General features: G+C 56.0%; 58 protein-coding genes, 1 tRNA gene and 1 pseudogene. 24 read left to right on the top strand and 36 right to left on the bottom strand.

Annotated features, from left to right (window positions below; all coding sequences use genetic code 11):
• The first annotated feature begins 519 nt into the window (after window positions 1-519).
• Both B5F35_RS11825 and B5F35_RS11820 read left to right on the top strand, forming a co-directional pair.
• A complete protein-coding gene (locus tag B5F35_RS11825) occupies window positions 520-720 on the top strand; it encodes a hypothetical protein (protein WP_007713156.1) in 201 nt (66 codons plus the stop codon).
• A gap of 57 nt (window positions 721-777) precedes the next feature.
• Window positions 778-2007: a site-specific integrase gene (locus B5F35_RS11820; protein ID WP_087241210.1), complete on the top strand. Its 1230-nt coding sequence runs from the start codon at window positions 778-780 to the stop codon at window positions 2005-2007.
• A gap of 170 nt (window positions 2008-2177) precedes the next feature.
• On the opposite strand, the gene lysS is transcribed toward B5F35_RS11820, so the two are convergent.
• From lysS to B5F35_RS11795, 5 genes are all read right to left on the bottom strand, one after another.
• On the bottom strand, window positions 2178-3686 hold the full coding sequence (gene lysS / locus B5F35_RS11815; RefSeq protein WP_087241208.1) for a lysine--tRNA ligase: 1509 nt from the start codon (window positions 3684-3686) through the stop codon (window positions 2178-2180).
• A 119-nt stretch (window positions 3687-3805) separates the two neighbouring features.
• Window positions 3806-4294: a transcription elongation factor GreA gene (gene greA, locus B5F35_RS11810; protein WP_087241207.1), complete on the bottom strand. Its 489-nt coding sequence runs from the start codon at window positions 4292-4294 to the stop codon at window positions 3806-3808.
• Window positions 4295-4437: 143 nt separating this feature from the next.
• Window positions 4438-5265, bottom strand: coding sequence for an MBL fold metallo-hydrolase (locus B5F35_RS11805; RefSeq protein ID WP_087241205.1), 828 nt, complete (start codon window positions 5263-5265; stop codon window positions 4438-4440).
• A 20-nt stretch (window positions 5266-5285) separates the two neighbouring features.
• The gene (locus tag B5F35_RS11800; protein ID WP_087241203.1) at window positions 5286-6122 is read right to left on the bottom strand and encodes a carbohydrate ABC transporter permease; all 837 of its coding nucleotides are present in this window, start codon (window positions 6120-6122) and stop codon (window positions 5286-5288) included.
• A gap of 2 nt (window positions 6123-6124) precedes the next feature.
• Entirely contained in the window at window positions 6125-7018 is an 894-nt protein-coding gene (locus B5F35_RS11795; protein WP_242969503.1) for a carbohydrate ABC transporter permease, read from the bottom strand.
• Here B5F35_RS11795 and B5F35_RS11790 point away from each other — a divergent pair.
• The gene (locus tag B5F35_RS11790; RefSeq protein WP_087241201.1) at window positions 6999-8219 is read left to right on the top strand and encodes a sensor histidine kinase; all 1221 of its coding nucleotides are present in this window, start codon (window positions 6999-7001) and stop codon (window positions 8217-8219) included. The two genes, B5F35_RS11795 and B5F35_RS11790, sit on opposite strands and share 20 nt — an antisense overlap.
• A complete protein-coding gene (locus B5F35_RS11785; protein ID WP_087241199.1) occupies window positions 8182-9696 on the top strand; it encodes a helix-turn-helix domain-containing protein in 1515 nt (504 codons plus the stop codon). The genes B5F35_RS11790 and B5F35_RS11785 overlap by 38 nt, the downstream gene beginning before the upstream one ends.
• Before the next feature lie 69 nt (window positions 9697-9765).
• On the opposite strand, the gene B5F35_RS19025 is transcribed toward B5F35_RS11785, so the two are convergent.
• Genes B5F35_RS19025 through B5F35_RS11770 form a run of 3 tightly spaced genes read right to left on the bottom strand, consistent with a single transcriptional unit; the run spans window position 9766 to window position 13151 of the window.
• A complete protein-coding gene (locus B5F35_RS19025) occupies window positions 9766-10101 on the bottom strand; it encodes a hypothetical protein (protein WP_206424043.1) in 336 nt (111 codons plus the stop codon).
• Window positions 10102-10160: 59 nt separating this feature from the next.
• Entirely contained in the window at window positions 10161-10811 is a 651-nt protein-coding gene (gene pgmB / locus B5F35_RS11775; protein WP_087241197.1) for a beta-phosphoglucomutase, read from the bottom strand.
• A 48-nt stretch (window positions 10812-10859) separates the two neighbouring features.
• Entirely contained in the window at window positions 10860-13151 is a 2292-nt protein-coding gene (locus B5F35_RS11770; protein WP_087241229.1) for a glycoside hydrolase family 65 protein, read from the bottom strand.
• A 294-nt stretch (window positions 13152-13445) separates the two neighbouring features.
• Here B5F35_RS11770 and B5F35_RS11760 point away from each other — a divergent pair, with 294 nt between their 5' ends.
• The gene (locus B5F35_RS11760; RefSeq protein WP_087241193.1) at window positions 13446-14219 is read left to right on the top strand and encodes a PHP domain-containing protein; all 774 of its coding nucleotides are present in this window, start codon (window positions 13446-13448) and stop codon (window positions 14217-14219) included.
• A 3-nt stretch (window positions 14220-14222) separates the two neighbouring features.
• On the opposite strand, the gene B5F35_RS11755 is transcribed toward B5F35_RS11760, so the two are convergent.
• Entirely contained in the window at window positions 14223-14849 is a 627-nt protein-coding gene (locus tag B5F35_RS11755; RefSeq protein ID WP_087241191.1) for a hypothetical protein, read from the bottom strand.
• Between the two features lie 288 nt (window positions 14850-15137).
• Between B5F35_RS11755 and B5F35_RS11750 the strand changes: the two genes are divergently transcribed.
• From B5F35_RS11750 to B5F35_RS11725, 6 genes are all read left to right on the top strand, one after another.
• The gene (locus B5F35_RS11750) at window positions 15138-15830 is read left to right on the top strand and encodes an iron-sulfur cluster assembly scaffold protein (protein WP_087241189.1); all 693 of its coding nucleotides are present in this window, start codon (window positions 15138-15140) and stop codon (window positions 15828-15830) included.
• A gap of 36 nt (window positions 15831-15866) precedes the next feature.
• Complete coding sequence (locus tag B5F35_RS11745; RefSeq protein WP_087241187.1) at window positions 15867-16874, top strand: GGGtGRT protein; 1008 nt, start codon at window positions 15867-15869, stop codon at window positions 16872-16874.
• 260 nt (window positions 16875-17134) lie between these two features.
• The gene (locus B5F35_RS11740; protein WP_087241185.1) at window positions 17135-18043 is read left to right on the top strand and encodes a GDSL-type esterase/lipase family protein; all 909 of its coding nucleotides are present in this window, start codon (window positions 17135-17137) and stop codon (window positions 18041-18043) included.
• A gap of 47 nt (window positions 18044-18090) precedes the next feature.
• Entirely contained in the window at window positions 18091-18591 is a 501-nt protein-coding gene (locus tag B5F35_RS11735; RefSeq protein ID WP_087241183.1) for a DUF4358 domain-containing protein, read from the top strand.
• Window positions 18592-18600: 9 nt separating this feature from the next.
• Complete coding sequence (locus B5F35_RS11730) at window positions 18601-19089, top strand: sigma-70 family RNA polymerase sigma factor (RefSeq protein ID WP_087241181.1); 489 nt, start codon at window positions 18601-18603, stop codon at window positions 19087-19089.
• Window positions 19086-19919 (top strand): PdaC/RsiV family protein, encoded by an 834-nt coding sequence (locus B5F35_RS11725; RefSeq protein WP_242969502.1) that lies wholly within the window; start codon window positions 19086-19088, stop codon window positions 19917-19919. Before B5F35_RS11730 ends, B5F35_RS11725 begins: the two co-directional genes overlap by 4 nt.
• A gap of 373 nt (window positions 19920-20292) precedes the next feature.
• On the opposite strand, the gene B5F35_RS11720 is transcribed toward B5F35_RS11725, so the two are convergent.
• The 7 genes from B5F35_RS11720 to B5F35_RS11690 all read right to left on the bottom strand — a co-directional run bounded on the left by B5F35_RS11720 (window position 20293) and on the right by B5F35_RS11690 (window position 27726).
• Window positions 20293-20826 carry an inorganic diphosphatase gene (locus B5F35_RS11720; RefSeq protein WP_087241179.1) on the bottom strand — a complete coding sequence of 178 codons (534 nt, stop codon included), beginning with the start codon at window positions 20824-20826 and terminating at the stop codon, window positions 20293-20295.
• Between the two features lie 132 nt (window positions 20827-20958).
• Complete coding sequence (locus B5F35_RS11715) at window positions 20959-22098, bottom strand: anaerobic sulfatase maturase (protein ID WP_330396270.1); 1140 nt, start codon at window positions 22096-22098, stop codon at window positions 20959-20961.
• A gap of 54 nt (window positions 22099-22152) precedes the next feature.
• Window positions 22153-22419: a sporulation transcriptional regulator SpoIIID gene (gene spoIIID, locus B5F35_RS11710; RefSeq protein ID WP_087241176.1), complete on the bottom strand. Its 267-nt coding sequence runs from the start codon at window positions 22417-22419 to the stop codon at window positions 22153-22155.
• Window positions 22420-22534: 115 nt separating this feature from the next.
• Window positions 22535-23611 (bottom strand): hypothetical protein, encoded by a 1077-nt coding sequence (locus B5F35_RS11705; protein ID WP_087241174.1) that lies wholly within the window; start codon window positions 23609-23611, stop codon window positions 22535-22537.
• A gap of 35 nt (window positions 23612-23646) precedes the next feature.
• Entirely contained in the window at window positions 23647-24414 is a 768-nt protein-coding gene (locus tag B5F35_RS11700) for a TatD family hydrolase (protein WP_087241172.1), read from the bottom strand.
• Between the two features lie 100 nt (window positions 24415-24514).
• Entirely contained in the window at window positions 24515-26458 is a 1944-nt protein-coding gene (gene metG / locus B5F35_RS11695) for a methionine--tRNA ligase (RefSeq protein ID WP_087241171.1), read from the bottom strand.
• A gap of 158 nt (window positions 26459-26616) precedes the next feature.
• Window positions 26617-27726, bottom strand: coding sequence for an LCP family protein (locus tag B5F35_RS11690; RefSeq protein ID WP_087241169.1), 1110 nt, complete (start codon window positions 27724-27726; stop codon window positions 26617-26619).
• 463 nt (window positions 27727-28189) lie between these two features.
• Here B5F35_RS11690 and B5F35_RS18740 point away from each other — a divergent pair, with 463 nt between their 5' ends.
• The 5 genes from B5F35_RS18740 (at window position 28190) to B5F35_RS11670 (ending at window position 30314) form a co-directional block, all read left to right on the top strand.
• The gene (locus tag B5F35_RS18740; RefSeq protein WP_162611412.1) at window positions 28190-28330 is read left to right on the top strand and encodes a hypothetical protein; all 141 of its coding nucleotides are present in this window, start codon (window positions 28190-28192) and stop codon (window positions 28328-28330) included.
• A gap of 73 nt (window positions 28331-28403) precedes the next feature.
• On the top strand, window positions 28404-29087 hold the full coding sequence (locus B5F35_RS11685) for a TIGR00266 family protein (RefSeq protein ID WP_087241167.1): 684 nt from the start codon (window positions 28404-28406) through the stop codon (window positions 29085-29087).
• A gap of 226 nt (window positions 29088-29313) precedes the next feature.
• On the top strand, window positions 29314-29745 hold the full coding sequence (locus B5F35_RS11680) for a MarR family winged helix-turn-helix transcriptional regulator (protein ID WP_087241165.1): 432 nt from the start codon (window positions 29314-29316) through the stop codon (window positions 29743-29745).
• 103 nt (window positions 29746-29848) lie between these two features.
• Window positions 29849-30142, top strand: a complete 294-nt coding sequence (locus B5F35_RS11675; RefSeq protein ID WP_442856466.1) for a hypothetical protein — start codon at window positions 29849-29851, stop codon at window positions 30140-30142.
• Entirely contained in the window at window positions 30132-30314 is a 183-nt protein-coding gene (locus B5F35_RS11670) for a cytidylate kinase family protein (protein WP_242969501.1), read from the top strand. Before B5F35_RS11675 ends, B5F35_RS11670 begins: the two co-directional genes overlap by 11 nt.
• Here B5F35_RS11670 and B5F35_RS11665 read toward each other — a convergent pair.
• Together B5F35_RS11665 and B5F35_RS11660 are read right to left on the bottom strand one after the other, a co-directional pair.
• Window positions 30311-31162: a DUF3737 family protein gene (locus B5F35_RS11665; protein WP_087241163.1), complete on the bottom strand. Its 852-nt coding sequence runs from the start codon at window positions 31160-31162 to the stop codon at window positions 30311-30313. The genes B5F35_RS11670 and B5F35_RS11665 overlap by 4 nt on opposite strands.
• Before the next feature lie 83 nt (window positions 31163-31245).
• Entirely contained in the window at window positions 31246-32076 is an 831-nt protein-coding gene (locus B5F35_RS11660) for an AraC family transcriptional regulator (RefSeq protein WP_087241161.1), read from the bottom strand.
• Between the two features lie 127 nt (window positions 32077-32203).
• Between B5F35_RS11660 and B5F35_RS11655 the strand changes: the two genes are divergently transcribed.
• The 3 genes from B5F35_RS11655 (at window position 32204) to rlmD (ending at window position 35797) form a co-directional block, all read left to right on the top strand.
• The gene (locus B5F35_RS11655; RefSeq protein WP_087241159.1) at window positions 32204-33931 is read left to right on the top strand and encodes a glycoside hydrolase family 2 protein; all 1728 of its coding nucleotides are present in this window, start codon (window positions 32204-32206) and stop codon (window positions 33929-33931) included.
• Between the two features lie 179 nt (window positions 33932-34110).
• Window positions 34111-34491: a RidA family protein gene (locus tag B5F35_RS11650; protein WP_087241157.1), complete on the top strand. Its 381-nt coding sequence runs from the start codon at window positions 34111-34113 to the stop codon at window positions 34489-34491.
• A 1-nt stretch (window position 34492) separates the two neighbouring features.
• Window positions 34493-35797, top strand: coding sequence for a 23S rRNA (uracil(1939)-C(5))-methyltransferase RlmD (gene rlmD, locus B5F35_RS11645; RefSeq protein ID WP_087241155.1), 1305 nt, complete (start codon window positions 34493-34495; stop codon window positions 35795-35797).
• A 120-nt stretch (window positions 35798-35917) separates the two neighbouring features.
• On the opposite strand, the gene B5F35_RS11640 is transcribed toward rlmD, so the two are convergent.
• The 9 genes from B5F35_RS11640 to B5F35_RS11605 all read right to left on the bottom strand — a co-directional run bounded on the left by B5F35_RS11640 (window position 35918) and on the right by B5F35_RS11605 (window position 43930).
• Complete coding sequence (locus B5F35_RS11640; RefSeq protein WP_087241153.1) at window positions 35918-36706, bottom strand: sugar phosphate isomerase/epimerase family protein; 789 nt, start codon at window positions 36704-36706, stop codon at window positions 35918-35920.
• A gap of 12 nt (window positions 36707-36718) precedes the next feature.
• Window positions 36719-37606, bottom strand: a complete 888-nt coding sequence (gene garR, locus B5F35_RS11635; RefSeq protein WP_087241151.1) for a 2-hydroxy-3-oxopropionate reductase — start codon at window positions 37604-37606, stop codon at window positions 36719-36721.
• 9 nt (window positions 37607-37615) lie between these two features.
• On the bottom strand, window positions 37616-37954 hold the full coding sequence (locus B5F35_RS11630) for a transketolase C-terminal domain-containing protein (RefSeq protein ID WP_087241149.1): 339 nt from the start codon (window positions 37952-37954) through the stop codon (window positions 37616-37618).
• A complete protein-coding gene (locus tag B5F35_RS18475) occupies window positions 37936-38139 on the bottom strand; it encodes a hypothetical protein (protein WP_140401210.1) in 204 nt (67 codons plus the stop codon). The genes B5F35_RS11630 and B5F35_RS18475 overlap by 19 nt, the downstream gene beginning before the upstream one ends.
• 151 nt (window positions 38140-38290) lie before the next feature.
• On the bottom strand, window positions 38291-38998 hold the full coding sequence (locus B5F35_RS11625) for a FadR/GntR family transcriptional regulator (RefSeq protein WP_087241147.1): 708 nt from the start codon (window positions 38996-38998) through the stop codon (window positions 38291-38293).
• Window positions 38999-39275: 277 nt separating this feature from the next.
• Complete coding sequence (gene rbr, locus B5F35_RS11620; protein ID WP_087241145.1) at window positions 39276-41360, bottom strand: rubrerythrin; 2085 nt, start codon at window positions 41358-41360, stop codon at window positions 39276-39278.
• Window positions 41327-41704, bottom strand: a complete 378-nt coding sequence (locus B5F35_RS11615; RefSeq protein ID WP_087241225.1) for a Fur family transcriptional regulator — start codon at window positions 41702-41704, stop codon at window positions 41327-41329. The genes rbr and B5F35_RS11615 overlap by 34 nt, the downstream gene beginning before the upstream one ends.
• Before the next feature lie 59 nt (window positions 41705-41763).
• Window positions 41764-42696, bottom strand: coding sequence for a WYL domain-containing protein (locus B5F35_RS11610; protein WP_087241143.1), 933 nt, complete (start codon window positions 42694-42696; stop codon window positions 41764-41766).
• On the bottom strand, window positions 42683-43930 hold the full coding sequence (locus B5F35_RS11605; protein ID WP_087241141.1) for a helix-turn-helix transcriptional regulator: 1248 nt from the start codon (window positions 43928-43930) through the stop codon (window positions 42683-42685). The genes B5F35_RS11610 and B5F35_RS11605 overlap by 14 nt, the downstream gene beginning before the upstream one ends.
• Before the next feature lie 780 nt (window positions 43931-44710).
• Here B5F35_RS11605 and B5F35_RS18735 point away from each other — a divergent pair.
• The 5 genes and pseudogenes from B5F35_RS18735 (at window position 44711) to B5F35_RS11575 (ending at window position 49126) form a co-directional block, all read left to right on the top strand.
• Window positions 44711-44802 (top strand) — tRNA-Cys (locus B5F35_RS18735).
• Between the two features lie 34 nt (window positions 44803-44836).
• Window positions 44837-46297, top strand: coding sequence for a DUF2828 family protein (locus tag B5F35_RS11590; protein WP_087241137.1), 1461 nt, complete (start codon window positions 44837-44839; stop codon window positions 46295-46297).
• 78 nt (window positions 46298-46375) lie between these two features.
• Window positions 46376-47131 (top strand): nucleotidyltransferase domain-containing protein, encoded by a 756-nt coding sequence (locus B5F35_RS11585; protein WP_087241135.1) that lies wholly within the window; start codon window positions 46376-46378, stop codon window positions 47129-47131.
• Window positions 47132-47239: 108 nt separating this feature from the next.
• Window positions 47240-47551 (top strand): annotated as a pseudogene (locus B5F35_RS11580) (hypothetical protein); the annotation flags it as partial.
• 363 nt (window positions 47552-47914) lie between these two features.
• Entirely contained in the window at window positions 47915-49126 is a 1212-nt protein-coding gene (locus B5F35_RS11575) for a CAP domain-containing protein (protein ID WP_162611411.1), read from the top strand.
• Between the two features lie 291 nt (window positions 49127-49417).
• On the opposite strand, the gene B5F35_RS11570 is transcribed toward B5F35_RS11575, so the two are convergent.
• The 9 genes from B5F35_RS11570 to B5F35_RS11540 form a co-directional block, all read right to left on the bottom strand.
• Window positions 49418-49759 carry a hypothetical protein gene (locus B5F35_RS11570; RefSeq protein ID WP_442856465.1) on the bottom strand — a complete coding sequence of 114 codons (342 nt, stop codon included), beginning with the start codon at window positions 49757-49759 and terminating at the stop codon, window positions 49418-49420.
• A gap of 91 nt (window positions 49760-49850) precedes the next feature.
• Window positions 49851-51263, bottom strand: a complete 1413-nt coding sequence (locus tag B5F35_RS11565) for a DUF4368 domain-containing protein (RefSeq protein ID WP_442856464.1) — start codon at window positions 51261-51263, stop codon at window positions 49851-49853.
• Window positions 51260-51436 (bottom strand): hypothetical protein, encoded by a 177-nt coding sequence (locus B5F35_RS18730; RefSeq protein WP_162611409.1) that lies wholly within the window; start codon window positions 51434-51436, stop codon window positions 51260-51262. Before B5F35_RS18730 ends, B5F35_RS11565 begins: the two co-directional genes overlap by 4 nt.
• Window positions 51437-51523: 87 nt before the next feature.
• Window positions 51524-51751, bottom strand: coding sequence for a CLI_3235 family bacteriocin precursor (locus B5F35_RS19630; protein WP_162611410.1), 228 nt, complete (start codon window positions 51749-51751; stop codon window positions 51524-51526).
• A gap of 24 nt (window positions 51752-51775) precedes the next feature.
• A complete protein-coding gene (locus tag B5F35_RS11560) occupies window positions 51776-52495 on the bottom strand; it encodes a hypothetical protein (RefSeq protein WP_087241131.1) in 720 nt (239 codons plus the stop codon).
• 303 nt (window positions 52496-52798) lie between these two features.
• Window positions 52799-53056 (bottom strand): DUF6870 family protein, encoded by a 258-nt coding sequence (locus B5F35_RS11555; RefSeq protein WP_164488524.1) that lies wholly within the window; start codon window positions 53054-53056, stop codon window positions 52799-52801.
• Window positions 53057-53112: 56 nt separating this feature from the next.
• Window positions 53113-53595: a type II toxin-antitoxin system PemK/MazF family toxin gene (locus B5F35_RS19625; protein WP_087241127.1), complete on the bottom strand. Its 483-nt coding sequence runs from the start codon at window positions 53593-53595 to the stop codon at window positions 53113-53115.
• Window positions 53596-53777: 182 nt separating this feature from the next.
• Window positions 53778-54173 (bottom strand): replication initiator protein A, encoded by a 396-nt coding sequence (locus B5F35_RS11545; protein ID WP_087241125.1) that lies wholly within the window; start codon window positions 54171-54173, stop codon window positions 53778-53780.
• Between the two features lie 111 nt (window positions 54174-54284).
• Window positions 54285-54698, bottom strand: a complete 414-nt coding sequence (locus B5F35_RS11540; protein WP_087241123.1) for a cysteine-rich VLP domain-containing protein — start codon at window positions 54696-54698, stop codon at window positions 54285-54287.
• Window positions 54699-55082: the final 384 nt, after the last annotated feature.

Here is a 55082-nt window from a genome sequence, read left to right as displayed (position 1 = left end):
TGGCCTGCGGTACAGATACTAGATCTGTATCCCATATGGGAAGCGCACAAAAATCAATTACAGAGTCAGTTTATCACAATATATAGAGTTAGTCAAGTAATATATCCTATATATAGTATATCCTATGTAAGCTACCACTTTGAACAAAAAGAGAAAATACAAATAATTTGTGGAACATTGCAGAAAAAACAGCTTCACTCCCTATTTATAGGGCGTACAGACATGGCATCAGACTTCGTAGCTTGTCTATACACTCTTTTTTGTACCTTGACAAGCCCTATAACCTTTTCCATTGGAGTAATACAGGCGCTGCGGACAGTGTGCTTCTGCGCGCCCACAGCTTAATTGCCGCATAGCGGCTGCCTGAAAATACGCGGCGGAAAAGCCCGGCGCAGGAAATGGCCTTTGGAAGAGACCTGATACTTCCCGATAAATTTGAATGACTTCATTGTTTTTGTTGAAAACCTTTTCCTACAAACAGTAGAGGATATATGTAATTGCAAATAAAGGAGGGCAATTATGGAGAAAAGAAAACCCAATGACCTTTCGCCTGAGCAGTGCTTGGCGGTAGATACGGAATCGCTCTGCAAACTGCTCGACTGCGGGCGGCACACCGCCGTTCAGATCGGCGACCTTGCCCATGCTCGCATCACCATGAATTCTCGTGTTCTTTGGAGTGTTCAGCGCGTCAAGGAATATCTTTACGAGATCTCATGCTGACAGAATCTTGCCCATCAGGGGCGCAACATTGCATAAACCATCGGGAGGTATCAATCCATGCCAAAAGTTAGAAAAGACAACAAAGGCCGCAATCTGCGGCCAGGAGAAACCCAGCGTTCAGACGGCAGTTATATGTTTGTCTACAAGCTGGGGAAAAAGAAAAAATACATCTATGACTTTGACCTTGCCAGTCTGCGGGCCAAGGAAAAAGTGCTTAGCCGCGACAGTGATGATGGTATTCGTACCCAGGAGGCTATGAAGATCATTCTGAATGATATGTTCAGACTTCTTATGGACACGAAAATCCAGCTGAAAGCGTCCACACGGGCAAATTACGAATATCTCTGGGACCGATATGTAAAGGACGAACTGTTTGCCAGTACTCCCTTGCCCAATATTCGTAAAAGTGACATCCTGACTTTTTACACAAAGCTTTTGAAAAAGGGCTTTGCAATCAATTCGCTGGAAAGCATCAACAATCTGATTTTCCCCTCGCTTGAACTGGCTGTTGATGATGATTACATTCGTAAAAATCCCAGTAAGGGCGTCTACCGCTCTCTCAAAGCAGAGGGTGCCGGAGCGCCTCCAAAGAAAAGAATTGCGTTGACTATGGCACAGCAGAAGAATTTTCTTCGCTTCATTTCCCAGTCACCGATGTATAGTCATTGGCTTCCTGTCATGGTCGTGTTGCTCGGTACAGGAATGCGTGTAGCAGAGTGCACTGGCTTAACCAAAAATGATGTAGACTTGGAGAACAATACAATCTCCGTCAATCACAACCTGATTTATCGAGTCATTGACGGAAAAGCAGGTTTCCATATTACAACACCTAAAACGGCCAGCGGTACCCGTGTCATTCCCATCCTGTATCCGCAGGTAGCAGAGCAGCTCCGTGCTCTGATTGAAGTAATGGACGCCTTGTATCCGGAGGATCTCGTGATGAACGGCTATCATGGTTTCCTCTTCCGAAACCGCACTGGTTACTTTCTCAGTGCCCACAACATCAACCGGGCCATTGAGCGCATCTCCATCGCCTACAACGCCGAAGAAATGGACCAAGCAGAATTGGAAGACCGTGAGCCGGATCTATTGCCTCATTTCAGCGTACATAATTTACGGCACACCTTCTGCACCAGACTTTGCGAGAGCACAAACGACATTAAGTTCATCCAGCAAGTGATGGGACATGCTGATTTCTCCACCACCATGGACATCTACACCCATATCACGCAGGAAAACATGAAGGAAAAAGCAGAAGTAATCAAGGGCACTTTGGTGCTGATGTGAAAACTACAAAAAAGGGCAAATCCGCATCTCAAACGCGGATTTGCCCTTCATTTTGGCCCGTCTAATGCCGTCTGCTTTCAAGCAAAAGTTGTAAAAAAGTTGTAGTTGTAAGCCCACTTCACTACATCTTGTTCCGTCGTTTTTCGTCAAGCACAAGATATTGTGGAATTTTAGTCCAGCGGCTTCATTGTGGGGAAAAGGATCACTTCGCGAATCGAGTCGGAGTTCGTGAGCAGCATCACGCAGCGGTCAATGCCGATGCCCAGACCGCCGGTGGGCGGCATGCCGTACTCGAGAGCGGTGAGGAAGTCCTCGTCCATCATGCCCGCCTCGTCGTCGCCCTTGTCGCGCAGCTCCACCTGCTTCTGGAAGCGGGCGCGCTGGTCGATGGGGTCGTTGAGCTCAGAGAAGGCGTTGCCCATCTCGCTGTGGCAGATAAAGAGCTCGAAGCGCTCCGTCAGGCGCGGATCCTGCGGGGAACGCTTGGCCAGCGGACTGACATCCACGGGATGCATCGTGATAAAGGTCGGCTGGATCAGCTTCTCCTCCACGCGCTGGTCAAAGACCTCATAAAGCGCGTTGCCCCAGGTCTTGTCCGCCGTCTCCGGCAGCTCGACGCCGATGGACTTCGCGGCCGCCACGGCTTCCTCATCGCTTGTGATTGCCATGAAGTCCAGGCCGGTGTACTGCTTGACAGCCTCGTGCATGGGCAGGCGCGGCCAGCCGGGAGTGAGGTCGATCTGCTGGCCCTGCCACTCGAGCTGGTAGGTGCCCAGCAGCTTCTGCGCGGCGGAGGACAGCAGCTCCTCAAAGAGATCCATCATATCGTTGAAATCGGCGTATGCCTGATACAGCTCCACCGTGGTGAATTCCGGGTTGTGCTTCGGGTCCATGCCCTCGTTGCGGAAGATACGGCCCAGTTCATACACGCGGTCGAGTCCGCCGACGATCAGACGCTTGAGCGGCAGCTCCGTCGCAATGCGCATGTACATGTCAATGTCCAGCGTGTTGTGGTGCGTGATGAACGGTCTTGCCGTCGCGCCGCCGGAGATGGTGTTGAGCACAGGCGTCTCCACCTCCATGTAGCCGCGGTTGTCGAGGAAGTCGCGGACATGCTTGATAAACTGGGAGCGCAGCACAAAATTGCGCTTGACCTCCGGGTTCATGATCAGGTCGACATAGCGCTGGCGGTAGCGCAGCTCAGTGTCCTTGAGGCCGTGGAACTTCTCCGGAAGGGGAAGCAGCGACTTGCTCAGGAGCGTCATCTTCTGCGCGTGCACGGAGATCTCCCCGCGGCGCGTGCGGAACACAAAGCCCTCCACCGAAATGATGTCGCCGACGTCCCAGCACTCCTTCATCTCGCGGTAGCTGTCCTCGCCCACGTCGTCGATCTTCACATAGACCTGCATGCGACCCGTTTTGTCGTGCACGTCGAGGAAGCTGGCCTTGCCCATGTCGCGGCGGCTCATGACACGGCCCGCGATGCAGACGTGACGCTCGGTGTTTTCGTCAAAGTTCTCGCGGATTTCCTCCGCGAAGGCGTCGCGCGGGCAGGTGGTCAGCTGGAAGGGATCCTTGCCGGCCTCGCGCAGGCGGGCCAGCTTGTCGCGGCGGATTTGCAGCAGCTCGCCCAGCTCCTGCTCGGGAGCCTGCTGGTTCTCAGTTCGGTTCTCGCTCATTGTTCTGCATCCTCTCTTTTCTCAATCGTCCGGTTTTCCTGTCCCGGGGGCCGGGATCGCGGAGGGCGGGGCCGGAAAAGCCTGGCTTCCCCGTGCTCCGCCCGAAACTGCATCCTTGTTTATTTGGAGATAGCCAGCACCTCATACTCCATCACGCCGGCCGGAACCTCCACTTCAAAGCGGTCTCCGATGGCATGGTCAAGCAGGGCGCGGCCCACGACGGATTCGTCGGAAATGAGGCCCTCGAGCGGATCCGCCTCGTTCGAGCCGACGATCTGGTACATCATAACGTCGCTGCTGCCGGTCTTTTTGTTGGTCACACGGATTTCCACCTTCGAGCCGATGTGGATATGCTCGTTGCTCAGCTCCGTCTCGTCGATGACCTTCACGCGTTTGAGCATCACTTCGATATCCGCGATGCGGGCTTCCATCATGGCCTGCTCGTTTTTCGCTTCGTCATACTCGCTGTTTTCCGAGAGATCGCCGAAGGAGAGAGCGACCTTGATCTTTTCCGCGATCTCCTTACGCTTGACGCTCTTGAGCTCCTCGAGCTCCTTCTCCAGCTTTTCCAGACCGGCTTGGGTCAGAATGATCTGTTTTTCCGCCATATCGAAACGCCACCTTACCGTTTAAATTCAAATTTCTCCCGGCGGTGGAACGTCCCGCCCGGGTATCTTATTCATTATACCGATCCCCTGCCCTGTTTGTCAACGGGATTCTTCGGACGAAAAAGGAGAGAAATCGGACGCGCTCAGAAGGAGAGCGTCATGCCGTCATAGGCGGTCAGGAAGCCAAGCGGACGCGCCCGCTCCTCCAGCTCCTCATGGAGCAGGCCGCCATTGTGGGAAAAGTGGGTGATCACATACTTTGTGCTCTCGTGGGTGCAGCCCGCTTCGCCGAGACGGCGGCACAGCTCCGCGTTATCGGCAAGGCCCATGTGGTTCGTGCCCTCCGGAATCTGCTGCATGGTGCAGTCCATGCTGACCAGATCCAGCTTTCTGCCGCGCAGATACTCCCATGTTTCCTGGGGGAAAAGGCCGGTGTCGTTGGCATACAGAAGGCTTTTGCCGTCCTTCTCGATGAGATAAATCAGGCAGTTTTCGGCACGGTTGTGCAGAGCCTTGAGCGGTGTGACGCGGTATCCCTGCGTTTCAAACGGGGAGAAGGCGGTGACCTCATTGTAATGCGCCCGCATGGCGTCCATCATGCCCTGTCCCACAATAGGCAGAATGGCCTCGAGCCGCTTTGCGCAGGCGTCGTTTCCGTAAATTTCGAGAATGCCGTCTATGTCGTGGGAGAAGCCCTCTCCCCGGAAGGCGAGGTCCTCCGGGTACCAGTGATCCTGGTGGGAGTGCGTCAGCAGAAGCGTGCGGATTTCCGGAAGGGGAAGGCCATCGCGCAGCATATGCAGGTAGGTGTCCGGCGGGAAATCCATGAGGATGGCATCGTCGATCAAAGCCTGCGAGCGGGTGCGGATGTTTTTTCCTCCGGCTTCGCGGGCGCACCTGCACACCTCACAGCGGCAGAAAAGCCCCGGCCAGCCCTCGGCGGCGGCGGTTCCCAGATATTGGATTTTCATGAGAAATTCCTCCTTTTGTGTCAGCTCTTTACCGCGCCGCTTGTCAGGCCGCCGATGATCGCTTTCTGCATGAAGCAGTAAAAAACAAGGATCGGCAGCATGGACATGACGAAGGTGGCAAAGGTCAGGCTGTAATCGACCGCGTAATCGGTCTGGAAATTATACTGGAACAGGGTGAGCGTCCAGTATTTCCAGGAGCGGTTGAGGGTAATGAGGGGAAGCATGAAGTCGTTCCACATCCAGAGCCCCTGACGGATCAGCACCGTGGCCAGCATGGGCTTGAGCAGGGGGAACACGATGGTGCGGTAGGTCAGGAAGGTGCCGGCCCCATCGATGTAGGCGGCTTCCTCCATGTCCCGGGGGATCGCGCTCATATAGCCGACAAGGAGGAACACGCTCTCACAGGTTGAGCTGGAAATGCACAGCACGCTCATGCCGGTGGGGTTCATCATGTTCAAAGCGCTGAGCAGCTTGACCAGAGGCATCATCTTCACCTGGAAGGGGATGAAAATGCCGAGCAGAAGGAAGAAATACATATACCGGTAAATGCGGCTGTGCGGCATGCGGCGGGCGAGCGCGTAGCTCATGGGCGGCATGATGATCAGATTGCCGATCAGCACGAAGGCTGTCACATACACGGTATTGCCGAGCGCCATGTAGTAGCGTTCCGAGGAAAGGATTTCCTTGAAGCTGTCGAGGTAGACAGGATCCGGAAGGGTAAAGTAGCTCACAGAGCTTTGTTCGTTGGATTTGAAGGCCGTGACCAGCGTGATATAGAGCGGAAGAACGATCAGCAGCAGGCCGGCGATGAGGATCACATAGGTAATGATGTTGCTCTGCTTTTTTGCTCCGACCATCGTTACACCGCCTTTTTCTTATTGGTAAAGTAGATCTGCACCGCCGAGATCAGGGCGATGATGATACCGATCACAATCGCCTCCGCGATGCTGTATGCGTATTTGTTCTGGGTAAAGCCATGCAGGTAAATCATGTATGCCACGCTCTGCGTTGCCGTGCCGGGGCCGCCCTCGGTCATCGACATGATGTAATCAAACACCATCAGGCCGCTCTTGAGCGTGAGCACAAGCACAACGCTGAGAACAGGCATCAGGAAGGGGATGGTGATGGTGCGAAAGCGCTGCCAGGCGCTGGCGCCGTCCAGAGCGGCCGCCTCATAAAGATCGGTGGGGATCCCCTGCAATCCGGCAAGGAACAGCAGCGTGGGGATCGGAAGGCCCTGCCAGAGATTCACGAAAAGGATGGCCCAGATGGCCAGGGCGGAATCCGAAAGGGGATTCTGGCTGAGAGCCTCAATCCCAAGCGTCTGCCCGATGGCCGGGACAACGTGATAATACAGCTGCTTGAAGATCAGGCCGACCGTGAGCATGCTCAGGACAGCCGGGATGAAATACATGGCGCGGAAAAAGGCCAGCCCTTTGATTTTGCGGTTGAGCAGAAGGGCCAGCATGACGCCCAGCACAACGGTGAAGAAAATCAAAAGGATGGTGTACTGGAAGGTGAACACAAGCGAATTGTAAAACTGCTTGTTCTGTAAAAGTTTGCCATAGTTTTCCAGCCCGATGAAGTTGAATTTCCGGGTTACGCCGTCCCAGTCTGTCAGGCTGTAGTAAATTCCCATGATGACGGGGGTGATGAAGAAAGCGCAGTAGAGCAGAAAGCCCGGCACCGTGAACAGGGCGAACACCCGGTTCTGCTGGCGGTTGGCCGCGCCGATGTGGGAGGCCTTTTTCACAGCGGATTTCTCTCCTTTCCAGCGGTACGGCTTTTTCACGATGGAAGGAGAGCTGCTGTTCGGCAGCCTTCCGGAAGAACAGGCTGCGGCGCTTCTGGAGAATGCCGCGTTTGATTCGGCCAATGAGCTGGCCCAGTCGTCCGATCTGACGCTGACGCTGGAGGACGGCTCCGCCGCGCAGTACCACTATACCACAGTGGGCGGGGAAGGAATCTTTATCCTGGAAACGCCTCTGCTTCCCCTGACTGTGGGCACGGTTGTGCGGCATCTGCCGCTTTTCCTTCTGGTGGGTGCGCTTTTGGTGCTGCTCACGGTGTTTATGCGCCGCCTGGCACGCAGCGTCACACAGCCGCTTGCGCGATTGCAGGCAGCCTGTGAGGGGATCCGGCGCGGGGATTACAGCCCGGTGACGGATACGCCCGGACGGGATGAGCTGGCCACCTTTACCGAAACGTTCAACACCATGGCGCGCGAGATTGACGATCTGATCCATGAGGGCTATGAGAAGGATCTGGCCGCCACGCGCCTGGAGCTTCAGATGCTGCGCCTTCAGATCAATCCTCATTTCCTTTACAATACGCTGGAAAGCATCCATTCCGTGGCCTATCTCGAGGGAAATCGTGAGGTGGGAGAGATGGCGGTGCTGCTGGCCCGGATCCTGCGCTACGGTGTTTCCGCGCCGGGAGGGCCCGTCACACTCCGGGACGAGGCGAACAACCTGGCCGACTATATCCGCTTGCAGGAGCTTCGCTACCGGGGGACGGTCAGCTTTCTGGTTTCCATCGATCCGGGCGTGCTCACCTGCGCCTGCCCGCGGATGATTTTGCAGCCTGTCGTGGAAAACGCGCTGTATCACGGCGTATCCTCCCTGGAGCGCGGCGGCATGGTGCAGGTGCTCGGTTATCGGGAGGAGGATCGGCTGGTGCTGCGCGTTTCCGACAACGGGCAGGGCATGGAGCCGGAGCGCGCTGCGCTTTTAAACGATTATATCAACGGAAGAAACAAAGCGTTTCAGAGCATTGGCCTGAAAAATGTCAACCGCCGGATCCGCCTGAGCTACGGGGACGAGTTCGGCGTCCAGATCCAGTCCGTGCTGGGACGGGGGACCATGATCACCGTTACCCTGCCCGCAAGAGAGCCTGAACAGGAAGGAGACGCCTCCGATGAACACACCGACACGACACATCCTTGTGGTGGATGATGACAGCGCAATCCGCAGGGAGATCTGCGGTTTTCTGGAAGAATACTGCCGGGAAACGGGTGTTTCCCTTTTGGCGTATGAGGCGGAAAACGGCCAGAAGGCGGTGGAGACCGTCTGTGCGCGTCCAATTGATCTGATTTTTTCCGATATCAAAATGCCGCTGTGCACCGGCACGCAGATGATGGAAAAGCTGCGCGCGCTGGGCTATACGGGGCAGATTGTGATCATCAGCGGGTTTGAGGACTATCATTTGATCCGCAGTTCGATGAAGCTGGGGGCGGTGGATTATCTTCTCAAGCCCATCGCACAGGAGGAGTTTGGTTCCATCCTGGGGGACTGTCTTCGCCGTGTGGGAGAGCGCGCGTCGCGGCATGCAGTTTCCGCCGGCACTCCGGAGCAGCTGTACCGGGAACAGCACGCGGTGGATTTGCTCGCGGCCGGCTCCCCCGAGGGGGAAGGTTCCCTGCCCGGGGGCTCCGCGATCGTGTGTGTGACGGATCTGTTTCATGAGCGCGTTCCGGATGAAGCGCGGCGGCGTTCCGCCTTTGTGCAGATGCAGGCTGTCGTGCAGGAAGCGCTTGAGGGTGCGGAGCTTTTGCAGGGGACCTATCGCGGCAGCTGGGCGCTTGTGCTGGCTTCTCCCTGCACGGCGGACGCGGCGCGTGAGCTCAGGCGAGCGCTGCGCGGGCAGCGGATCCGTTTCGGCTGCTGCGATCGGCCGTATGCCCGCGCCGATCTGCCCGCCGCCTTCTCGCTCTGCATGGAGCGTCTGAGCCTGTTTTTTTACGATATCCCCGATCTGTTTACCGCCGTGCAGGAGCCGTTCCCTTACGAGAGTTTGATGAAGCAGCTGGTTTCCGCGGTGTGCGCCTGCGATTTCATCGGCTTTTCCGGTTTCCTCTCGCAGCTGTTCGCCTGCCTGTGCCGGGATAAGCCGGATCTGGAGGAGACGCGCCGCCTGCTTTCGTCGATCCTCTACCGTGCCATGACGCAGAACAATGCGCTGATTGCCGTGGCGGGACAGTATAAGTTTACCGAGCATGATCTGCTCCCCTGCATTGAGGAGGCCACCTCCGCCATGGAACTGCGCCGCCGCATGATGGAGATCCTGCACCTGTATATGGAAACAATGCAGGAGCGGGCGGTCAGCCGGGACAGCTACAACGTCTCCAAGGTCAAGCAGCTTCTCGAGCAGGAATATATGAAAGAAATCTCCCTGACGGAGATTTCCGAGCGGCTGGGGATCCATCCCAATTATCTGAGCACGCTCTTTAAAACGGAGACGGGGATCACCTATTCGCAGTATCTGCGTTCCCTGCGCGTGAAAAAGGCGTCGGAAATGATGCGCACCACCAATCTCAAGGTGTATGAGATCGCGGAGCGTGTCGGATACAGCGACACCGCTTCCTTTTACCGTGTGTTCAAGGAGGAGCTGGGCATGTCGCCCGCGCGCTATAAGCGCAGCCTTTCGGAATAAAAGCCGGCTTGCCGCATAAAAAACCGCCGCCCGGAGCGTTTGACCTCCCGGCGGCGGTTTTTGCAGCTGTCACGCGCGATCCACGTCGCAGCCCCAGTCCTCCTCCTCAGGGAAGGAGGTGGGGTCCTCCTGCGCGCAGCCGCACGCGCAGGACGGCTGTGCGATTTCCCGCTCTTCGCCGCGCAGCGTGCGCAGCATGACGCGGGCGAATTTTTTCATCAGCGGCAGCCAGGTGAGCACAAAGACAGCGGCCGAGACGGCGAGCGAGACCCGGCGGTTTTTGCGCAGGGCCGTCAGGCCGAGGATGGCGCCGAGCGCGCCCACACACAGCTTGACCAGTGCGAGATCCTCCCAGTCGCTTTCCTTGACCCAGTGGTTGGCGCAGACAATCAGCTTGCAGAACATCACAACTCCCCCTTCCGGTTTGTACTTTCATTCTACAGGATTCGACGGGGGAGATCAAGTCAGAAGAACTTCTCCACCTCAAACTCCTTGAGGCTGGGATAGAGGACGTCCGCCACAGGCAGGTTCTCGCGCGTGCCGATGCCGACAGCCAGCATGTTCACGGACTTCGCGGCCTGCAGGCCCGCGAGGGAATCCTCGAACACGGCGCAGTCCTCATACGCGACGCCGAGACGCTCCGCGCCCTGGGTGAAGACCTCGGGATCGGGCTTTGCCTTGCTGACGCTGTTGCCGTCCACAATCTCGTCAAAGTATTCCGTCAGGCCGACGTTCTTGAGGATGATGGGGGAATTCTTGCTCGCGGAGCCGAGGGCGATCTTCACGCCGCGCTCACGCAGCTTCTTGAGCGTGTCGAGAGCGCCGTCCAGGATCTCGGAGGCGTCCATCTTCGAGATGTACTCCACATAGCGGGCGTTTTTCTCCGCCGCCATCTGCTCCTTCTCCTCGGCGGAGAAATGGTTCTGCATCCCGCCAACTTCCAGCAGGATCTCCAGAGACGCCATGCGGGACACACCCTTCAGGCGCTCGTTGTCCTGCTCGGTGAATTCAAAGCCCAGACGCTGGGCGAGTTCTTTCCATGCCAGATAGTGGTATTTTGCCGTGTCCACCAGAACGCCGTCGAGATCAAAGAGAGCTGCCTTGTACTTTTTCATGTGAAAACAGTCCTTTCTGTTATTTTTATCAAATTTATTCCAGTTGGTTTATTCCTTTCCCCAGTCCGGGTTGAGGGCAAAGGGCAGTGTTTTGTCGAGTGTGACGGGCTTGCCGTAGAGGAAGAGCTCCTTCGGGCTGCCTTCGCAGAGCGTCAGTTCACCGCCATCCTTTGTCACGCGCACGCCGATCAGCGCGTCCTCATAGCGCACACGGAAGCGGTACGACGTCCATCCGGCGGGCAGGGCGGGGGCCAGGCACAGGCCGCTTTCCTTCACGCGCAGGCCGCCGAAGCCGTAGACGATCGCCATGTAGGTGCCGCCCATGTTCGCGGTGTGGATGCCGTCCTTTGTGTTGTGGTGCGTGTTGAACAGGTCAAGCTTCGAGGATTCCCCGAAGTAGTCATACGCCTTTTCCGGCATGCCGAGGCGCGAGGCCATGATGCTGAAAATGCAGGTCGAAAGGGAGGAGTCGTGCGTCGTGACTTTCTCGTAGTAGGCGAAGGAATGGCGCATCGTGGAAAGCTTCTGGTAGTCCTCCATGACAAAGTGCGAAAGCACGGTGTCGGCCTGCTTGCACACCTGGAAGCGGTACAGGTACAGCGGGTGGTAGTGCAGCAGGAGCGGGAAGTCCTCCTTCGGGGTGGCGGCGAGATCCCAGACCTTCTTGGTGAGGAAGGAATCGTCCTGCGGGTTCAGGTCCAGTTCCTCGTCGTAGGGGAGGTACATCGCGTCGCTGGCGCGGCGGAATTCGTCAAGCTCCTCCTGGGTCAGGCCGATTTTTTCCGCCAGCGGGGCGAGCTTTCCGGCCTTTTCCAGAATGGCGCAGAACTTGCACGCCCAGTCGAGGTTGTATTTCGCGAGGCAGTTCGTGTAGTAGTTATTATTGACGATGCAGGTGTATTCATCCGGGCCGGTCACATCGTTGATGCGGAACGTCCCCTTGTACCAGGAGCCCGCGTCGATCCACAGCCGCGCCGTCTCGCAGACGATCTCCGCGCCCGTTTTGGCGAGGAAATCCACGTCCTTTGTCAGCAGATAGTAGCTGATGATGGAGTAAGCGATATCGCCGTCAATGTGGTACTGCGCCGAGCCGGACGGGAAATAGCCGGAACACTCCTTGCCCATGATGGTGCGCCACGCGTAGAGCGCGCCCTTTTTGTGACCGAGGATGCGGGCGTTCTCGCGGGCGTAGGGCAGGATGGTGTGGCGGTATTCAATCAGGTTGCGGGCGATATCCGGGCGCGTGAGGGAGAAGAACGGAAGCATATACATTTCCGTGTCCCAGAAATAGTGGCCCTCGTAGCCCTCGCCGGAGAGGCCCTTCGCGGCAATGTTGCTGTGCGGGTCCTTGCCGACGGACTGGATCAGCTGATAGAGGTTGTACGTCACGGCGCGGCTGAGATCGTCGTCGCCCTCCACCTGCACGGCACAGGTTTCCCAGTATTGGTCCAGATATGCCTTTTGCTTCCCGTACCAGTCGGAGAGCGGGACGGACACGGCCTGCGCCAGCAGGTGCTCGGCCTCGGCGCGGCAGTCGTCATAGCGCACGGAATCGCACAGGACGGTGTATTTCGTCAGCGTGACGCTCTCGCCCGCCTTCACGGAAACGGCGGCGGTGTATTCAGCAGAGCTGCCCTCGGCGCGCAGCGATTCCTCCGCGGGGACGGAGAGCACGTTTTTCACGGCGGAGGTCACAGACAGGCCGGATTTGGTGGTGTGCGCCGTCACAAAGCTTGCGCCGCCGGAGATTGCGGCGGGGGCGGCGTGCAGATACTGCGGGGCTTCGGCGGCCAGGCGCGGGTCGGTTGGATCGCAGTAGTTTTTCACGCTGCCGATGTGCAGAGACGAGAAACGCAGCGTGCAGTCGCTCTGTGCGGTGACGCGGTATTCGATCGTGAACAGGGGAAGCATCGCGAAGGAGGCCATGCGCGTCACGTCCACGGTGACGGCCGCGCCCTGCGTGCTCTTCCAGGAAACGGTGCGGCGCGTCACACCGCGCGCCATGTCCAGCTCGCGGGCGGATTCGAGCACTTCCCCGCCGAAAAGGGAGAAGGTTTCCCCGTCCACGGAGAGGAAGATCGTCTGTGTGTCAGCGATGTTGAGCATTGTCTGCTTTTCCTCGCACAGGCCGCACAGCTTTTCCGCTTGCGGCATATCCGCAAAATCGTAAAATCCGTTGAGATATTCGCCGCGGATGCTGCCCACACCCTCCGGCACGCCCTCCTCAAAGTTGGAGCGCACGCCCAGGTAGCCGTTGGCGTTGTGGAACAGTGTTTCGTTCACCATGAGCTCTTCCCGATCCAGGCTCAGACCGGTCTTTCGCAGAAGCTTTGTGTCCATACGATCCCCTTCCCCCGCGAAACCGAAAACGTTTTTGGTGATGGCTCCAAAAACGTTTTCGGAACTTTGCGCGGTTACTCGTTTGTTTTTTCTCATTATAGAGGAGCTTTTTGTCCGCGTCAATGGAAGAAAGCGCAAAATTTTGCTCCGGACGGAAGAATTTTTTCACGGCGGGACAGATCGGAGGGGCTTTCTTGCAAAACGCCGAAACGGCTGGTATAGTAAAAAGGGAAAACAGCGGGGCACAGAACCGCACCGTTTTCCCAAATTCTTCCGGAGAGAAGGTTTTTTCAGATGTATCAAATTGAGGTGGATCCGCACACCCACTCGCTCGTCAGCCTGCACGCCTACAGCACCGTGGAGGAGTGCGCGCGCCATGCGGCGGAGCGCGGACTGCGCGGCATTGCTGTCACGGATCACTGCTCGCTCATTATGGCGCAGCGGGAAAACAGCGTGGAAGCCATCCTGAACCAGCAGGTGCTGCCGGATCGCATCGGCGGCGTGCGCGTGTGGAAGGGTGTGGAAATCGATATTGTGGATTACGAGGGACATCTTGCGTTTGAGGATGTGCCGGATCAGTTCCGGCCCGGCATGACGGGGGCGCAGGTGCTTCTGCCCACGCGGGACGTGGTGATTGCCAGCGTGCACACGCCCTTCGACCGCGACGAAAACCGCGGGGATGTGGAGAAAAACACGCGCATGTACTGCGCCGCGCTCGAAAATCCGTATGTGAATATTCTCGGCCACTCAGGCCGCTCCAATCATCCGTATGAGCTGCGCCCCGTGCTGGAAACGGCAAAGAGGCTGCATAAGATGATCGAGATCAACAGCGCGAGCCTTGGCACCCATGCGGAGCGCGCGGGCAAGGCGTGCCGCTCTATTGCGGAAGCGTGTCGGGATCTGGGCGTGAAAATCACGGTGAGCAGCGACGCACATTCCGCGTTCCAGGTGGGCGAGTTCAGCGCGGCTATCGCGATGCTGGAAAGCATCGGTTTTCCGCAGAGCCTGATCGCGAACCGCACCGTGGAGAGCTTTGAGGCCGCGCTGGCCGAGAGCCGCCGGGGCTGACGCTCAATTTTCCGCCGGCTGGTCCGCGCTGGCGGTGCCGGAAGCGTCCGGCAGAGCCGGGGAAGCGGATTCCGCGGAAGCGCCGGACTCACCGGAGGAAGCGGAGCCGGTCAAAGCAGCGGACGGGGCCCCGCTCACGGCAAGGGCGGGGGCGGCAGCCGGAGTGCGGCTTGTGGAGCCGATGGAGACGGCGGGCACACCGCGCACCGAGCCCGCAAAGACCAGCAGAGGGAACACCAGCCGGAACGCGGCGGAGAGCAGATCAAATTCCCCATAAAACGCCAGCACGGCCTCGCTTGCAAGCTGGCAGACCATCAGGACGATCGCCACAATCATGCAGAGCCTGCGCCGCTGCACCTTGGAGCAGAAGCGCACCGCCAAAATGCCGCCGATCAGCGAGACAACGGAGGTGGCCGTCATGATGGCCCCGGCGCGGATCGCGGACTCGGCCATGGCGCTGGTCTGTCCGGCGGGCAGGAAGGCCGCCATCTCCGGTGAGGAGAGCGCCGAGCCGCCTACAATGCTCAGCGGCCCTGCCAGGACGCCAAGGGCGGAAAAAATGATGAGCAGGATCCCGCCTGCTTTGATAAGGCCGCTGCCGGGAGCCGCGGCCGGTTTGATGGTTTCCATACAATCTGCCTCCCTGAGTCCCGTAAAGGGAAAAGTGCGGGGCGCCGCCCCGGTGTTTGGATTTATCATAGCAGAATTTTCGCCGCGTGAAAAGGGATGCGCCTTGTTTCGGCAAGAAATTTGCGGCAGCTCCCTCTTATTCTATTGATTAAAAGCGGAAAATATCCTATAATGAATGATGCAAACCGGCAACCGGCACGGCCCGCGCTGGGAAATGGCCCGCGCGGGCGGCTTTCAAGCGGCTGGCTCCGCCCGGCCGGGAAGTTAAAACCGAAAGGAGTACCAAGTATGAATTATTCCCATGAAGTGGAAAGAATGTGTACTGTGACCAAGGGTCCCCACCACGGTCCCGCCCCGATCCCGGAAGAGGGAAAATGGGTCAAATCGTATGACATCAAGGATATCTCCGGCCTGTCCCACGGTGTGGGCTGGTGCGCTCCCCAGCAGGGCGCGTGCAAGCTGACGCTGAACGTGAAGGATGGCATCGTGCAGGAAGCCCTCGTGGAGACGCTGGGCTGTTCCGGCATGACCCACTCCGCCGCCATGGCCGCGGAGATCCTGCCCGGCAAGACTCTGCTTGAGTGCCTGAACACCGACCTCGTGTGCGACGCCATCAACGTTGCCATGCGCGAGATCTTCAAGCAGCTCGCTTACGGCCGCAGCCAGACGGCTTTCTCCGAGGGCGGCCTGCCGATCGGCGCTTCCCTCGAGGATCTCGGCAAGGGCCTGCGTTCCCAGGTCGGCACGATGTTCAGCACCGGCGCGAAGGGCGTCCGCTACATGGAAATGGCTGAGGGCTATGTCCTGAAGATGGCTCTCGACGAGAACGACGAGGTCATCGGCTATAAGTTCGTCAAGCTCGGCAAGATGCTTGAGGATATCCGCCACGGCGTGGATCCTAAGGAAGCCTTCGAGAAGAACGTCGGCCAGTATGGCCGCTTCGACGGGGCCGCCAAGTACATTGACCCCCGCGAGGAATAATGCTGACAAAGCAAGAAGAAGGAGGACAAAACTATAATGGCTAACGATGTGATGTTTGAAGGCAAAGAGAGAAGAATGGCCAAAATAGAGAAGTGTCTTGCCGAGTATGGCCTTGCCAGCCTCGAGGACGCCCGTGATCTCTGCCTCAGTAAGGGTATCGACGTAGATAAGATTGTCAAGGGCGTGCAGCCCATCGCTTTTGAGAACGCCTCCTGGGCTTACACCCTGGGCAGCGCTGTCGCGCTGAAGAAGGGCGTTTCCTCCGCCGCTGAGGCCGCCGAGGCGATCGGCATCGGCCTGCAGGCGTTCTGCATCCCCGGCTCCGTCGCGGAGAACCGCAAGGTCGGTCTCGGCCACGGCAACCTGGGCGCCATGCTCCTGCGCGACGAGACGAAGTGCTTCGCTTTCCTGGCGGGCCACGAGTCCTTCGCCGCCGCTGAGGGCGCTATCGGCATCGCCCGCACGGCGAACCGCGCCCGCAAGGAGCCCCTGCGCATCATCCTGAACGGCCTGGGCAAGGACGCCGCTTACATCATCTCCCGCATCAACGGCTTCACCTATGTCAAGACCGACTATGACTTCTACACCGACGAACTCAAGATCGTCGAGTCCAAGGCCTTCTCCGAGGGCGAGCGTGCCGCCGTGAAGTGCTACGGCGCGAACGACGTGCTCGAGGGCGTGGCCATCATGAAGCAGGAGGGCGTGGACGTGTCCATCACCGGCAACTCCACCAACCCGACCCGCTTCCAGCACCTTGTCGCCGGCACCTACAAGAAGTGGGCGCTGGAGAACGGCAAGAAGTATTTCTCCGTGGCTTCCGGCGGCGGCACCGGCCGTACGCTGCACCCGGACAACATGGCTGCCGGCCCCGCCTCCTACGGCCTGACCGACTCCATGGGCCGTATGCACGGCGACGCCCAGTTTGCCGGCTCTTCCTCCGTGCCTGCGCACGTTGAGATGATGGGCCTGATCGGCATGGGCAACAACCCGATGGTCGGCGCGACCGTCGCTTGCGCCGTGGCTGTGTACGAGGCCTGCAAGTAAGCCTTTCAAAGCTCCGGGGGCGGGGCGCGGTTCCTTTGCCGCGTCCCGCCCCCTTTTTGTATTTTCCGCTTTTTGCTTTGGTCCTCTTTTTCGCCTTGCGGCAGCGCTCCGTTTCCTGTATGATAGAAAACAGGCTGTGCGGAAAAATTTCATTTTTTTCGTGAAACTTTCTCTCCGCCTGCCGCGTCTTTCCTAATATCACAAGAAAAATACACCGCATCCCTGCATGCGGAAAAATACGGAGCTTGAGGTGTGAAGCAGTGAAGGTTCAAAGAGAAAAGCATTATAAAAAGAAAAATCTTCTGCGCCGGCGGATTTTGATCGTCTGTTCCGCTGTCCTGATTATTGCCGCAATCGGAGGAGGCGCCGTGCTGGCGGGAAGCGCGCTGGCACAGAGCATTGTCGCGTCGGATGCTTCGTCCGCCGCGTCCGCGCCGCCGTCCTCGCAGGACCAGGGAGCTGCCGCGTCGGGCGGTGAATCGTCGCAGGCCGCGCCGGAATCCACCGGGGATACCGCTTCACAGGCGGACGCGAGCGAGCCGGTTGTGTCCGATGCCCCCGTCTCCGAAGCCGGGACGGATTCCTCTGCGCCGCAGGCCGTGGAGCCCGGAGATTACAGCGACGCTGCGTTTATCGGAGACAGCCGTACCGAAGCGCTCAAGACCTACGGCTTGCTGAAAAACGCAACGTATTACACCTATAAGGGACTCAAGGTGGACACAGTGTTTACCGAGCCGTGCATCGACGAGGGCGGCACCAAGATGACCGTCATGGACGCGATCTCGCTGCATCAGTACAACCGGGTGTATATCAGCCTTGGCGTCAATGAGCTGGGCTGGGTCAGCACCGATATCTTCATCGAGGATTACGGCAAGATCATCGACACGCTCAAGGAGACACAGCCGAACGCGACGATCTATGTGCAGGCGATCCTGCCTGTTTCCCAGAAGAAGTCGGAGCAGGATAAGATTTACAACAATCCCCGCATCAATGAGTTCAATACTCTCCTGGAACAGATGGCCGCCGACAAGGGCGTTGTCTATCTTTCCGTGAACACCGCCGTGATGGACGAGACAGGCAGCCTGCCGGTGGGCGCTTCCACGGACGGCGTGCATCCGAATATCGACTATTGCCGCAAATGGGTGGCGTACCTCGATGAAAATTCCTGAAATTTTAATTTTGCCAATATTATAAAGACAGAAAGGCGGAAACCAATATGAAGCTTCGTTTTCTGAAAAAAATTGCCGCGGCGGCCGCGGCTTGTGTCCTTGTCTTTGCTCTCGCGTCCTGCTCGTCCAATGAACCGGCGGGCGGAAACACGGATGTCACCCTTGACCCCGCCGCGCTGGCAGACAGCCTCCACGACGGCCTGACCTTCCAGGATCAGCTCACAGCGCTGGAAGGCGATGCGGCCATGGGGATTTACAGCTTGGATAATACGACAGTAGCACAACTGAAAGTATATGTCAGCACCGGCGCGACGGCGGAGGAGATCGCCGTGATCGAGACGGTAGGCGGCGACGCGGTGCAGACCGTGCAGGACGCCATGGAGAAGCGGATCGAGGATCAGAAGGCCGCGTTTGAGAATTACCAGCCGAAGGAGATGACGAAGCTGGGCGATCCGCTTCTGGAGACGCGCGGTAAGTATGTGATTCTCTGCCTTTCCGACGATAACGACGCTGCCCGGGCGATCATCGACGAGGCCGCGGGGGCGTAACGCGGAGAAATGGCACACAACTCCCTCGCCCGGTTTCAGGCGTATGTGGAGGAACACCAGGCGGAGCTGTACCGCCTGGCATACAGTTACCTCAAAAACAGGGAGGACGCGCTTGACGCGGTGCAGGAGTCGATCGTCCGGGGGATCGATCATCTTCCCTCCCTGCGGGATGAAAGCCGTCTGCGTGTCTGGATGACACGGATTCTGGTCAACGAATGTCTTTCGCGGCTGCGGCGGAAGCGTCCGAGCGTTCCGCTTGAGGAATGGGACGGCGCGGAGCCGGAGCACGACCGTGACGAGATGTGGGATCTGCGCCGCTCGCTCGACACGCTCGATCCGAAGCTGCGCACCGTAGTGGTTCTGCGCTTTTTTGAGGACAGAAAGCTGGAGGAGATTGCCCAAATCACCCATGCGCCGCTGAGCACCGTTAAAACGCGCCTTTACAGGGCGCTGGCGCAGCTGCGCCTGCATTTAACAGAAGAGGAGGCGTTGTCATGAAAACAGACAGAGAGAAGCTGGAAACGCTCAAACGGGAATATATGGAAACCCCGATTCCGCCGGAACTGGAATTTGCCGTGCGCGCGCCTTTTCTGAAAAAGAAGAAAAGCCGTCTGCCGCAGCAGCTTTTGTGCCTGGCGGCAAGCGTGTGCGTTCTGTTTGTGGCTGCTCTGAATCTGAATCCTGCCTTCGCGGCGGCAGCGGCCCAGGTCCCGGTGATCGGCAGTATGGCGCGCGTGCTCACCTTTACCGAATATCACATTGAGAGCGATAGCCAGCTGCTCAACGCCCGTGTGCCGGAGATCGACGGGACCGATTTCCCGGATCTCGAGGAGCGCATCAACGAGGAGATCCAGCAGAAGATCGACGCGGGGATGGCACAGGCACAGGAGCGAGCCGCGCAGGAGTATGACGCATATGTTGCCACGGGCGGAAACCCGGATGAATTTATCCCGGTCACAATTACCTTTGACTATGAAGTGAAGTCCTGCACGGATGATATCCTGTCCTTTGAGCTTCAGCGCTTTGAGGTGCGCGCCAGCTCGTTCACAGAGCTGACGTATTACAACATCGACCTGAACACGGGCGAATCCATCACGCTCGAGGATCTGCTCGGCCCGGATTGGAAGGACAAAGTAAACGCTGTGGTCAACACGGCGATCGATGAGCATCCCGAATTCTATTTCGCCAAGGATCAGGGCGGCTTCACCGGCGTTTCGGACAGCCGGCGCTTCTACATCAACGAAGCAGGAAACCCCGTCGTCGTGTTCCAGAAATACGAAATCGCCCCCGGCTCCTCCGGCGTCCTCGAATTCGAAATCCCAGATTGAATCTGGACACAAGACGCGCACGCGGCGTACCGCCGCCCGGCCCGCAGAAATACGTCGCCCCCTTGACGGCCTGTACCGCCAAGGGGGCTTGTTTTGTGTCCCGCGGCCCAGCCACGGAAAAGCACGGCAGGTGTGCTGTAATTTTCAGCTTTCAGATGATTGACGCGCAGGTTTTCGCCGCGCTGCCGGGATACGCGAAAAAATCCGCATGCCGCTGAAAACAGCAGCCAACCTTCCCAGCCCCTCCGTGACAGAAACGCGGGCAATACAGCAAGACCCTCCTGCGACGTGAGATCGCAGGAGGGCCGGCGTCTTTCCATAAGCCGGGCGGCGGGTACGCCGCTTGCGCGAATTGCGTGCAGGCTCAGCCTGCTTATTTGCAGAAGTGGTCGATGTAGCTGTCGATGGCCTGCTGGATGACTTCGATGGCGCGTTCGCGGCCGTTTTCCTCGTTGACGACGGTTTCCTTGCCCTCGAGCGCCTTGTACACGCTGAAGAAATGCTTCATTTCCTCAAAGATGTGGGGCGGCAGCTCGCTGATGTCGTGATACATGTTGTAGGTCGGATCGTCGAAGGGGATGGAGATAATTTTCTCGTCGCGGCGGCCGTTGTCGAGCATCGAGATCATGCCGATCGGATACGCATGCACAAGCGTCATCGGGGCCACCGGCTCGGAGCAGAGCAGCAGCACGTCGAGCGGGTCAAGATCGTCGCCGTAGGTGCGGGGGATAAAGCCGTAGTTGGCCGGATAGTGCGTGGAGGTGTAGAGGATGCGGTCCAGCTTGAGCAGGCCCGTCTCCTTGTCCAGCTCATACTTGTTCTTGCTGCCCTTGGAGATCTCAATCACGCACATGTAATCCTCGGGTGTGATGCGTTTGGGGTTGATGTCATGCCAGATATTTGTCATTTTTGATTTCTCCTTCCGGCGCGCCCGCGCCAACTTTCAAAAGCCTGTGCTTTTTTAAACTTTTCTACTCCTACTATACTCTGTTTTCACACACCGCGCAACTGTTCTTCTCCGCCGGTTGACGGGAAGGATTCAGCGCGGCGCGCGCCGGGACAGCTCCATCGCCGCCGCGCGCAGGCGCGGGTAAGCGTAGGAGAAGAACTGCCGGTAGGATTCGCAGAAGAAATTCCGCTGGAAGGAACCGTCCTCGCGGCGCGGTTCCCGGTAGCGCTTGCAGCCGTTTCCGCACAGCCCGCGCCACTCGCAGGATTTGCACTCCTCGTCCGGCACCAGCGACTCTTCAATAAAGCGCAGCTCTTCGCGCTTCTGATAGATCTCCTCAAAGGAATTGTCGTTGACATTGCCGAGAGAATAGCGGTCCGTAACGTAGAAATCGCACGGGTATACGCCGCCGTCGGCCTCCACCACGTTTTGCAGGCTGCATACGCCGGACATGCCGCAGGATTCCGGCGGGATGCCGAGCAGCATCTGCACATAATTGTCAAACTGCCGGATGCTCACAAACTCGCCCTTTTCGATATCCTGCCACCAGCAGTCGAACAGGCGGCAGAGAAAATCCCCGTATGCCTTCGGCGTCAGCGAATAGGGGTGCGAGCCGGGCGTTTCACCCAGCGGATCCAGGCACGGGATGAATTGCAGATACCGCAGCCCGCGCCGCCGGAACGCGCCGTACACCTTGCCGATGTTCCGTGCCGTGCGCGCGTGTACCACCGTGAGGATATTGAAATCCACTCCCTCGCTTTCCAGCAGCTCAATCCCATGCTGGACGGCAGAATAGGAGCTTTTCCCGGCCTTGGTCAGGCGGAATGCGTCGTTCGTCTCCTTCGTTCCGTCGAGCGAAACGCCCAGAAGAAAACGGTTTTCGCGGAAAAACTGCGCCCACTCGCGCGTGAGCAGCGTGCCGTTTGTCTGCAAAGCGTTGTGCACCGGCAGATGACGGGTATTGTATTTTTTTTGAAGCTCCACCGAAAGGCGGAAAAAATCAAGGCCGCGAAGCGTCGGCTCCCCGCCCTGGTATGCGATCGTCACATCGTGCTCCGCGAAGGAGAACACGCGGCGCATCATGTTGTCCAGCGTTTCCTCGGTCATCATGCCGTAGGAGGCTTGCTCGCGCTTCTGTGTCAGGTCGCAGTAAAAGCAGTATTCACAGTGCAGGTTGCACTGGCCCGAAGCTGGCTTTACCAGCAGATTGATCGGCGGCAATGTGTTCACGTCCTTCCCCGAAAGTAGTATTATTATACCCCGCTTCGGAAGGACGGTCAATCCTTACGCCTTGTGCTCCGCCTCGCGCTGATATTTCATCCGGGTTGCCATGCCGCCGCGAATGTGGCGCTGCGCCTTGTTCACGTCGAGAATCTGCTTGACGCCGCGGTATAAAGCCGGATCGATGTTTTTGAGCCGCTGCGCCACGTCCTTATGAACCGTGCTTTTGCTGATCCCGTACCGCTTGGCGGCCGCCCGCACGGTGGCCTTGTGCTCCAGGATGTAATTTCCCAGCTCCACGGCCCTTTCTTCCACTACGACGCCTTTCAATGGCAACGCCTCCCCAAGTCTCGTTTGTCCCATGTATATGCGGGGAGAGGGGGAGGTATGCGGGAAAGCGGGCGAGGGAAAGAGCGAACGCAGAAAAGCGGTTGAGCAGGGTGATTCAGTCAGAAACGACGATGTTGGGATTGTGTTCCCGGATCCACGACAGAACCGGGGAAAGCTCGTCCTGATGCCTGCCGCTGAATTCCAGCGAATGGCGGCGGCCCGTGTCCGTTTGGAGCACCAGCGTTGTGACAAAATAGAGGGCTTGCTTTCCCCGCATCGTCTGGGCGCTCGTGATGCTCTCCATCGGGATCAGGAAAAGCTTTCCTCCATACCGGCAGATCAGGCAGTCCGGGAAAAGATGAACGTCGCCCGAAAACAGCTTGTAAATGGGATGCGGCCTGGCAAAGGAAAGCCAGATTTTTTCCTTGCGCTGGTCCGGCAGCTTTTCAAGCGTTTGCCGGAACGGACGGGATCCCATGAAAAATGCCCGCAGGATGGCCACAAAGAACAGCGCCACGGGGATCAGGAAAGAAAACCAGGGAAGCGCCCGTATGCCGGCCAGATATCCCAGCGGAAACAGAAGCAGAAAGCAGCAGATGATAATGCGCTTTTCCTCCTGGATGCAATAGTTCATGACCGGATTCGTGAAGCGGGGCTGTGTATGGGGGTAGGTGTGCTTCGGTTCCGTTTCGGACTTGGAAGGTTCCTGTGAGGCCTGGAAATTGGGGTTGTTCCCTTTGAGCAGAGAAAGGCGAATATGGCCCATGTTGTCCAGAAGAGCCAGATAGGAAGCGTTTGCCTCAGCCGTCAGCGAAAGACGGTTGGCTGTCGAGGAACGCCCGTCGCTGTCCTTGGCGTGAGACAGCATGAGGTTGACGGAAACCGGGCCGGGCGCGGCGTAAAAGGCAAGCCCGCGTTTCCCGTCCGGCCGCTGGGAGGCCGGAACCGGGAAAGGAGAGGAGGCCTCTCCCTCCAGTACGTTGAGCACCGCGCGCGAAACGGGCTTATCCTCCGCCGCCAGAAGGATCAAAGCCGCGTCCGGGTGCCGGCGGATAAATTTTTTGCTTTTTTGGTGGGTGCGCCACTTGTCAATCTGAATAATTAAAAACAAAAGAAATACCAGAACCGCCAGAATGATGATAATTTCCGTGGTGGACAGCGGTTTGTCCATCCATTCCCGAATGGCGTTCATTTGATGTTCTCTCCCTCCAACGGTGATGCTGTGCGTCAGCCGGAAATGCCAAACAGCTCGCGCGCGTTGCGCACGCCTGCTTCCAGCACCTCGGCGGCGGTGATGCCGCGCACCTCCGCGATTTTAGCCGCTGTGTAGGCGATCATCGTAGAATCGCACCGCTTGCCCCGGAAGGGGACGGGCGCCATGTAGGGGCAGTCGGTTTCCGTCAGCAGGCGGTCCAGCGGCACCTCACGCGCGACCTCCAGCGGAACACGGGCATTCTTGAACGTGACGGCCCCGCCCAGGCCGATGTACAGGCCAAGGCTGACGGCTTCCCGCATCATCTCCACGCTGCCGGAAAAGCAGTGCAGCACGCCGCGCGGGCGGTGGCGGCGGAGCAGTTCCATCGTGTCGCCGTGCGCGTCGCGGTCGTGGATGATGACGGGCAGATCATGAGCGGCAGCCAGCTCCATTTGTGCGGCGAAGGCGGCCTGCTGCACCTCGCGGGGGGCGTTCTCCTTCCAGTAATAGTCCAGCCCGATCTCCCCCACGGCAACGGCCTTCGGATGGGAGAGCAGCTGTTCGACCTGCTTCAGCCAGTCCTGCGGAGCGTCCAGAAGATCCTCGGGATGCAGGCCGACGGCGGCGTACACGTGCGGATAGCCCTCCGCCAGCGCGATGCTGTCATAGCAGCCCTGCATGCTGGCTCCGCAGTTGATAATGCCGCACACGCCCTTGTCCGGCAGGGAAGCCACAACCTCCTCGCGATCCGCGCGGAAGGCGTTGGCATCATAGTGAGCGTGGGAATCAAAAATTTGCATGGGAGTTTTCTCCTTTCCCGGCAGAAATGAAAAAGCGGGGGACAGCCCGCCGCTCCTGTCCGGGTTCTGCGGTGCGGCTGTCCTCCGCGTATGGTTTGGGTCAGTGAATGGACGATCCGGCGGGCACACCCTCCAGGAAGATGACGCGCACATCGTCCTCACCCGCGTCGGCGGCCAGGATCATGCCCTGGCTCTCCACACCGCAGAGCGTGGCGGGCTTGAGGTTTGCCACCAGCACAACGGTGCGGCCGATCAGATCCTCGGGCTTGTACCATTTCGCAATGCCGGAGGCCACGGTGCGCTCTCCTTCGCCGTCGTCGAGCGTCAGCTTCAAAAGCTTCTTGGCCTTTTTGATCGGCTCGCAGGCCACAACCTTCGCGGCGCGCAGCTCCACCTTCGCGAAATCGTCAATGCCGATCTGCGCCAGGCCCTCGATCTTCGGCTTTTTCTCCTCCGCCTTTTCCTCCATCGGGTTCGGGATCAGGGCGTTGAGCTCCTCGATCTCCTTGTCCACATCGATGCGCGGGAAGAGTGTTTCGCCCTTCTCCACCACAGCAGAGGCGGGAGTCACGCCCCACACGGCGGCGGACTCATACGTCAGCGACTCCGCGGAAAGGCCGAGCTGCTTCTGGATGCGCGGAGCGGTGTCCGGCAGGAAGGGGGTGATGAGAATCGAGACAATGCGCAGGGCTTCGCACAGATTGTACATCACGGCGGCGAGACGGTCGCGTTTTGCTTCGTCCTTGCCGAGCGCCCAGGGCATGGTCTCATCAATATATTTGTTGCTGCGGGCGACAAGCTTCCAGATTTCCGTCAGCGCGGCGGAGAACTGGTAGCCGTCGATCGCCTTGTCGCACTTTTCGCGCAGGGCGGAAGCCATGGCGATCAGCTCCTCATCGATCGGCTCGCTCTCGCGCTGCTCCGGGATATGGCCGCCGAAATATTTCTGCACCATCGCCGTTGTGCGGGAAACGAGGTTGCCGAGGTCGTTCGCCAGATCCGAGTTGATGCGGGCGATCAGAGCCTCGTTCGTGAACACACCGTCCGCGCCGAAGGGGATCTCGCGCAGCAGGAAGTAGCGGATCGCGTCCACGCCGTACCGCTCGCAGAGGATATTCGGGTCGACGACGTTGCCCTTCGATTTGCTCATCTTTGTGCCGTCGCCGAAGAGCAGCCAGCCGTGGCCGTACACCTGCTTCGGCAGCGGCAGATCGAGCGCCATCAGCATGGCGGGCCAGATGATCGTGTGGAAGCGCACAATTTCCTTGCCGACAAAATGCACGTCGGCAGGCCAGTATTTCTTGTAATCGGAATCGTCGTCCGAGCCGTAGCCCATGGCGGTGATATAGTTGGTCAGCGCATCCACCCACACATAGACAACATGCTTTGGATCAAAGTCCACCGGGATGCCCCAGGTGAAGCTTGTCCGGGAGACGCACAGATCCTGGAGGCCCTGTTTGATGAACGCGATCATCTCGTTCTTGCGGCTTTCGGGCTGAATGAATTCCGGATGCTCCTCATAGAGCTTCAAAATGCGGTCGGCATACTTGGAGAGACGGAAGAAATATGCTTCCTCCTCGGCCCACTTGACCTCGCGGCCGCAGTCCGGGCATTTGCCGTCCTTGAGCTGCGTTTCGGTCCAAAAGGACTCGCAGGGGGTGCAGTACCAGCCGTCGTATTTTCCCTTGTAGATATCGCCGCGATCGTAGAGTTCGCGGAAGATCTTCTGCACGGCCTTGACGTGGTAGTCGTCCGTGGTGCGGATGAAGCGGTCGTTGCTGATGTTCAGCAGCTTCCACAGCTTCTGGAAGTTGGCCACAATCTTATCGACATACTGCTTGGGGGTCACGCCCTCGGCCTCGGCCTTCTGCTCGATTTTCAGGCCGTGCTCGTCCGTGCCGGTGAGGAACATCACGTCATACCCCTGCATTCGGCGGTAGCGGGCGATCGCGTCGCTGGCCACGGTGCAGTAGCTGTGGCCGATGTGCGCGTTGCCCGAGGGATAATAGATGGGAGTCGTGATGTAGAACGTCTTTTTCTCCATAATGATGAACCCTCCAACAGATCGGAATTTTTCCGGGGATGCGGACGCGGCCCGGCGAAAGGAAACAGCCGGGCCGCGGAACTCGGTAACTTCTTCTATTTTACAATAAATCCCGGCGCGGTGCAAGAGCACGCCGCAAAAATCGGGTGAAATGGGCCTTATTCCGTGGGAGCGGATGTGCCGTACAAAAATTCCCGCAGCAGGCGGCTGTTTTCCTCCACGTCCACACCGAGCACGCGCGCGCCGCTCGGGAGCGTGAGATCCTCATACGTCCCGTCATTCGGCACATGCATCGTCACCTGCTCATAATTGAGCACCTGCGGAGCAATTGACGCGAGATAGAGGATGTCCGTATCGGAAAGATTCGTTGTGACGTAGGGGAGATAGTCGAAGGCGACAGTGCTCATTTCCGTGATGCCAAGCTGCTTGAAGCGTGCCAGCATCGCCTCCACCACCTGACGCTGGCGGCCCGTGCGGCCGAAGTCGCTGTCCGTGGCGCGGATGCGCGCATAATAGAGAGCTTCCTCGCCGCTGAGATGGTTCACGCCCTCCGTCCAGTGGCTGCCGATGTTTTTGTTGCCCTCGGCGGCGACGGCGGCGTTCATATCAATGTCGATACCGCCCATTTTGTCAATGACGGCGGCAAAGTTTTCGAAATCAATCTCAATATATTTGTCGATGTTCACGCGGAAATTGTTTTCGAGCGTCTGCATCGTCAGTGCCGCGCCGCCGTTGGCATAAGCCGCGTTCAGGCGGGACTGGCCGACCGTCGGAATCTCAAGGTACATATCCCGCAAAAACGAGGTGAGCTTGAGCTGCTTGTTTTTCGTGTCGATGGAGACGAGCATGGACGTGTCCGATCGGCTGGACATGCCGTCGTCGCCCTTATCCTTGCCGATCAGCAGGATGTTGATGACGCTCGAATCCTCCAGCACGCTCCACGCGGGCGCGGCGCTCGGCTGTTCCTCATACTGCTTGGTGTCGATCTCCGGCCGATCCAGCCGGGACAGCGCCAGGGTAAAGCCGAGATAAAACAGTGCGCACAGTGTCAAGAGCACCAGGATAACGGTAAAAAAGCGCTTTCCGGCGCTTCCCTTCTTCTTTTTCTTCTTCTTTTTTTTCGCGGTGTGGGAGGCTGTGGAAACGCGGCGGTCACTGCGGCTGTAGATATCGCGGTCCACATAATGATAACGGTCGATTTCCCCGCCGCCTGCCCGTCTGGGACGCTGCGGCGGCCGGGAACGCGATCCGGTTTGTTTTCCTGCCATTTTTTCTTCCTCCGTTTCCCCGGCGGGCCGTTTCCCGTCCTGTGGGATACGGTTTCCATTCTAGGGGATTTTATTCCGAAAGTCAAGCGAACACAACGCCATAAGAGTAAGACGCACAAGCCCCCGCAAAAGGTTTCAGGAAAAGGAAAACAGATTGTCACAAATTTAAAAAAGTGCAAACATGAAGTTTTCGCCAGCCTTTTACAAAAGGCTGCGGGGTTTGGGGCAGAGCCCCATAAAAATTTTGCAAAGCCGTAGAAAAGCTAGAAAAAAGAGCGCAGCGATTTTTTCGGACCTCCACATAAGGCTCAAGATTTAAACGCTTTGCTAAACCGAGAAACTCTTTTCCAAGCTGGCTTGATCTTTACCGCAGAAAAATGCTACTATAAAAAATAAGAGAAGCCGGCTGGGGAGAAGTGTCGGAAAACGCCCCCTGTGTGGCTTTCAGAAAGGCGGGAAAACAATGAGCAAGCCGAAAAAGGGCGCGGCGGTCCCAGTGAGACGGCGCCATGTGGATAAGCGCACGCTGTTTGTGCGCATTGTGGCGGGAGCGATCGCCCTGCTGATGCTGGGTTCGATTGCCCTCTCCGCGGTGTTTCTGTGAAAAAGCACACGGGCGGGAAGGTGTCGGAAAGCGCCGGAGAAGTCCATGTGCAGATGAATAAGGAGGAAAAAAGATGCGTTATAACATTGTAGGAGAACCGACCCCTGTTGTCATCTGCGATCTCGAAGTGGGAGAGTCCATGATCACCGAGAAGGGTTCCATGGTCTGGATGAGCCCGAACATGCGCATGGAGACGGGCTCCAACGGAGGGCTGGGAAAAGCCTTCGGCCGCCTGCTTTCCGGTGATTCCATGTTCCAGAATTCCTTCACCGCCGAGGGAGGCCCCGGCATGATTGCTTTTGCTTCCAGCTTCCCGGGAGCGATCCGTGCGGTGGAGATTACACCTGAGCGTCCCGTCATTGTGCAGAAGAATGGCTTTCTGGCTTCGGAACGCGGCGTGGATCTCTCGATCTTTTTCCAGAAGAGGGTGGGCGCGGGCTTTTTCGGCGGCGAAGGCTTCATCATGCAGAAGCTGTCCGGGCAGGGCCTCGCGTTCCTCGAGATCGATGGGTACGCTGTGGAGTATGATCTCGCTCCCGGCCAGAGTCTTGTCGTTGACACCGGCAACCTTGCCATGTGTGATGCGACCTGTTCGATCGATGTGAAGGCTGTCAAAGGTGTGAAAAACATGCTGTTTGGCGGCGAAGGAGCGTTCAACACCATCGTCACCGGCCCCGGCCGCGTGCTTTTGCAGACCATGCCCGTCAGCGGCGTCGCCGCAGCTCTTGCCCCCTTCTTCAACACAGGGAGCAATTAAAAGGGATTCTGCAAAACCTTAAATATGCAAGAACCGAAGGGTTTGAAGTTGTTGCCATTCAAACCCTTCGGTTTTTATTGTTTCTAAAATAAACAGCTTCCAGGAGGGGATCGCATGGATACCATTTCAGCTGTACGCAACCGAAAAGAACACTTGACAAACAGGAAAAAAAGCGTAAACTAAGTAATTAGTTACCTATTGAAAAAGGAAGCAGGAGTGTTTGGTTATGATGCCATTTGGTTTGAAAATCGCCATCATCAATCGGGAATTTCGCAAGAGGTTGGATGAGAAAGCCCGCGATATGGGGCTGACGTCGGTGCAGCTGCGCATACTTGGCTCTATCAGCCGTCTGGAGGCCGCCGGGGAAACCGAGATCCATCAGAATGATTTGGAGCGGCTGGAGCATATCACTCATCCGGCCATGACAAAGCATATCCAGCATTTGGAGCGAAAGGGAGTTGTCCGGTGTGTTCCCAGTGAACAGGACAGGAGATACAAAAAAATTAGCTGCACAGAACAGTCCGCGGGAATTCATCAAATGATTCTGGAACACGACAGGGAAGTTTTTGAAGAATTATGCGCAAGCCTGACGCAGGAACAGCGGCAAATCCTCAATCAGCTGACCGATATCATTGTAAAAGGCATTGATACAGAATAAACGGTGTGCTCCGTGCAGTATGCTGAAAGCCTTCTTTCAGTCTGCTGCATTCTTTCTGTCTTAATAGGTAACAAGTTACTTTATTCAGGAGGTATGTATTCCCATGGAAGCAGTAGTGTCCGAAAAACGGAGCCCCTTTGCCACGGAGCCGATCGGAAAGCTCATTGTTAAGTTTGCCGTCCCCAGCGTGATTGCGCTGCTGGTCAATTCCCTTTATAACATTGTCGATCAGATTTTCATCGGCAACGGTGTGGGGTATCAGGGCAACGGAGCCACCAATATTGTATTTCCCATCACCATCATCGCTCTGGCCTTGGCCATGATGATCGGCAACGAAGGTATTCATCCACGCGGATATCGCCTTCCGTGCGGAACGCATTGTCAAGGTGTACGGTGAGCGGGAGGAATCTCCCGAGCAGCGGATTCGGGACAAGGACAAACGCCGGGCGGCCTATCACCGGTTCTATACCGATATGAAATGGGGCCATGCACAGAACTATGATCTCACGCTCAACAGCGGAACCCTTGGGATCGACCGGTGTGTGGAGATCATAAAAGGAATTTATTAAGACCGGATTTTAATTTCACACTTGGATTCCATCACGTCGGCGTCATGGAGGATCTCGCCAATCTCATCCGCCTCAATCACGCCGGAACGCGGGCTGCGCACCGATTCAATGCGGCCGTTGACGGTGGCGTGAACGTTGGAATATTCAAACGAGAGATCCGTGCCCTCCATCGTGCAGTCGATGAGGCGCAGGTTTTCGCAGTAGCACAGCGGCTGGGTGCCGATGATATGGCAGCGGATGAGTGTGAGGTTCTGCGAAAACCAGCCCAGGTATTCGCCGCGCACGATGCTGTCCTCCACCGTGACGCCGCAGCTGTGCCAGAAGGCGTCCTTGGTGTCCAGGTTGGAGTGGCTGATATGTACGCCGTTTGTGTACTGGAAGGAATATTTGCCGTGCAGCTCCAGGTTTTCGATCTCAATTCCGCTGCTGTCGAGCAGGAAATATTCCGATGTAATCACGTTGTCCCGCAGGGCAAGGCCGCGGCACTTCCAGCCAAATTCCGGGGAGGTGATCCGGCAGTTCTGCACCTGGATGCTGCCGCACTCGCGCAGGCATTTTACACCCTCGATCGTGCAGCCGTCGATCATGCCCTCGGAGGCATACCAGATCGGCGCGCGGGTGCCGCCGTCGAGCACGGAGGAGGAGAGCGAAAAGCCCTTTGCGTGCCACAGCGGGTAGCGCAGGGAGAAATGGCAGTCCGCCACCTCCACATCGCGCGGCTCCTTGAGGGCGGATTCTCCGTCCGCCGGGCCTGCAAACGTGCAGCGCTCCACGCGCGTGTTCATCAGATGGTACAGCGCGCGCTCCTCGTCAAATGTTTTTCCTTCGATGGTTTTTGTTATCGTCATGCGTTGTCCGACCTCTTTTGCTGTTGTGATGATCCCAGTATAAGATATGGAGTGCACTCCAAGTCAAGAGGATCCCGCGTTTTTTATAAAATTTTTCCTTCGGGGTCCCGCCGGTATGCCGAGGGCGTTTGTCCTGTCTTGCGGCGGAAGAGGGAGGAGAAATAGTGCTCGTCTGAGAAACACAGCCGGAAGGCGATCTCCCGCACAGGCAGGGCTGTGCCGCGCAGAAGCAGGCGCGCTGTTTCCAGGCGGCGGGAAAGCAGATAGCGGTAGGGCGTTACGCCGAAGCGTGCCGAAAAGACCCGCGTGAGCTGGGAGGGGGACAGCCCCACGGCGGCGGCCAGATCGTCCACCGTGACCGGCTCATACAGCGAGCGGTCCAGCAGCTCCCGGGCCTGCTCCGCCGGGCCGGGCGGGCTGTCCGGCAGGATGGAGAGGGAAGCGCGCACGCGAGAAAGGATGTCGTGCAAAAGGAGGGAGCAGCGGCGCTCGAGCTCCCACGGATCGGCGGGCGGCCCGGCGCAGACGGAGACAAATTCTTCAAACAGCGGCAGCAGCGGGCAGGCGGGCACATGGTACGTCTCCCCCAGCCGGTACGCGCGCAGCAGATCGGCGCACAGCGTACCGCGCACGTTCATCCAGATTTTTTTCCACGGATCGGCGGGATCCGAGCGGTAGCGGTGGTGCAGGCCCATAGGCAGCAGGTATACGTCTCCCGCCTGCGGATCGAACGACCTCCCTCCCACTTCGACATGGCCGCGCCCCGCGATCACATATTCCAGGCAGAGCACCGGCGAGCGGTCGCGGTCGATCCGGTAGCGCGGATCGGGGTATGTGATCCCCGTCAGCTCCACAAAGAAAGCGTCCGGCTCCGGGAACTGATCGGGCAGGAAGCTGAGAAGCTTTTCCCTCATGCGTGAAATCCTCACTTTGCTGCTTTTTTTCTGTATTGGCACGGCACGTGCGCGGCGGTATACTAAGGGCAGAAATTAAGGGCGCGGACGCGCCCGCAATCGTTGTGCGACCAAGGAGGAGCAGGCAATGGAAAACAGAATCCCAAGACCGGAACATCCCCAGCCGCAGTTTGAGCGGAAGAACTGGGAAAATTTAAATGGCGAGTGGCAGTTTGCTTTTGATTTTGGCATGAGCGGGCTGGACCGCCGGTTTGAGGAGCGCGAAGCGCTCGACCGGACAATCACCGTCCCGTTCTGCCCGGAAAGCGCTCTCAGCGGCATCGGATACAAGGACTTTATCCCCGCTGTGTGGTATCTGCGCACATTCTCCGTGACGAAGGAGCAGCTGGCCGGGCGTGTGCTGCTGCACTTCGGCGCGGTCGACTATGAATCCCGCGTGTTTATCAACGGAAAGCCGGCGGGCACGCACCGCGGCGGCTATACGTCGTTCTGCTATGATATCACGGAACTGTGCGCCGAGGGCGAAAACCGCCTGACCGTCTACGCCGCCGACGACAACCGCCACGGCGCGCAGCCGCACGGCAAGCAGAGCGAGCTTTTCTATTCCCACGACTGTGACTACACCCGCACCACCGGCATCTGGCAGACGGTGTGGCTGGAGTTTGTGCCGTTTTCCTACATCAAGTCCGTCCAGTATTTCCCGAACATCGCCGCCGGGACGCTGACGGTGCAGGCTCAGCTGTGCGGGGCGGGAGAATTCTCCGTGCAATCGTCGTTTGAGGGCCGTCCCTGCGGGGAAGCCAGTGTGCGCGCCGAGAACGGCACGGCCTGCGTGACGATCGCTCTTGCGGAAACGCATCTCTGGGATGTGGGACAGGGCAATCTCTACGATTTGACCCTCCGTTTCGGGGAGGACGAGGTGAAGAGCTATGCCGGCATGCGCGAGGTGCGCATCGACGGCATGCGCGTTTTACTCAACGGACGTCCGGTGTTCCAGCGTCTGGTGCTGGATCAGGGCTTCTACCCGGACGGCATCTACACCGCTCCCGACGAGGCCGCGCTGGTGCGCGACATCGAGCTGAGCTTTGCCGCCGGCTTTAACGGCGCGCGCCTGCATGAGAAGGTGTTTGAGCCGCGTTTCCTCTATCACTGCGATCGTTTCGGCTATCTGGCCTGGGGTGAGATGGCCAACTGGGGCTTGGATCTCGCCGATCCGGCGGCGCTCGAGGCGTTCCAGGGCGAATGGCTTGACGCGGTGACGCGCGATTTCAACCATCCCGCGATTGTCGGTTGGTGCCCGTTCAACGAGACGTGGGACCGCGACGGCAGGAAGCAGATCGGCGCGACGCTGGCCATGATTTACCGTGTCACAAAGCTGCTTGACCCCACGCGTCCCTGCATCGACACCAGCGGCAACTACCATGTTGTCACCGACATTTACGATGTGCACGATTATGAGCAGGATCCGGCTGCGTTCGCGGAGCATTACGAAGCCTTCCGCACGGGCGGAGATTTTTACGATGTGCACCAGCAATACGGCCGTCAGCAGTACACGAAGGGCCTGCCGATGTTTGTCAGTGAGTACGGCGGCATCAAGTGGAATCCCGGCGGGGATGTGGAAAAGGCCTGGGGCTATGGACAGGGCCCGCAGACGGAGGAGGAGTTTATCTCCCGCTACCGCGGCCTGACGGACGCGCTTCTCGACAACCCGAATATGTTTGGCTTCTGTTATACGCAGCTCTACGACGTGGAGCAGGAGACCAACGGCCTGTATACCTACGACCGCAAGCCGAAGTTTGATATGAAGATTTTCGCGGCGATCAACAGCCGCGCCGCCGCCTGCGAAAAGGCGTAACATACAGGCAAAGCCATACCGTGCGGGCATTGTCCCGCCGCTTCCTCCATCATAGCACAAAAAGCCCCTGGGATCCACGCCGGAAAGGCGCGGCCCGGGGCTTTTTGCGCCCCGCGCATTGCGGTCGTGCGGGGGAGATGCTATAATAAAGGAAAAACCTTGCCAGGAGGAGTTTTACCATGAGCAATAAAATAATCGCCGCACAGAATGCCCCCGCCGCCCTCGGCCCGTACTCGCACGCCGTTCTCGCGGGGAATACGCTTTATATTTCCGGCCAGCTCGGCCTGGATCCGGCCACGGGCGCGCTTGCTTCTTCCGTCACGGAGCAGGCGGAGCAGGGCCTGAAGAATCTCGGGGAGATCCTGAAAACCGCCGGGATGGATTACAGCGATGTGGTGAAAACCACCGTGTTTCTCGCGGATATGAACGATTTCGCCGCCGTCAACGAGGTATACGCCCGTTTCTTCACCTCCAATTTCCCGGCCCGCTCCTGCGTGCAGGTGGCCGCTCTGCCGAAGGGTGCGCTCTTTGAGGCTGAGGCCGTGGCCGTAAAGGGCTGAGATGAGAAAACAGGCTGAAGGGAAAAAGCCTGCCCGCCGCAAGCCCGCCGCCCACAGTACCCGCCGCCCGGAACACGCCGCACGTTCCGGGCAGAAGCCGGAGCAGCGCCAGCCCGCCGCCGGTTTTGCCGTGCAGCGTCCCCGGAGCGAGCGGTGCCCCTATTCACGCAAATGCGGCGGCTGCCAGCTTCAGAATCTCGAATACCCGGATCAGCTCCGGTGGAAGCAGCGGCTCATCGAGCGGCTGATCGGCCGGTTCTGTTCCGTTGCGCCCATTTTGGGCATGGATGAGCCGTATCACTACCGCTGCAAGGTGCAGGCGGCCTTCGGCGTGGTGCGCGGAAAATTTGTCTGCGGGATCTACCAGTCGAGCACGCACCACATTATCCCGGTGGACCACTGCCGGATTGAGGATGAGAACGCCGGGCGGATCATCGCGGATATCCGCGCCCTTTTGCCGAAGTTCCACATCGTGCCGTACAACGAGGACACCCAGCGCGGCGTGCTGCGCCATGTGCTGGTGCGCCGGGGCTACGCGACGGGCCGGTATCTGGTCGCTCTTGTCACCGGCACGCCCGTGCTGCCCGCGAAGAACAATTTTATCCGCGCGCTTTTGAAGCTGCATCCGGAGATCACGACGGTCGTGCTGAACATCAACCGCAAGCGCACCAGCATGGTGCTGGGGGACGAGGAGCAGACGCTGTACGGCCCCGGCACGATCGAGGACGAGCTGTGCGGACTTCGGTTCCGCATTTCGGCTTCGTCGTTCTATCAGGTGAACCCGGTGCAGACGGAGCGTCTGTACCGTGCCGCGATCGAGATGGCACAGCTCACCGGCACAGAGACGGTGCTGGATGCTTACTGCGGCGTGGGGACGATTGGCCTGGCCGCGAGTGCAAAGGCGGGGAAGGTGATTGGCGTGGAGCTGAATCCCGCCGCCGCGCGGGACGCTGCCGAGAACGCCCGGCGCAACGGTGTGAAAAACGCGCGCTTTTATGCCGGGGACGCCGGGGAATTCCTGCGGGAGACCGCCGGAGCCGGAGAGAAGATCGACGTGGTGCTGATGGATCCGCCGCGCGCGGGCAGCAGCCGCGAATTCCTTGCCGCCGTCTGTCAGGCCGCTCCCTCGCGTGTTGTCTATATTTCGTGCAACCCGGAGACGCAGGCGCGCGATCTCGCGTATCTCACGTCCCACGGTTACCGCGCCGAGCGCGCCCAGCCCGTGGACATGTTTCCGTGGACGCATCATTGCGAAAATATCGTGAGTCTGACCCGGCGGGAGACAGGGGCAGGGCAGAGAGCGTAACCCATACTGCATCTGATGTTTTCCGTGTTTTCGGCCTGCAAAAAGGCGGAGCTAACCTGTCAAAGGCTGGCTCCGCCTTTTGTTGCCCTGACGATGGACACAGGCCGGGCTGCACCTGTGTCATGCGCCGCAAGCGCTCTGCTTGCAGTACAGTTTCCCGGGGAATAGCTTGCGTGCCGCGGCCAAGTCGTCATAAGGATCGTCCGAGAACGCTTCAATGCTGACTTCTCCATGGTATCCAAGCTGTTCCAAAAGGTAAACAATCGCGATATCTCCCAAATCCGGAACCCTTCTCTCTGCCGGAGACGCCAGGTGCACATGGATCAATTCCTTTGCATGCGCGCACAAGGTTTCCATGCTGTCGTTTTCCAGCACAAAGTGGTAATAATCCAGCATCAGGCGGACATGGGGGGAATCGATGTCCTCCATCAGCTGTATGCTTTCCGTCAGGTTCAGGATCAGGTTGCTTTCCGTGCGGTTCAGAGGCTCCAAAGCGATGGCAATGCCGAGATCTCCCGCGACAGGGGCCGCCTGCCTCATCACCTCCACCACCTGTTGGTATGCTTTTTCATAAGGGAAGCCTGCGGGAATGTTTTTGGCTCCGGAGCTTCCAAAGACTACCTTTTCCGCCCCCAGACGGGAAGCCCGCCGCAGGGAGCGCTCAATATACTGCTGGATGACTGCCGGGGACGCTGTATGCTCACCTGTCAAACGCACGGATTGCGGAAAAAAATTGTTGCAGCTTTTACAGGGGAGGTTCCGATCGTCCAGCTCGTTCACCAGCGAAGAAAATTCGTCCTCGGACAGGTCCATCACCTGCGCCAGGGGAAGCTCCACAAAATCATAGGACAGCTCCTTGAGCATCGGGAGATATTTTCTTCCCACAGGATCCGCTTTATCCGCAAGCACAGCATCCCAGCTTCATAGAGGCTTCACTTCCACATTTCCAAGCTCCTCATAGTATTGCACCAGGGCGCTGTGATCCAGCTTTTCCTTCCCTTCTTCCCGCAGATGCTTCATCATTCCCAGCACAAGCTCCGTCAGCGGAAGCTCCATGCTGACGGCCTGTGCGGCGTTCATCGCGTTTGTCAAATCCTTGATGTGCAGTTCAATGCGGAATCCCGGAGCAAAATTGCGTTGGAGCATCATGGGGGCCTTCGCGTCCAGAACCGTGCTGCCGGCCAATCCGCCGCGCACGGCACGGTAAACGCTGTCGGGGCTTACGCCGGCTTTTGCCGCCAGGGTGAGCGCTTCCGACACCGCCGCGATATTGGAGGCCACCATGATCTGATTGGCCAGCTTTGCCATGTTTCCGCTTCCGATGCCGCCCACCAGCACCACGGACGCGCCCATTTTCTCCAGAATGGGCTTGGCGCGCTCAAACGCTTCCGGCTTTCCTCCGCACATGAAGGAGAGCGTTGCGTCGATTGCCTTGGGTTCTCCGCCGCTGACCGGCGCGTCCAGCATGTCTCCGCCTTTTTTGGCCACTTCCTTTTCCAGCTCCACGGAAGCGGTCGGATCAATGGAGCTCATATCCACGATCAGGGTGCCGGGACGCATGCCTTCCAGCACGCCGTTCTGTCCCAAAAGCACCTCTTTGACATGGGGGGAATTCGGGAGCATCGTCAGAATGAGATCGCAGCATTCCGCCACGACCCGGGGTGAATCGGCGGCCTGCGCCCCGGCTTCCTGCAAAGCCTGAACCGCCGCCGGAACAATATCATAGACACACAGGGAGCAGCCCGCTTTGATCAGGTTCAGAGCCATCGGCTTCCCCATGATTCCCAAACCAATAAAACCGATTTTCATGTTTTTCCCTCACTTCCCAAGCAGCCCGCGCGCCTTGCGGCAGACTGCCTCCGCGTTGAGTCCATAGTATTCCATCAATTCCTCATAGGAGCCCGCGGACTGCCCGAAGGCGTCCATCACCGCCACACAATCCACGGGGATCGTTTCCCTGCGGAAAAGATAGCTGATCAGCATGGAAAGCCCTCCCCTGACGGAGTGCTCCTCGCAGGCGAGCACCGCCTTTTTTCCGGCGGCCTGCCGCATGACGGCTTCCTTGTTCACCGGCTTGATTCCCGGCAGATGGACGACATGCAGGGAAATCCCTTCCCTGTCCAGAATCTCAGCTGCTTTCAGCGCTTCATGAGCCATGATTCCCGTTGTGAATAAAGCAGCTTGGCTTTTTCTCCCGTTTCAGGGGATGTGCTGTTTTCCTGATCAGACGTTCCGCTGGTGCCTCCGCTGGACGAGGAATTGCTGTCAGCGCAGCCATAAAAGCTTCCCATGATCAATCCGCCTGCAAGCAACATTGCGATCGCTTTCTTGAACTTCATCATACAATCCTCCTTAAATTTGTCTTTTCAGAAATAAAAAATATGTTGATCCTCTGTCCCCTGACGGATAAAAAAGTATGCTTCCCTATGCGCCTCCTTTTATCAACTTATATGATATCATACAAGTTGAGGTAAAATTTCTTCCTGCCGGCAATCAGGTATTGTCGGCAGAATCGAAGAAAATAGAATTGGCAGCTTCCAGGTGCTCCGCCATCAGTTTTTTGGCTTTCGATGAATCACGGTCCCGGATTGCATTCAAAATCTCTTTGTGGTAGTATGTTCCTTTATCAATACCAACCTTTCTTACCACTCTGTCAAAATCCTTCTTTAAGAACGTCAAAGCCAGCGTGTAGCAGCGAATCAGAATCAGGTTGCGCGTTGTGTAGGCGATAAGCTGATGGAAATTGAAGTCATAATCTGAAAATTTCTGCACATCCCCGCGGGCATCGAGCATATTCTGATAATTTTCCTCCAGTTTCCGGATGTCTTCCGGTGTTGCGCGTTCCACTGCGAGCGCTACATTTTCAATCTCAATGATTCTGCGGAATTCCATGAAATCGCGGATGGTCTTGGAGTCCACCGAATTTTGATAGACCTTTAAGGCAGAATCACCGAACCAGTCGGCATCCTCAAAGCGGACGACGAAGCTTCCCCGCCCCTGCTGCGTTACGATAATGCCATAGCTTTCGAGCTTTTTCAGCGCTTCACGGATGGAAACCCGGCTCACTTTGAACATGTTTTGCAGCTCGTGCTGGGATGGGATCTTCTCTCCTTCTTTCCATACCTGATCGGAGATCATTTTTTTCATTTGTTCAAAAACTTCGTCACTGACCTTTTTTCTGTCAATCGCACTGATATCCATTCTGATTCCTTTCTATTACCATGTATCATATATCACATAACACTTCATACAAGTTGATGGCTGAATTATATAATAATAATTTTTGATTGTCGATAGTTTTTGATAAAATAACATAATTTTTGCTTTGAGCATATGGCGTTTATGAAAAGGTGCGCGTCCATCTGTGAAAAATCCCGCCTCCATCCGGAAAAACCTTCCTCTTAAAACGGTTATGTGGAACATAAAATACAGGGGACGCTGCAGAATCCGATCTGCGGCGTCCCCTGTTCTTATGGAATCAATAGTTATCGCTGTGGATTTCAAAGAAGCTCTTGGCGTAGAGACAGGTGGGGCAAACCTCCGGAGCGGAGGTGCCTACCACGATATGGCCGCAGTTGCGGCACTCCCACACCTTGACCTCGCTCTTTTCAAAGACCTGAGCAGTCTCCACATTGCGCAGCAGGGCGCGGTAGCGCTCCTCGTGCCGCTTTTCAATGGCGGCCACCAGCCGGAACTTGGCGGCCAGCTCCGGGAAGCCCTCCTCCTCGGCGGTCTTTGCAAAGCCGTCGTACATATCTGTCCACTCGTAGTTTTCACCCTCGGCGGCGTGGAGCAGATTCTCGGCGGTGTTTCCCACACCATGCAGCTCCTCAAACCACATTCTGGCGTGAGCCTTCTCATTTTCCGCGGTCTGCATGAAAAGCGCGGCGATCTGCTCATAGCCCTCGTTCTGAGCCACGGAGGAGAAATAGGTGTACTTGTTCCGGGCCTGGGACTCACCGGCGAAGGCGGCCTCCAGATTTTTTTCGGTCTGGGTGCCGGCATATTTGCTGCCGGTCTGAGCGGGAGCCTCCTGAATCAGCTCAAAGGAAGAGGCGGGCTGTTTGCAGATGGGGCAGGACTCCGGGGCGCTGTCGCCTTCATGAATATATCCGCAGACTTTACATTTCCATTTTTTCACAGAATTTCCCCCTTTTCGATGAATGAGTTCGCTTCGATCCTGATAGGTGGTATGAAGCATCTGTTCGGCCAGTTCGCTGAGGGGCTGGCCATAGAAAGCCTCGTATACTTCCTTGATCTCAGGGTTTTCGTGACTGGTACGAAGGGTCATGGAGCCGTCCCGCTGATAGAGGGCGGCAATACGGCTCTTGCGGGTCTCGTCGGCGTCCTTCATCAGGTCCTTGGGCTGTCCGCCGCCGCCGATGCATCCGCCGGGGCAGGCCATGACCTCCACAAAGTGGTATTGCTTGCCGCTTTCCTGCATCCGCTGAAGGAAATTTCTGGCATTGGCTGTGCCGTAAACCACCGCCACCCGCAGCGAAAGATCGCCGATTTCGACCTGAGCTTCGCGCGCCCCTTCGTAGCCGCGGACAGGGGTGAACTGCAGCAGGGCTTCCGGCGCTTCCTTTCCCGTCAGGTACGAGTAGGCTGTGCGCAGCGCCGCTTCCATCACACCGCCGGTGTTGCCGAAAATGACGCCGGCGCCGGAGGCCTTGCCCATGAGGGAATCGTAGGCGGAGTCCTCTAAAGCGTTCCAGTCAATTCCAGCGGCCTTGGCCCACCGGGCCAGCTCCCGGGTGGTGATCACCTGATCCGTGTCCCGCATGCCCTCCACGCCGTGGTAATCGGCGGCGGCGTGCATCTCCTCCCGCCGGATTTCAAACTTTTTGGCGGTGCAGGGGGTCAGAGCCACATGGACGATCTGCCTGGGGTCCAGCCCCATCTTTTGGGCAAAGTAGGTCTTTACCGTGGGACCCTGCATCCCGATGGGGCTTTTGGCGGTGGACAGGTGAGGCAGCAGCTCGGGGGCGTAGATTTCCGCAAAGTGCACCCAGCCGGGGCAGCAGCTGGTGAATTGGGGCAGAGGGCGATCCTTCTCCGTGATGCGGCGGATCAGCTCACTGGCTTCTTCCACAATGGTCAGATCAGCGGCAAAGTTGGTGTCCAGCACATAGTCGGCGCCCAGGGCCCTCAGCAGCGCCACCATTTTCCCCTCCACAAAGGCGCCCGGCTCCATGCCGAACTCCTCGCCCAGAGCAGCCCGGACGGACGGGGAGGTGCTGACTACCACCACCTTGCCGGGGTCGGCAATGGCCTTCTGTACCGCCGCGGTTTCGTCCCGCTCGGTGATGCTGTCCACCGGGCAGACATTGGCGCACTGGCCGCAGTAGATGCATATGGCCTTTCCTCCGGTTTCTTCCAGTGTGTAGGTTCCATGTACCCCCATCAGGTTGGTACAAGCTTCTTTGCACATCCCGCAGCGAATGCATTTCTCTTCCCAGCGCACAATGCTGGGGTTGTCCGCCTCAATGGCGACGCGGACAGATAATGGCAGATGATTCAGCTTCCTCACATCCCTTTCGTTGAAATTTTCTTTCTGCATTCCTCACATAAATAGGTGAGTTTCAGATCATAGGATAAAATGGAGATCCCCGCTATTTCTTCCAGCTGTGCAGTCAGATCTCCCAGGTCAATGTCCAGCAGCCTGCCGCAGCTTTTGCACACCAGATGGTCGTGGCGCTGGATACGGTCGTACCGGTCCGGCATTCCTTCCACTGACACCTTACGGATCAGACCTTCCAGCCACAGACGATTGAGGTTGTTGTATATGGTGGCCAGCACCACTGAGGGATAGGTTTGCCGCAGAACGTGGAAAATTTCCTCAGCTGTCATATGGCTGCGGGAGGCGCTTACGATTTCCAAAATTTTTGCTCCATATTTCGTCATAGCACCCAACACCATTTTAGAATGATTCTAATTTCATTATACGGGATTTTCCTATCCCGTCAAGAGGAAAATCCGCTAAAAAGGGCAGTGCCATATTCGATCTGTTTCTGAATCCGACTTCTCATCAACCGGATAAAGCCATCCGGAGCCTTGACTTCCAGAACCGGCCCGAAAGACAGCACCCGGATCAGCAGTTCTGTCTCATCATCTTTGTCATACCGGAGCTTGATTTGGTAAAGCCGGTCGTCCAGCTTGAAGGTTTCCTTTTCAAAGTGGGAGAAATGGAGAAGAACGCGATCCAGAGCATTCCGCTCGTCATGGAGAATGAGTGTGAGCTCCTCCAAACGCGCATGGGGCAAAGTGATTTTCTTTGGGTCATATGGGTCCAACAGTTCACAAGAGCGCACCCGTGCCATATTGACCGTGTGGAGCCGTCGCTTGCCGATTGCCAACAGTCTGAACTTGTCATCCTTGGCGGAGTACTCCAGACGATAAGGCATACACTCCAAGGAATGTCGGGCGCCGGTACGGTCGTGGAATCGGATGCGCAGCTTTCGCTTTTCACGAATGGCTTTCAAAGCTGTGCGGAAGCAGGCAATGTAGGCCGGATCATGGAAAGGATCTCCATCTGCACACTGATCAAAGAAAACAAAGGTGTCCTGCTGATATAGCGGTTCTATTTCTTCCAAGCCGGTCATATCCGGATCAAATAGCGCAATTCTCGGATCAGAGAGCAGTGCCTTGAGCCATCTTTTCTGGAGAAGAGTCAGGGGCATCGTAGGCTTGTGCTGAAGTACAGGCCGGAGGTCGGAATCCAGCAATGGCCAGTCTTCCGATTTCAGCGCTGCGGGAATAGATAGTGCGCTCTCAGCAAATGCCTTCTCCTGCACGATCGCAGTCAATCTGCTGGCGGTGAGGGTACCGTCAAAGGCTTCTGTCAAAACAGCGGCAACAACCTGGAAGTAGCTGCCGTAAATCTCACTGAACAGCATGGTCGTCACCCCTATACATCGCATCCATGCGCCGAAGATCTTCGTAGAACATATTCTCAACCAATGGATTGCTGCATTTCAGATCCACGATGCGGCCAAGAAAGGTGCGGAGCCAAGGCAGCATCTCAGAGGCATCATAGACATCGGCAGTGAATCTGCAGGTCTGTGCGTCAAGGAGCTCCACAGTCCCATGGCGCTTCTCCCGCTCCAGGCGCTGCAGGACAAACTCCTCACCGTGGCCCAGGTGGATGGTCATCTCAATATGATCCAAATTGTGATCAGGACCGGTAGAAACACCCCAGAGGTGCCGATCGAATTTCTCCTGGTACCTGAGATACTTATCGTAGTGTTTTTCCACATTGCCGGCCGAGACCTTCTTGATGGCGTCGAGGCGAAAAAAGACCATACGCCGGCCACGATAGTGGTAGCCCAAAAGATACTGCCGACCGGATTGCGTGCTGATATAGATCTTCAATGGGCAAATCGTTCTCTGATACTCTCTGGCACTTCGCAGGCTGCGAATAACAAGCTCTGTTGTGCGCCGTTCATCAATGGCCACCAGCAGATCACAGAGAACGTCACTGTCAAGCGTGTGGAGTATGTAATGGTGCTTGAACCGGAAAGCGTCAGACGGTCGATCCAGCTTATCGATCAGAAAGGAGCCGATTACGCCCACAGGGTTTTCCTCAGAAAAGAAGGCCAGCGCATCTGCCCAGGAAATCAGATGGAAGGCCTCCTCATCTGTTCTTTGGTAGAGGACCTCACGGCCACTCCTTTCAGACCTCAGTAAACCGAGGGACTCATACTCTTTCAGCTTCTTTCGAACGGTTGACTCGTCCAAGGAAAAAGAACCACTGAATTTGGAAAGATAGTTATCGTTGATATGGTCAACGATCTCCTTGCTGGAAAGAGTACCTCCATCGGCCAGCAGATCCATAATGTAAAAATGAAGCGTGATGTCTTTAGCAGTAAAACTTTTGGCCTTGAATGCTTTATGGAGGGGATTGTGCGGGATCTGTCTGCTGTCGACGGAGAGGAACACATTCTTACCGGAGACATCCTGATGGAAGGACATATAGTCACTGAGCCAGCTTTCAATCCTGCGCCGTTCATTATCGTAGCTGCGGGCACTCTTGATACTGTATTCTTCTCGGCGCTTAAAACCGTAGACATAGAATTCGCGCATATAGTTCCGGACCCGTTCAAAATTCTTGATCAGTTCGCTGTATGCCATATGGTCCACCTCGTACGAATGGATTTTAATCCGTTTTCGATACCCTCAGTGGACAAGGGGGGAAAGCGCCGGACGGGGCGAAAAACAGGCGATGGATGCGTTCTCGTCCTCGGCAGGCGTGAGCCTGCCTTCGTCCTGCGGCCTTTCCAGCCCCAGTTTTTCCCTCCCGTCCGGTCCTTCGGAGTTTTCCGGGGTTCGGTCGGGTTTCCGGCAAGGCTGACGACGCAGCCTTCCTTCCCGGAAGGCAAGGAGGAAAACGCAGCCGGGGGCGCGCCCGGCCCCGGAAAACCGCTTTGCCCCTTGTTCACTGAGGGTAAGCTCTTTTATGTGCATTTTATCACATAGGCTGTCCGAAAGGAAGAGCGGCAGAATCGAAATAAGTCAGTGGGAAACAGGGGACAAATTTTGAGGGCTTGACGATAAATTCGCAACTTTTTTTCCGTGATTTTCCTTTGCTTAGGCGGTATTCTAAGATCACGAAAAGCGCATACAGCAGTCCGTAAGCATAGGACGATTGACCGTAAACGCCGCTTTGGACGAGTGGAGTTACCTCACCGCAGTAAACCGTGCGCTTTGTCAAAGGCACCAACAGCAAAGATCGAATAGCTAAAGTGGTTAAAGCAGGCGGTTTACATCCGTCGTTCGTGGGTTCGAATCCCACTTCAAATGGTGCCTTGTTTTTCAGCAAAGATACCGGAGAAATAGCAAGCCGGCTTTGCATCCGATTCGATGCAGGGATTAGGCCGCTGGTCAAACGGCGGGTTGGGACTGCGGTATGTCAGGCATCTTGTGAAAGGCACCAACAGCAATTCGTTGGCAACATCTGCGACTGCAAATCGTATTATGTGGGTTCAAATCCCTGATGGTGCCTTGTTTTACCAATTCCATCACGGAGGAGTGATTTTCATGCTGAAGTTTCTGAAACAGGAAGCGAATATGACCTATACGGAAAATGGCGCTGTTACATACCGATCCACCCAGTCCGAGTGTCTGGATCTGTTTGCCGCCATCGGCGCCCTGCGCCGGGAGAGCGATGAGGAGATCACCAACCGGTTTCTCCGTGCTTATGCCGAGAATGCGGATCTGGCCATGAAAATCCTGTTCTTTGCAAGAGATATCCGTGGTGGTATCGGTGAGCGCCGCGTTTTCCGTACGATGATCAAGTGGCTGGCCGATAATGAGTCTCGATCCCTGGAGAAGAATATCCAGTACATCGCAGAGTACGGTCGCTATGATGACCTTCTGACCCTGATGGGCACCGCCTGCGAAGGCAAAGCGCTGCAGCTTATCAAAAAGCAGCTGGCAGCTGACTGTACTGCTCTGGAGGCGGGTGAGTCTGTATCTCTGTTGGCCAAGTGGCTGCCCTCTGTCAATGCTTCCAACAAGGATACGATCCGTCAGGCAAAGCATATTGCCCGAGCGATGGGCATGAACGATGCCCAGTATCGCAAGACGCTGAGCGCTCTGCGCACAAAGATCAGCATCATCGAGAATAACCTGCGCGAAAAAGACTACACCTTCGACTATTCCAAACAACCCTCCAGAGCGATGTTCAAGTATCGTAAGGCTTTCCTGCGAAATGACAGGGACCGTTACGATGCGTTTATGAGTCGTGCTGCCGAGGGAACGGAGCAGCTCCACACCGGTACCCTGACTCCTTACGAGATCATCAAGCCCTTCTTCGGGTGCGGTGATATCTCATACCAGGAGCGCAAGGCCATCGACGCAACCTGGAAGTCCCAGGAAAATTTCACTGGCGGCGAGAACGCCCTGGTCGTTGTGGATGGCTCCGGCTCCATGTACGGCGGTGCGGATCCGATCCCTGCCACTGTAGCGCTGTCTTTGGGGATCTACTATGCCGAGCACAATACCGGCGCATTCCAAAACCATTTTATCACCTTCTCCGAAAATCCCAAACTGGTGAAGATCAAGGGCAGTGATATCTGTGAAAAGACGAGGTACTGCCAACGGTTCAATGAGGTCGCCAACACAAATATCCAGCGTGTGTTCGAACTGATCCTGAAAACTGCTGTGCGGAACCGCGTACCCCAGAAGGATATGCCCGCCAAGCTCTACATCATCTCCGATATGGAGTTTGACTACTGTACGGAGGATTGCTCCATGACCAACTTTGAGTACGCGCAGCGGATCTTTGCGGAGAATGGGTATCAGCTCCCCGAGGTGGTGTTCTGGAATGTTGCAAGCCGCAATCAGCATCAGCCCGTCAAGGTCAATGACCGGGGTGTGGCGTTGGTGTCCGGCTGTAATCCCCGAATCTTCTCCATGCTGAAGGCCGGTATTCTTTCCCCCTATGCCTTTATGATGGATGTTCTGGGCTCTGAGCGTTATGCGGCGATTGTGGCATAGAAATGCTGATTTTTCTTTGTGCGATGAAATGTATTGTTGTATCAGGTGCTTGGTCGTATATGAAAGGCGGTGTTTGCCGTGGAGACTTTGATCAAAGAAAAACTCAGGGAAATCGAACTGCGGGAAAATTGCCGCATTTTGCTGGCAGTTGAGTCCGGAAGCCGTGCCTGGGGATTTGCTTCCCCGGACAGCGACTATGATGTTCGCTTTATCTATGTGCGCCCCAAAGAGAGCTATCTCAAGCTCAACCGATCTCGTGATGTGATCGAGCTTCCCATCCATGATGTTCTGGATATCAATGGCTGGGATGTAGACAAGACGCTGAAACTGCTCCACAAATCCAACCCCACTGTATTTGAGTGGTTTTCCTCTCCGATTGTGTATAAGACCACGGACTTCGCTGAGGCATTCAAGCCCGTTATGCGGCGCTGTTTCTCATCCAAAAGAGGGCTGTGGCACTACCTTCATATGGCTGAAGGAAACTATCGGGAGTATTTGCGAGGCGATATGGTAAAGGTGAAGAAATACTTCTATGTGCTGCGGCCGATCCTTGCTTGCCGATGGATCCTTGAAAAAGGTACTCCGCCCCCGATGCTCTTTTCTGAACTGGCGGCAAGCCAGCTCCCGAACTACCTTAAAGAGACCGTTGCAGAGCTGCTTGATAGGAAGATGAACTCCCCCGAGGCAAAAATGATTCCAAGGATCGATATTCTCAGCGATTACTTGGATCGAAGCATTGCGCAAGTGCGAGCCTTGGTTGAGCAGTATCCGAAGGAAACCATTCAGGATTGGGAGGAATTCAATACATTGTTCCTTGCTGCGTTGGAGATGTGATCAAGGATGAAGCATTGGATTGCGATCTTTGAGGAAGTATCACGGCACTCTGCTGACCTCCCTGTGTCCTCCGATTGCCAGAGCGGCCCGGCTATGGTATGATGGTACCAGAACGCAAGGAGGTGCCGCTACTCCGCCCAGCGGGTCAAAGAGATGATCCAGCGCCAGAAGGAGAAGTACGGCTGGGAATTCCTCTTCCTGGGCGCCAACATCGACACGGTGGAAACGGCGGGCCATCTGGGCATCACCCCCGACCGGGCGGTGAACTACCACTGTGACAGCGAGGGCACCCGTCTCAACTACGAGGTAGTGGGCCGGGTTGTGGCCACCGTCCGGTGCAGCGCACCTCTGGACGAGCACTGGAAGGATGCCATCGAGGAGGATTTCCGTAAACGGCAGAAATCGCGAAAGAGAACTTGATTTTCGCAGTATCGAAAGAGGGGATGGAGGCTTCCCGCCCTGTTGTGACGAACACCAGTACTGACGGAAACGGAATACATGTGTTTGTTTCCGGCTATTACTCATAGTTATCTTGGCAATATTATGGGTTTAATGGTATAATAATACCAACGATACACTCAACGAGTGCAATTCCCGGGGCACTATCCTCATGGGGGGATAGTGCAGCCAACACAGGTGGTGGTTTCACCAACAGCTTATCGTATACCTTGCAAATCAGCCGAGATGCGGCTGATCGTGCAGGCTGGTATCGCAATTATTTTACGGTTGTTCAAAACACAGGACGTGATCAAAAACGGAAAGAACAGAAAGGATGATACTCTTATGAGACACACAAAGATGCTGGCAGCCATCATGGCTGTCCTTATGCTTGCAGCCGCCATGCCGGCAGCCGGCGTAAGCGCCGCAACCCAGGTTGTCGCACAGTCCTCGGCCGACTGGACCTCGGATACCACTTCGGATCTAACCGTGCAGCCCGGCAAGTCTTATCAGTTTAAGTTCACCGCGTCCGACCCGGATGCCATTCGCGTCTGGACGGGTACGCCCGGCGTGTTCAACATCACGAAGACCGTGACGGAACCAAACGCTGTATATTATAAGATTACGGCCATTGGCACTCCCGGCGCGGCGGCAGGCGTGTATGTCTCGTACCAGAACGGTTCCGGCACAAAGCTGTGTGTTGCCACGGTTGCAGGCGGTTCTTCCGCTGTCACGCAGCCCTCGACCGGCTGGATCAGCGACACCACTTCGGATCTGACCGTACAGTCCGGCAAGTCCTATCAGTTTAAATTCACCGCATCCGACCCGAACGCAATCAAAGTTTGGATGGGTACACCCGGTGTGTTCAACATTACGAAGACCGCAACGGAGACAAATGCTGTGTATTACAAGATTACGGCCATTGGCACTCCCGGCGCGGCGACAGGCGTGTACGTCTCTTATCAGAACGGCTCGGGTACGAAGCTCTGTGTCGCTACCGTTGCGGGCAGTACATCCGGCACCACTTCTCAAACGCCGAATGTGGACACCACAGGCATGACGCAATACCAGAAAGACGCCATCAAGGCTGGTCTTACGCTGGGCGCGTGGAACCATGCGTTTGAGCAGGAAGTGTTTGAACTGGTGAATCAAGAACGCGCGAAAGCTGGACTTCCAGCACTTGTATGGGCAAGATCTCTGACGGATACCGCGCAGACCCGTGCCAAAGAACTCGAAACCCTTTTCAGCCATACAAGACCAGACGGGACTCAAAGCAGCTGGGAAAATATTGCAATGGGAGCAGGTGGAGGCTGGTTTGAGAATGCGGCTACCGGCGAGGTTGATTGGCATATCGCGAACGGCACGCCCAGTCATGTGATGGACAGTTGGATGAATTCGCCTGGTCATCGTGCCAATATTCTCGACCCGAACGCCAAGGCCATCGCTATCGGGTGTTATGTCGGAGAGGATGGCGGTGTCTACTGGGTACAGAACTTCACAAACAACGCTGAGGATATGGTGGATCCCCTCACATCCAACCCACTGCTGGGAAAATAAAAAAGAGCTCCGAAGAAAGCAGACGATCGCTGCGGATCCCTTTCCCGAGTGTTGAACCGGCGGCATGATTTGTTTTGCTCCGAGAAGGAAAAAGAAATGATGCGCAAAAGCGAACTGTATCGTGAGAGGAATCCATGAAAACTCCCCATCTGTCGTCGAACAGCAGGAAATGCTTCCGGCAGGTGGGGAGTTTTTGTCCGCAGCAGCTTCATAACCACAACCTGCAAGTACATAACATGGGGAAAAAACGAAGCAGGCCGCTGGAATGAAGAACCTATTCTTCCACGGCTATCATACTTTTTTCCGGGTTAGAAAGACTCCGACTGCTGACGCAATCAGAACAAAGGGGGCCAGCCGGATACAGAGCCATTCAAAGGCGTGATAAACCGTGCCGGCCACGGCAAGTTCCGGGTCATGAAAATCCCAACCCAAGTAAGGACTGTTGCCCACGATTAAGACTGCAGACAACGCCACGATAATTCCGCACACTGCGATCAGAGACCAGTGCAGCGCAGTTTTTCTGAACGCTTTTCTTCGCGCAAACTGCAAATTCATAATCTCCAGCTTTTCGGAGAGTGCTTTTATGGTATCCGCTTCCGACTCCGTCACCGTCTCCCCCAGCAGCGTGCTCACAGGTGTCTCCAGGGCTTCCGACAAGGCGATCAACAAATCGGAATCCGGGACAGATAATCCGGTATCACATAGTTAAAGATATTGGTGTCATTTAATCAATTTTGCCGATAAAGCGGTAGAAGATTTCTACCTCCTGTTCCCGGCTTCCGTCCTCACCTTTGACCGCTTCATGGACAACGATTTTTTCAATCAGCGTATTCAAAAGTTCGGCGGTCAGTTCTGTTGGATTGACGCACTCTTTCATCAAGGCAATCCATTTTTCTGCGTCTGCGGCGTTCTGGCTTTCAGTGGCGATAGCGGATTGAAGCTGTTCAATCTTTGTGTCCAGTTCAGCCTGTTCGCTCTGGTACTTCCCGGACAGCATAGAGAAGTTGTATTCCGTGATACGCCCCGCCGCCCAGTCCTTATACATCCGGGCAAACAGGGTATCGACTTCGGCTTTGCGTTTTTCCGCCTTTTTCAGTTCGGCGGCCTGCCGCTTCCTTGCAGTATTGCGTTCCTTGTCGCTGGCGTTAAGTAGCCGTTTCAGAAGTTTGTCCCCGTCCTGCTGTACCAGCCCCGACCAGTATTGCAGACGGGAGAGGACATAGGCGTAAAGCACATCATAGCGGATATAGTGCATGGAGCATTGGCGTGTGCCCTGTCCGTACTTGCTACAATGATAATGGCCGTAAGGCTTGCTGTTCTGCCTGTTCTCCCCATAGGACAGCGACCAGCCGCAATCCGCACATTTTACCAATCCGGAAAAAATCTGCGTCGTACCATCCTTGCACTTTCTGCGGCGGCTTGCTATCTGCTCCTGTACCTGCCGGAAAACCTGCTCGCTGATAATCGGCTCCTGCGTATTCTCCACCCGCACCCATTCACTTTGGGGCTTGCGTACCCTCCGCTTGTTCTTAAAGGAAATGTTCGTTTCCCGGTAGTGGATGGTATGGCCGATATAGGTTTCATCTTTCATAATGCTCTTGACCTGGGCTATCGTCCATGCGTAGCTTTTTTCCTCCGGCGCACCCGCATAGATGTTTGCGAAAGTCCCGTCACGCTGGAAATTGATAAATCCCGGCGTGGGAACCTTTTCCGCAATCAGTATGCTTGTGATACTGGCCGCCCCTCCGCCATGAAAGGCAAGGTCAAAAATCTTCTCCACTATCCAGCGGGTTTCCTCGTCGATTATCAGCTTGTTTTTGATTTCCGGGTGTTTCCTGTACCCGATGGGAGCATAGGCATCAATACGCTGTCCTGTGGCAAACTTCGCTTTGAAAGCGGCCTTTACCTTGCGGCTTGTATCTTTCGCAAACCATTCATTGAACAGGTTTTTGAACGGGACAAAATCGGAAAGCCCTTTCTCTGTGTCCTCATTCTCTGCAACGGCGATGTAGCGCACCCGTTTCTCCGGGAACAGAAATTCCAGATAGTAGTCCATCATCACATGTTCCCGCCCGAAACGGGACAGGTCTTTCGTAACAATGCAGTTTACTTTTCCAGCTTCCATATCGTCCATCATGCGCTGAAAATCCGGGCGTTCAAAGTTTGTCCCCGACCAGCCATCATCAAAATACTCTCTAAGTAGTCACAAACCTCTTCATTGATTCGGATAATTGAGGCTGTATTTACATCAAATAAATAGAAACAATCTATTGTTTTGAATAGTTTAATAAATGGATAATCATTGCTCATATTCTGAAATCCTCCGTATATAAAAATTGGAGTACAGCCACGGGGAACCCCCCATAGGCTGTACTCCAAAGTTAAGGAACCCCGTTCTTAGAATGCCCATTTTCCATTGATTGCAATAGTCATGAGCTTAGCATAGTTCTGAATGGCCAGAGTGCTGCTTGGTGATGTGTTGGGAGTGCAATCACAACCTAACATACGGCAGTCTGCATTGCAGTCACAGTTACCAAAAGCAACCAGCGTACCACTTTGAACGGAAGCTTTCTTACCCAGCGTCTTTTTTATATACTTGTCCTCTTTTCCATAATTATTACACAAGAGTATAAACAGATATATCTATACTCAAATGCTCCAGCTTTTAGTATTTTGCATCCCTACCGGATAGCCTTGCATCCCCAACAGGTAATGTTGTGCAACTTTCTGGTCAAAAATCTTCTGGTCAAGTGCTTGCAGCTGTTCCTTTCGGTCAATGCTCTTTTCCAGTATCATTTTTTGCATAAGTTCCCGCTTTAGGCGTTCCTCGGTCACATACTCGTTGTTCCTCTTGCGCTGCTCAGTTCTGCGGTCAGAACGATAAAACGCCCCCTCCGCTTTAGAATTAACCCATTGTGGCGTTGTTGCAGTATCACTAATTCCATAGCTAGTCGCTCCAGCACTTGTAATCGTTGTTGTAACATGGCAGTCAAAAGGAACCTTATGTGAATCTCTCGCATCTGCTCGAAGCCAATCCATAATCTCCTTGCGGTACTCTGGATCGTCCTTCATTCTTTGGAATCCATCTTCTGTAATATGTATAGAATTAGTCAAAACAGAGGCAGCGGTCATTGAATCAATTTCAGCCAGTTCCTTATAAATTTCCTGCTTAAAGGCTGCCATCTCGTCAACTTCTGATACTTCTTGCGTTGCCGCCGCCTCATCTGTCTGGCCTGTTGCCTGTGCAGCTGCATTTGTGTTTTGCATCAGTTGTGTAAAATCTTGCATTTTTACGGTGTTTGCTTTTTGTTGCATACCGGAAAATTGCTGTGCTAACATTGCAGCACTGGAATATCCGCTAATCTGCATAGCTATAACCCATCCTTTCACTGGAAATATTTAGTATTTTTTATTCCATCTTTCCCTTAAACTAACATAAAGAATGATAAATGTCAACAGATTTTATGACCATAAAAATGATTGGTAGATGTGCATTTTGCACAATTATTTGAAACATATCAGTATTTGATTAAAGAGAAACTAAGAAAAAAGCAGACGAACCTCCAACTGACATATAAAGAACCACAGCTATTATTGTCGTACTCTGCGATAGTCTCCATATCAATTCAAATATAAACAATGAAAATGAACTGATTTGGAGTGTAGATAGTCTTAAAGAGAACGAAGATAACTTTCAAATTGCTCTTCAAGAGTGGTATTGCCAGCCGATTCCGAAAAACCGATTTTTACTACAATCTTTCCATGACGGAAGCAATACGGGTTACGGATTTGCCGGATAAATTCAAGAATCCTTTCCTCTTTCGGCAAGTCTGTATTGATGACAACCTCCCGAATGTCCACAAGCTGCTCTGGATCAACTGTTTTGATGTCCACACAGGAGAGTGTGTCCAGTTCTGATAAAGTTGGCATTTTCAAACAGGCCCCTCCTTTCTGCTCTTACAATCCTATTCAGAAGGGAACCTGTTCTATGCCTGTGGGTTCAATCCAATGCTGATTGCCAGGGCCGCATCCACTTCCAACATTTTTTCTTTGGTGATGCGCCCAATGTAGCCACGGAGCCGCTTTCGGTCTATTGTCCGCAGTTGCTCCAACAGCAGCAACGAAGTAGGGGCAAGCCCAGGCACATTCTCCAGCAGGATATGCGTGGGTAGGCTGCTCTTGACCTTTCTGCTGGTGATAGCTGCCACAACAATGGTAGGGCTGAAATGATTTCCCACATTGTTTTGAATGACAAGTATAGGGCGAGTGCCGCCCTGCTCGATACGGCTCTGAATGAAGTGGTAATAGCGTCCCTCCGGCTTGACGATATGGAAGTTGTACTTGCTTTTGGCTGTGTCAATGTCGGGGTTGCTGGCGTACTGCTCCTTTTGTCTTTCGTGGTGGGCTTCCAGCGGCCTTGCCGGGTTGCCCTTGTGCTTCTCAAAACGCAAAATTGCGTGTTGTGCCATGAATCTCCTTTCCCCATTCCTTTCCCATCCAGGGTTTTCCACAGGGAAAATCCCGCCAGAAATAGCTCGGATAGGATTGGAATGGATAGAATCTAAATCAATCTCTTAATCTTTGTATTTCTATATACCGTCTGGTTTCCGTACTTCAGAGGGGTGATTTCCGTACTTCATGGGTACGGTTTTCAATCCTCCGGCGTACCATAACCGGATTTCTTGAAGTCGGTGTTTGAAACCGCTTCATAGGATTTGGGGTAAATGCGGTTGGGTTTTCCACAGCCCTGTTTCTGGATTTCCACCAGTCCGGCATATTGCAGTTCCCGCAGGGTGTTTACCGCTTTCTGCCGCCCACAGTGGAGCAGGTCAACCACCTCGCAGATAGGGTAATACAGGAAAATCCGTCCGCAGTCATCCGCCCACCCATTCTTGCGGGACAACTCTGTCCGGCGCAGGATAAAGACGTACAGAACCTTTGCCTCGTTGGACAGGGGCTTGAATGTGGGGGCTTCAAAGAGGAAATTCGGGAGCCGGGTGAAGCTGAATGCCTTTTCCGGCTGGTGGATATAGATGGTATTTGTCATAGTGCGTTTTGTGGACGGTTAGAAGCCCGTTTTCCGGGGTGGACGATACTTTATACCACCTGCCCCGGTTTAGGGCTTGCGGAGCCTGATAAATCAAGGCTTTTTTCGCTCCTAACTGTCCACAGCAGACCTCCTTTTCCGCTCACTTTCTGTTTTCTGCCGCCTGTGAACTCTGGCGGCACAGTCCGGGCAGTATTTTGCCCGGTTGGATTTGGGGACGAACACACCGCCGCAGACCGCACAGCGTTTCAAGACCTTATCCCGGAAAATCTCCGCTTCCAGCGTCCCGTCCAGCGGCAAGACCGCCCAGCGGAACCACTTACAGCAGAGCGAGAAAGAAATTGTCTGCGGGCAGGTGCAGGTATCCCCATCGTCAAGGACAATGCAGTTGCCGTCCTCACAGCAACAACACTCCCGGCGTATCAGGCTGGCCGCCTGTTTCCTCTGCGCCGGTGTCATGCGGTAAAGGGAACCGTCCGGCCTGCGTTCCAGCGGCGGCAAGTCTTTATAGGGGTTATCTCTCATGCGTTCCCTCCATTTTGCTTTCCATTGCCGTTCTCCCCGAAAAGATTTCCTGCCTCATTCCTGCGGCGTGTTCACAACAGGGCCCCCGCAAAGCCTGCTTTGTGGGGAGAGGAGCCGCAGCGGAGCGAGTGAGCTTTCGCCATCTGGCGGAAGCGAATGATACGCAGCTTGCGGCGACGAGGCACGCTCCCCGCAACTTCGGGACATTTTGTCCCGAAGTCCGGCTCCTTGCGGTGCTTCCCCAGCCGGGGTATCCTTTTTCGGACGGTCATTCTGTTTTCAACGCCTCATGAAATGCCATCACAGCTGAGAATGAAAATAAAGGCAGTGCATAGGACGGCGGCATCTGCTACACTAAAGTCAGCAGGCGTAGTCCGGTTGCAC

This window comes from Anaeromassilibacillus sp. An200, assembly GCF_002160025.1.
GTDB classification, from domain to species: Bacteria; Bacillota; Clostridia; order Oscillospirales; family Acutalibacteraceae; genus Caccousia; species Caccousia stercoris.
This window is presented reverse-complemented; position numbering and strand designations above follow the sequence as displayed.

Excerpts from the sequence above, each read along its gene's own strand:
- B5F35_RS11720 (WP_087241179.1), bottom strand. The coding sequence starts at position 20,826 with ATGACAAATATCTGGCATGACATCAACCCCAAACGCATCACACCCGAG.
- B5F35_RS11615 (WP_087241225.1), bottom strand. The coding sequence starts at position 41,704 with ATGACGAAATATGGAGCAAAAATTTTGGAAATCGTAAGCGCCTCCCGC.
- B5F35_RS11745 (WP_087241187.1), top strand. The coding sequence starts at position 15,867 with ATGGCTAACGATGTGATGTTTGAAGGCAAAGAGAGAAGAATGGCCAAA.
- B5F35_RS18740 (WP_162611412.1), top strand. The coding sequence starts at position 28,190 with ATGAGCAAGCCGAAAAAGGGCGCGGCGGTCCCAGTGAGACGGCGCCAT.
- pgmB (WP_087241197.1), bottom strand. The coding sequence starts at position 10,811 with ATGAAAAAGTACAAGGCAGCTCTCTTTGATCTCGACGGCGTTCTGGTG.
- B5F35_RS11685 (WP_087241167.1), top strand. The coding sequence starts at position 28,404 with ATGCGTTATAACATTGTAGGAGAACCGACCCCTGTTGTCATCTGCGAT.
- B5F35_RS11725 (WP_242969502.1), top strand. The coding sequence starts at position 19,086 with ATGAAAACAGACAGAGAGAAGCTGGAAACGCTCAAACGGGAATATATG.
- B5F35_RS11800 (WP_087241203.1), bottom strand. The coding sequence starts at position 6,122 with ATGGTCGGAGCAAAAAAGCAGAGCAACATCATTACCTATGTGATCCTC.
- B5F35_RS11805 (WP_087241205.1), bottom strand. The coding sequence starts at position 5,265 with ATGAAAATCCAATATCTGGGAACCGCCGCCGCCGAGGGCTGGCCGGGG.
- B5F35_RS19025 (WP_206424043.1), bottom strand. The coding sequence starts at position 10,101 with ATGTTCTGCAAGCTGATTGTCTGCGCCAACCACTGGGTCAAGGAAAGC.
- rbr (WP_087241145.1), bottom strand. The coding sequence starts at position 41,360 with ATGCAGAAAGAAAATTTCAACGAAAGGGATGTGAGGAAGCTGAATCAT.
- B5F35_RS11650 (WP_087241157.1), top strand. The coding sequence starts at position 34,111 with ATGAGCAATAAAATAATCGCCGCACAGAATGCCCCCGCCGCCCTCGGC.
- B5F35_RS11660 (WP_087241161.1), bottom strand. The coding sequence starts at position 32,076 with ATGAGGGAAAAGCTTCTCAGCTTCCTGCCCGATCAGTTCCCGGAGCCG.
- B5F35_RS11705 (WP_087241174.1), bottom strand. The coding sequence starts at position 23,611 with ATGAACGCCATTCGGGAATGGATGGACAAACCGCTGTCCACCACGGAA.
- B5F35_RS11770 (WP_087241229.1), bottom strand. The coding sequence starts at position 13,151 with ATGGACACAAAGCTTCTGCGAAAGACCGGTCTGAGCCTGGATCGGGAA.
- B5F35_RS18730 (WP_162611409.1), bottom strand. The coding sequence starts at position 51,436 with ATGAGCAATGATTATCCATTTATTAAACTATTCAAAACAATAGATTGT.
- B5F35_RS11655 (WP_087241159.1), top strand. The coding sequence starts at position 32,204 with ATGGAAAACAGAATCCCAAGACCGGAACATCCCCAGCCGCAGTTTGAG.
- B5F35_RS11625 (WP_087241147.1), bottom strand. The coding sequence starts at position 38,998 with ATGGATATCAGTGCGATTGACAGAAAAAAGGTCAGTGACGAAGTTTTT.
- B5F35_RS11790 (WP_087241201.1), top strand. The coding sequence starts at position 6,999 with ATGTGGGAGGCCTTTTTCACAGCGGATTTCTCTCCTTTCCAGCGGTAC.
- garR (WP_087241151.1), bottom strand. The coding sequence starts at position 37,606 with ATGAAAATCGGTTTTATTGGTTTGGGAATCATGGGGAAGCCGATGGCT.
- B5F35_RS11540 (WP_087241123.1), bottom strand. The coding sequence starts at position 54,698 with ATGAGAGATAACCCCTATAAAGACTTGCCGCCGCTGGAACGCAGGCCG.
- B5F35_RS11545 (WP_087241125.1), bottom strand. The coding sequence starts at position 54,173 with ATGACAAATACCATCTATATCCACCAGCCGGAAAAGGCATTCAGCTTC.
- B5F35_RS11735 (WP_087241183.1), top strand. The coding sequence starts at position 18,091 with ATGAAGCTTCGTTTTCTGAAAAAAATTGCCGCGGCGGCCGCGGCTTGT.
- B5F35_RS11700 (WP_087241172.1), bottom strand. The coding sequence starts at position 24,414 with ATGCAAATTTTTGATTCCCACGCTCACTATGATGCCAACGCCTTCCGC.
- B5F35_RS11630 (WP_087241149.1), bottom strand. The coding sequence starts at position 37,954 with ATGGCTCATGAAGCGCTGAAAGCAGCTGAGATTCTGGACAGGGAAGGG.
- greA (WP_087241207.1), bottom strand. The coding sequence starts at position 4,294 with ATGGCGGAAAAACAGATCATTCTGACCCAAGCCGGTCTGGAAAAGCTG.
- B5F35_RS11825 (WP_007713156.1), top strand. The coding sequence starts at position 520 with ATGGAGAAAAGAAAACCCAATGACCTTTCGCCTGAGCAGTGCTTGGCG.
- B5F35_RS11785 (WP_087241199.1), top strand. The coding sequence starts at position 8,182 with ATGAACACACCGACACGACACATCCTTGTGGTGGATGATGACAGCGCA.
- B5F35_RS11560 (WP_087241131.1), bottom strand. The coding sequence starts at position 52,495 with ATGCAGATTAGCGGATATTCCAGTGCTGCAATGTTAGCACAGCAATTT.
- B5F35_RS19625 (WP_087241127.1), bottom strand. The coding sequence starts at position 53,595 with ATGGCACAACACGCAATTTTGCGTTTTGAGAAGCACAAGGGCAACCCG.
- B5F35_RS11565 (WP_442856464.1), bottom strand. The coding sequence starts at position 51,263 with ATGATGGACGATATGGAAGCTGGAAAAGTAAACTGCATTGTTACGAAA.
- B5F35_RS11755 (WP_087241191.1), bottom strand. The coding sequence starts at position 14,849 with ATGGAAACCATCAAACCGGCCGCGGCTCCCGGCAGCGGCCTTATCAAA.
- B5F35_RS11665 (WP_087241163.1), bottom strand. The coding sequence starts at position 31,162 with ATGACGATAACAAAAACCATCGAAGGAAAAACATTTGACGAGGAGCGC.
- B5F35_RS11750 (WP_087241189.1), top strand. The coding sequence starts at position 15,138 with ATGAATTATTCCCATGAAGTGGAAAGAATGTGTACTGTGACCAAGGGT.
- B5F35_RS11690 (WP_087241169.1), bottom strand. The coding sequence starts at position 27,726 with ATGGCAGGAAAACAAACCGGATCGCGTTCCCGGCCGCCGCAGCGTCCC.
- B5F35_RS11730 (WP_087241181.1), top strand. The coding sequence starts at position 18,601 with ATGGCACACAACTCCCTCGCCCGGTTTCAGGCGTATGTGGAGGAACAC.
- B5F35_RS11680 (WP_087241165.1), top strand. The coding sequence starts at position 29,314 with ATGATGCCATTTGGTTTGAAAATCGCCATCATCAATCGGGAATTTCGC.
- B5F35_RS11590 (WP_087241137.1), top strand. The coding sequence starts at position 44,837 with ATGCTGAAGTTTCTGAAACAGGAAGCGAATATGACCTATACGGAAAAT.
- B5F35_RS11575 (WP_162611411.1), top strand. The coding sequence starts at position 47,915 with ATGAGACACACAAAGATGCTGGCAGCCATCATGGCTGTCCTTATGCTT.
- rlmD (WP_087241155.1), top strand. The coding sequence starts at position 34,493 with ATGAGAAAACAGGCTGAAGGGAAAAAGCCTGCCCGCCGCAAGCCCGCC.
- B5F35_RS11820 (WP_087241210.1), top strand. The coding sequence starts at position 778 with ATGCCAAAAGTTAGAAAAGACAACAAAGGCCGCAATCTGCGGCCAGGA.
- B5F35_RS11675 (WP_442856466.1), top strand. The coding sequence starts at position 29,849 with ATGGAAGCAGTAGTGTCCGAAAAACGGAGCCCCTTTGCCACGGAGCCG.
- B5F35_RS11555 (WP_164488524.1), bottom strand. The coding sequence starts at position 53,056 with ATGCCAACTTTATCAGAACTGGACACACTCTCCTGTGTGGACATCAAA.
- B5F35_RS11610 (WP_087241143.1), bottom strand. The coding sequence starts at position 42,696 with ATGCTGTTCAGTGAGATTTACGGCAGCTACTTCCAGGTTGTTGCCGCT.
- metG (WP_087241171.1), bottom strand. The coding sequence starts at position 26,458 with ATGGAGAAAAAGACGTTCTACATCACGACTCCCATCTATTATCCCTCG.
- lysS (WP_087241208.1), bottom strand. The coding sequence starts at position 3,686 with ATGAGCGAGAACCGAACTGAGAACCAGCAGGCTCCCGAGCAGGAGCTG.
- B5F35_RS11605 (WP_087241141.1), bottom strand. The coding sequence starts at position 43,930 with ATGGCATACAGCGAACTGATCAAGAATTTTGAACGGGTCCGGAACTAT.
- B5F35_RS11760 (WP_087241193.1), top strand. The coding sequence starts at position 13,446 with ATGTATCAAATTGAGGTGGATCCGCACACCCACTCGCTCGTCAGCCTG.
- B5F35_RS18475 (WP_140401210.1), bottom strand. The coding sequence starts at position 38,139 with ATGATGAAGTTCAAGAAAGCGATCGCAATGTTGCTTGCAGGCGGATTG.